Below are 57671 nucleotides of genomic sequence, written 5' to 3' on the forward strand. Positions count from 1 at the left end.
TACTGGTAAAAAATACCAAAAGCATCATCAAAACACTTGCTTTTTTTATTGACTTCATTTTAATAAAATTATGAATTACAATGCTGTTTTTTTTTAAAATCTGCCAGATCTACAAAATCTGTTTGCTAATTTTTTCTCGCAGGTTTAGCAGATTTGGCAGACTTTTTTTTGAATTATTTCTAAACTATTCTTGTAGAGATTTTGTTAATGTCTCGTGATTGTTGGATAGATCTTTCCAGTCTGTTTTTTGGTTTGGATCTGTTCCGTTTAGGTATTCTTCGATATTCGAATATCCGTCGTTATCTGAATCTAATTTTGCATCAGAAGCATCATTTGGATTTAATCCGTGTTTTTTCTCCCATTTGTCCGGAAGTCCGTCTTTGTCTGTATCTGTATAAGGTTTTCCTTTGTATTCTGGGTATCCGCCAACTTGCGAAATATCCGTAATGATACCTTGTTTATAAGAATCCATAGGTAAACGTCTGTGTTCGAACTGGTAGAATGTTTTTTTCTCTAATCCTTTTGCATATTCAGGAACTCCTGTTTTTACTGTTCTTACGATTCTTTCGTCTACTTTATCTCTGATTGGTAAAGTTGCACCAACATTTTTAAGTACAAAATCATACGATTCCTGTGCACTCATAAATTTATTGAACCAAGGCATTGGAAATGGTCTGTCGCTTTTCATTTTAGCAAAATAATCTTTGGCATCGTCATAAGTCATTAACTCGCCTTTTTTATTTTCGATCTGAATTCCGCCGTCCCAGTTGTCTTTTGTTACTTTATCGTTGTTGTTTACTACGTTTCCGTTTACGTAAGCTCTACCAAAAACCATGTAAGGCAATTTGCTTCTTCCTGATTCCGGTTTTAAGATTCTATAACTTATAGGCTGCGTTAAATCTGTAACGGGTCCCGGTTTGTAAAAGTTATTGATAATGTTGTAGTTGGCGGTATAATCTCCACCATCTGTTGATCTGTTGTACCAGTTGAAAACAACGTTGTTTACGAAATTAAAAATTCCGTTCCATCCAATTGAAGGATTTCTACCGGCATTATTTGCCCACATGTTTCTAACAAAAGCACAATTTTCTCCTCCCAAAGTACTTCCAAATGCGTGGTTGTAGGTATCTAAAGCTTCACCAAATAAACTGTTTTGGATTGTGATGTTTACCGTTGGTTTCTTTTCGTCCGGATATCCTGCACCGGGACTGTACATATGTCTGTATATTGACATGTTTTCGTCTAATCCCCAAGTGGCAGAAACGTGATCGATCATGATATTTCCAACAGGATTTCCTCCAATGGCATCATCACGACGGCCTACGAAAGTTTCTCCACGGCGAAAACGCATATGCCTGATAATTACATCATGTGTATCGATCCAAACGGATTCTCCTGCAATACAAATTCCGTCTCCGGGAGCCGTTTGTCCTGCAATTGTAATGTAAGGTGCGCGAATGATTAGCGGACTTTTGATTTTGATAATTCCGGCAACATTAAATACTACTATTCTTGCTCCTCCTTTTTCGCAGGCTTCACGTAAGGTTCCGGGTCCTCTGTCTTCGAGACTTGTAACGGTATATACGTTTCCGCCACGACCTCCGTAAGTGTACATTCCTCCACCTTCGGCTCCGGGAAATGCAGGGATTTCTGCCTGAGGTAAATCGTTTGGTCTTGATGCCCACGGAATATATGGTTTTCCGTGTCTGGCTTCTTCTTCGATAATAACAAGGGCTTTTTCCCAGGCTTCATCAGAAAGTTTTGATGCTTCTTCTTTAATTGCTTTTTCTTGTGCCTGAACTTCAGCACTTAGCTTTGGATATTGAGCGAAACACTCGAAATTTCCCACGACAACCAGAAATAGAATAAATAATACGGAATTTTTCATGTTAATTTGTAATTATGGTAATTCTTTTTAAACAAATCACCTGTATTTTTAGAAATACAGGTGATTGCTTTTATGTTTTAATAAATCATTTTGAGGATAAAATTATTCTTGGTAATTAAAGGTTCCGGCTCCTCCAAAATTATCATTCCAGCCTATAGTTTGCAATAACCAAGGATTTGAAGTTAAAGCTGTTGTATTAAGACCATTAATATAATAGTTGGGATTGAATTTAATATTAACCGCAGCTCCGTTAAAATTATCCATAGGTGTAACTAGAGATGTGCGAATAAAATTTGCATTATAAAATGCTGCCAAAGTTGTTAACTGTGCTCCAAAATTTGTGGCATCCGGATCTGCAACAACACTTGCACGAGCAGTAGCTAAAGGATCTGTAGTTGAAGATGTGGTTGCAACTCTATACTGTAAAAAGTTACCAGTACGTTTTGTTCCATTAATTGGAGTTAAACCTAATTTACTTACAGTACCTCCGCTAACTCCAGGTAGCACTTCATTATCATATAGCATCCATCTTTGAACATCCCAAAAACGTTTTCCTTCGTAAGCTAATTCTACTCTTCTTTCATATAAAACCGCTTCAATAGCCTTATATTTATCTGTTAATGTGCCAATTCCGTAATTATTTGCGGATGGAATTCCAACACGGTTTCTAATTCTTCCTAAATAAGCTAAAGTATTCCCTGTTTGTCCTAAAGCTGCGTAACATTCGGCAATATTCAATAATAACTCGGCATAACGATATTCAAAAATATCTGTTCCGGAATATTGGAAGTTAGTTTCTTTACTAGCTGCAATATTTGTCATTTTTCTAACAAAAGCGGGACTTGAGATTGCAGTGTTTCCATCTGAAAAACCAGCTTTATTAGCACCATCTACCCAACGGTATGCCCAAAGAACTGAATTAGGAGTTTCTTTTGACCCCCATTTAGCACCAGAGAAAGCAAATGTTCTATAGAATCTTGGATCTCTGTTAAGAAAAAAAGTAAAATCGTTGTAACCGTTTGCAGCAGTTGGTCTTTTACCATCTGCCATTGGAAACAAATCAATCATTTCTTTAGGAGCGGCTACTCCACCTCCAGTTCCTCCTAAACTTAATAAACGAATTCCTTTTTCCCATGAATTATTAATTGCCTGAGAAGTAATTCCAATTCCACAAAGTTGTACGGTGATTGCTTCTGAGCAAAAAGCATTGTCAATCAAGAACATGTTTTCCCATTGTTTTGCATTACTTCCGTATAGTCCATATCCATCAGCAGTCAATTGAGCTTCTGCTTCCAATCCTGCTTTTAAGGCTGCTTCCCAACGTTCATTTGAACCATCCCAATTTTTATTAAATATAGGACTAGCAAATGTTAAAAGCACTCTGGATTTTTGTGCCATCGCTGCCCCTTTTGTGAAACGTCCGTAAGCTCCAGATCCCCAGTTTCCTGGTAATAAACTTGCCGCCATGTCTAAATCCTTTACGATTTGTGCTACAACTTCAGAAGGTTTGGCTCTCGGAAGTTGAATTGATGGGTCATCAGCTGCAGCTGCCTGAACGGTGGTAACGATTGGTACACCACCATATACACGCAATAAATCAAAATACTGCATTGCACGCATGTAGTACATCTGCCCTTTTGCCTGATCGCGAAATGTTTTATCCAGGTTTGCCCCTTTTACATCTACTTCTTCTAAAAAAGCATTACATTCTCTAATTCTATTATAAGGATGATTGTTAATACTTGTCGCTAATTTTGCCCCATAATATCCGCTTGCATCAGCAGAATTTATAAACGTTTTATTAGGGTTGATTAGATCTTGTGTACCTCCTAATTCCTCTGTCAATCTTGAATTGGTATCTGTATAAGAGCCAATAATAGTAGAAATTGGTGATTTATAAGCATTGTAAAAATCATAATATTGATTATCTACATAGGCCTGTGCACGTTCCTGAGTCTGGTAGAAAGTATCATCATAAAAGCCATAACCTTTTTTATCTTTTAAAAAATCATCGCTACAAGAAACTGCACTTGCAGCAAGTAATATTGATAGCGCTATATATTTAAATGGTGTTTTCATAGTTTCTTTTTAATTTTGATTAGAATGATACGTTAAAGTTAAGCGACCAAGTTCTAAGTGTAGGATAATTTACAGAAGAATTATCATACATATTTCTATAATGATCCGGATAAGGATTATATAAATCCCAAAGGTTATTACCTGTTATACCCAGCGTTATAGCAGCGATTTTAGTGTCTGCAAAAACTTTCTTAGGTATGTCATAATTAAGACTTAAGTTTCTAACAAAACAACGGAAAGTATTCAGCTGCCAGAAATCTGATGGACTAGACATATAATTCCATTGTGCTACATTTGGATATTTACCATTTGGATTATCCTCAGCATACATATCTTTCCAGAAACTCTCACGAGACCACATATTGTGTGCAGTTGAAGTACCTTGATTTACTAAATCTACAAAATTTGCTCCTCCCCAAGAAGTTGCTATCTGAGTTCTCAAAGAAAATCCGTCAAATTTAAAACCTAAGTTTGTTGTAAAACCATAAGTTCTACTGCTATTGGCTAATTTTACGTAATCATTGTCTTTCATGATTTGACCATCTGCTTGTGCTAAAGTTCCATCAGGATTAAGTTGTCCGGCAACATCCTGATAAGCCAAAGATCCTTTTCTGATTCCAGAGACAGAATTGATATCTAAATATCTTGGGACAGTACCTGCAGCTGTTGCACGCTCAGTTAAATAAGCCCAATAATTTGCAATATCTTCATCTGTACGTAAGATACCATCTCCTGTTGATGTTCCTTTCCAAACTGCAAATCCCCACACTGGATTAAATGATGAATATCCCACTCGCGAAGCATTACTAGATGGAAGAAGATTACCTTGATCAGGATATTTTTTGATTTCATTGTTATTATAACTAAAGTTGATTCCAATATTATAGCTAATATTACTTTTTATCTTATCACTCCAGGTAATGCTGACTTCTGATCCCCATGCATCAATTCGACCATAGTTTTGTTCAGCATAAGCTCCTCCAACAGAGATTGGAACACCTACAGCACTACTCATATCTGTAAGCATATCTTTATTTTTGTCATAATAAAAATCATAAGTTAAACTTAATCTGTTTTTCAATAAATTAATATCAACTCCCAGGTTATTTTTTATAGTCGTATCCCATGTTACATCTCTATTAGGATTTACCCTAGGAGTCAAACCATTTCCACTAAATCCACCTCCACCAGTAGCTGTACCAGGTCCGAACTGAAAACCTTTATCGACGATAAGATCATAATACTGCTCCCATCTCCAAGGCTGAATATTATCTTTACCTGTTTTACCAATTGAGTAGCGAACTTTCAAGAAATCAACCCACGGTACACTTTTTTCAAACCAGCTCTCTTTAGACATTACCCAACCCAATTGAACAGATGGAAAAGTTCCCCAATAATTTTCTGGTGCAAATTTTGTCGAAGCATCACTACGAAGAATAAACTGGAACAAATATTTTTGCTTGTAGCTATAATTGAAACGTCCAAAATAAGATAATGTTCCTCCTTCTACTTTTGTAGCCTGGCTATTAGAAGTACTTAATGTTCCCGCTGTACGATAATCACCTAAGTAATCTTTACCAGTGTTTTCATAAGCCAAACGTGTAAATGTATTGTATACTTCTGATGCTTCACCACCTACCATTGCTCCAATTTGGTGATTTCCAAAAGTTCTGTCGTAGTTAATCAGGAAATCGCCCTGAGTACTTTTACTATCTGTATTATTATAATAAACTCTTGAATTTCTTGCATTAGTTTCTATAATATAACTTCCTGTAGGATTGGTTGTTGCATTATAAATACTAGGATTAGCTGAACTAGCCAAGTGTCTATCTATAAGTTGATAGTCTCTAATTCTAGCTAAATCATATGGCAATTGAATTTGTTCTGTATAAGCTGAGCTTTGATTTCTTGAATATGTTACCTTAAAAGATAATCCTTTTACTGCAGCTACTTTATAATTTAGTGAAGCATTTACATTGAACGAATTATCATCAGTAACTTGATGCGAACCATTATTTAAGTTTGCAAAATAGTTCCAACCAGCAATTGTAGTATTTGCATTTGCACTTCCAAAGTTTTTATTTGAATTAGGAAATGGAGATACGTAATATTGTTTCCCATCTAAAGTAGTTTCCCAAGGCACATGTTGCGGCATATGTAGCAAGAATCCATAATCTGCTTGTTCTCCACCGGCAGCAGAACCATAGCTACCGTCACTAATATTTGATGATGCTTTGGTAAATGATTTATCAACTACACCAACATTTCCAGAAACAGAAGCAGATAAATCTAAATTCTTGGCAATTTTCGCATTAATTCCTGTACGAAAATTCCATTTATCATATTTTTGATTCCCTAAATTAGCATCTTGTGTTAGATAAGTAGCACCTGCAAAATAGGTAATATCCTCATTACCTCCACTCACATTAAAAGAGTGTTTTTGTTGAATCGCAGGTTTCCAAGCTTCATCTAACCAGTTATAATTTAAGCTTTTCATTTGCTCCAATTCTGAAGCTGAATATAAGGTAGCTGGATCAATAACAGCTGGCGCAGCTACTCTTGAATTAAAAAATCTATTACTGAAAACCCCAAATTCATAAGCATTCAATACTTTACTATGGCTAACTGCATCATTTATAGCAAACTGGCTATTATACGAGAATTTTGCTTTACCAGCTTTACCACGCTTTGTTTTTACCACAATTGCCCCTTGTGAAGCACGAGAACCGTAAATAGCAGCAGAACCATCTTTTAATACAGTAATACTCTCAATCTCAGAAGGATCTAATCTATTAAATTGTTCTAATGTAGGCTTACCATTACTCGCATCTACTTGGATCATATCGTCAATGATTATCAAAGGAATATTAAAGCCTCCATCTTTGGATAAACTAAAAGTTTGACGAATTTGAACAGTTCCTGATTCACCAGGACGACCAGATCCACTAGTAACGTTAACACCTGGAACTAATCCTTTTAATGCGTCAGATAAATTTGTTACCGGCAAGTCCATTAAATCATCTGCCTTAATAGTAGCAATTGCTCCTGTAAGTTCTCTTTTCTTTTGAGTACCGTATCCTACAACTACGATATTTTCAAGTTGATTAGAATCTTCTGCTAATTTTGTGCTCACAACAGTACGACCGTTTAATGGTACTTCTGATTTTTTCATTCCTATGAAAGAAAAAACCAATGTTGCTCCGCTTTTTACTTTAATTGTATACTGCCCATTAAAATCTGTCGTGACTGTATTTTTTGTAGATTTCTCCGTTACGTTAACTCCGGGTAATTGGCCTCCTAAATTATCAGTAACAGTTCCCGTTACAGTTACAGTAGTGTAAGTGACTGTGTTTTGAGCATAACTCATCACCGTCATCATGGTAAACAAAAGAAAACTACATCTCTTTATAAGTGCTTGTTTCATAAATGTTTTTTTTGGTTAGGTTAGTAATTGTTAGTGTTAGTCATGTTTAATATGCGTTCAATCTAATAAACAAAATGTAAAGTAATCTTAAAGTATTTATTAAATGTTGAAAACACATTTATTAATTTTGAACCAAAAATATAACGATTGCGTATTACAACCGTCCTGTGCTATCCTGCTTCAATAGTATTATGCCAAAAAATTACACTTAAAAAAACAATATTAATAAAAAAAAGAAAGAAAAAATGTATGTATCAGAAAAAATCAAGAATAAGTTTGACTATAATCCAATACTAAAAGTGATTTTATATAAAAAGAAGAAGAAAAAATAGTAAAAACAATTATACGTTATTTTATTCGCAAAATTAATTAAGTTGAAGCTTGATACATAAACGGTTAAAGAATATAATTGGCAAATATATACTTACGTCTTTTTGATAAAACATCGCTTATAATTGTATAAAAAACCTACAACAGTCCTTAATAGCACTAGTGTAAACTTACTGGTAATCTTATAAAAAAAAAATTTTTTTTAAACGTAAATTCTGACCAATAAATTTTAAATGGACACATTATTACATAAAAAAAACAAAATTTTGTTTAACTCTTCAAGAGCTGAGAGTTGCTAAAGCCCAATAATTAGATAAAAACTACAATTTTTTCATGGCATTAAAAACTAATCCGGCAACTTCCTTACCACCTGCAGTCTGAAAATGTGTATTATCTTTTTGTCCGTTTGGATATCCCGGAAATACGCCAGCCTCAAAATTCATAAAGTAATTTGTCGTAACAAAATCCTGTCCTTTAGAAGAGAAAAATTCCATAGACAATTCGTTTAAATCTATTAATTTAACATTCAGTTCTTTTGCTACATCTTTCGCTTCCTGTGGATATTCGCCGTGAACATTTGTTAGTTTACCGTCTTTCCATGGATAGTTTCTGGCAACGGGAGTCAAAATTATTGGTGTAGCGCCTTTTTCTCTGGATTGATTTACAAAAAGGCGTAAAAACTCTTTATATCCTTCGATGTTTACATAACGTTCTGTTTTTTCTACAGACGCATCATTATGTCCAAACTGCATCATTACAATATCTCCTTTTTGAAGCGATTTATATACCGCAGCCCAACGACCTTCCTGAAAAAATGTTCTGGTGCTTCTGCCGCCTTTTGCTCTGTCATCAATTTTTACTTCGGTCGTATTGCCTAAAATATTTTTTACAAGTTTCAAGCTGTCTTTCGAAAAAAAAGGCTGAAACATTTGTCCCCAGCCTACTTGCGGAAATTTCTTGGTTTGATACTCTTCTTCTAACGAATAATCAGCTACTGTAGAATCTCCAATTAAATAAATCGTAGTTGTTTTAGCTTTAAAACTAAAAGCGCTCAACAGTAAAACAGACCATATTGCAATTGCACAGATTTTGAAACTTTTCATAATTATCAATTTTATTTATTTGGATTCCATCCATTCAAAACTAAATCTCTATTGTATTTTTTAATGTCTGCTTTTTTAAGCTGATGTGACCACGAAACTCTTTTCGATACCTCTTTTGCACTTAATCCTTTGCTCGCATATTCTGCATAATAAGCGGTTTTATCTTTATCAGGAAATCTTGTATCAATCCATTCGTTCCATCCTTCGGGTACAATATGCGAACCAATATCTGTATTTACAAAAACGGTTTGTGCATAAGGTCTCCAGGGTCTTCCCAGAAAAACTTTATCAACGGTATTATCTTTCGCAGTAAGTCTGCAATCTGTAAAAACAAAACCATACGCCTGATCTTTAGGAGTTGAAGCTGCCGTAATATAAGAATTAGTCAAACTTTCGATCGTACACTTATAAAAATAAGCTGTCGCAGCACCAAAAATAAAATCGGTTGTTCCGTTTATAAAACAGTTTTCAAAATAGCTTCTAGTATTGCCTTCTGACAAATAAAGCGTATCCTGATTGCCCAGTAAATTGCAGTTTTTCACCACAACCCGGTCACTTTTTATATGCAACGCAACCGCCTGTCCTACTCGACCAGCAGTATTTTCGACAGTAAGATTTTCGAGTGTACAATCATTTGCCTGAATTAAAAAAGAATAAGATGTAGAAGTTCCAAACTCCTTTTTGCCTGATGCATCAACTTCTCTAAGCGGTTTTCCCGAATAATCATTGAATGAAATAACTGTTTTTTCTCTATCACTTCCTTTTAAAGTTATAAATGTTTTAGTTGCCGGAATCACCAATTTCTCCGTATAAATTCCTGGTTTTATATTGATAACAACTCGTTTAACTGAATTATCCCTAACATTATTTACCGCTTCCTGAATCGTTTTAAAATCTCCTGAACCATCCTGAGCAACGGTTAATGCAAACTTATTATCGATAGTTTGTGCTGACAAAAAAGTCGTTATTAATAAAAATGATGTTAAAATGTATTTCATAATTTTAAATTAAGGTTTTAGATCTAGTATATCCGTAGAGACGCACAGCAGTGCGTCTACGTTATTTATGTCTTTTTCAAATTATAAATATTTTATAATAACAATTGGTTTTTAAATGTGTTAGACGCACTGCAGTGCGTCTCTACGGAAAATAGGAATGTTTTTTTTAAAATAATTTTACTCTTAATGCGACATCCAAACGGTCATTTCGCCTTTGCCTTTATTTCCCCACGCAAAATACGGAATCAATTTTACAGTAATCTCTTTTTCTTCTTTTGATGAAATTGGTTTGTAAAGTATTTGCTTCCAAGAATTATTAGCAGCAATTGTAGAACTTGCCTCAATCGTTAGTAATTTTCTATTTCTAAGTTCGATAAAATCTGTTTTGAATTTTGAATTTAGGTTTAGAATCACATCGTTTACACTTGCACTTTGCGGAAGTTGATCTGATTCCAGACAATAAACCAAAGGTCCTCTTTTTAGCGCAACCTGATTTTTAACTTCTTCTACTAAAGGATTGGCTTCCATCAACTCTACCGGCATCGGAATATTTAATTCGATAACATCTCCTTTTTTCCATTTTTGTTCTAATTTAAAATAGGTTCCCGAAAGAATTTTACCTTCAATTTTAGAATTGTTTACAGAAACTTTACCGTCACTACTCCAACCCGGAATTCGTAAAAAGAAATCATAGTTTTCTTTTGGCGCTTTTATAATTTTTAAAGTTATTTTTCCGTCCCACGGATAATTGGTTTGTTGTTCAATTTCTAAAATTTCGCCGTTTAACGTTTTTGTTTTTAAAGTATTACTTCCGTATAAATTTACAAACAAACCTTCTGTAGAAAGATTGTAAGCATAATTTCCAACTTCGGCAACTGTTCTGGTTACATTTGGCGCACAACAATTGGATAATTTAATGTATCCTTCGCGCTCATTTCCCCATCGTTGCTGAAAAGGCAAATCATCAGAAACATTAAGCGGATTGTTATAACAGAATTTTTCTCCTTCTAAATCTACTCCGGAAAGTACACTATTGTACAAAGCCAACTCGACAATATCGGCATATTTGGCTTCTCCGGTAATTTGCAGCATTCTCCAATTCCATAAAACGTTTCCAATATTGGCACAGGTTTCAGTATGAGCAGTTGCGTTTGGCAATTGAAAAGGACGTCCGTATGCCTGATGAATTTTCTGAACTACAGTTGGATCATACGAAGTTCCGTCTGGCGAAACTCCGTCATACAATGCTCCACACGCACCTGTAATGTACATTTTGCGATAGGTAACATCGTCCCAAATCGATTCCAGATTGTCCAGTAATTTCTTTTCTCCCGTTTCTGCATATAAATCCGCAACTCCGGCATATAAATAATTTGCCCTAACCGCGTGACCCATTGCAGTGGTTTGCTGCCTAAACGGAATACGATCCTGATTATCATCGGTTCCGTCGTTTGTAGTTCCTCGAATATCAATAAGATTATTGGCTAATTCTAAATATTTTGGGTTTCTCGTTGTTCGGTACATTTCGACAATTCCCATATAATGAGAGGGACAAATCGCATTTCGTGCCAATTCTGGCGAAGCTTTTTTATAAAAATCATACAAATAATCAGCAACATCTTTTGCAATATTCAGGAAATTCGTTTTTCCCGTTGCACGATAATGAATACAAGCAGCGGTCATTAAATGTCCCATATTGTATTTCTCGAAACCCAATTGTTTTTTAACTTCTTCCGGCCCTAAAGTTCCCCAGCGTTCGTCGATTAAAACCGGTGTATGAATATAACCGTCTTTGCGTTGTACTTTCGCGAAAAGCGCAATGGCTTTATCCATTTCAGCATCTAGTTTTTTATCTTTTGTTACGGCATAAGTTGCTGCCATTCCTTCAAAAATTTTATAAAAATCACCATCGTGAAATGAAGGTCCGCTAAATTTTCCCTTCATTAAACCAGCCGCAATTTCGAAGTTTTTATAAGCATGCGAAACCGAATCGTTGTGATACAAATTCCACATATACGGCAATGTATTTTTGGTTTCTACATCAAATTGTTCTTTCCAGAAACCGTTTGTCCATTTTACATCTTCAAGACCAACACTTTGTAGTTTTGAATAGGGACTTTGCGAATTGGCAACCAAACCTTTATTCTGACTAAAAATCGTTGTTGACAAAAGTATAGCTGATAATAATATGACTTGCTTTTTCATTTTGAATTGTTCTTGATATTGTAATGATTTGTAACGCGGATAAAACGGATTGCCCTTGGCAAAACGCGGATAAAAACGGATTTTTTATCTGCGTGATTTACTAGATCTGCGTGAGAAAAAATTAGCGCGCAGATTTAGCAGATTTGGCAGATTTTTTTTGCCACGAATTTCACGAATTTGCACTAATTTTTTTTTAAAATGAAATAGTCAAAAAAATTTAATTCGTGAAAATTTGTGTAATTCGTGGCAACTTTTTTTTCTATATCACAAAGAAATTTATAGTACGGCTCATAGAATCTCCATCTGCATCTTTTACAGTCAATATAAAAGAAGCTAATCCTAATTCTATTGCTGTAAACTCAATATCTTTTCCTTTTAAAACTACTTTTCCATTTTTAAGATCAGAGAAAGTATAAACCTGTTTATTCTCATATCCTTTAAAATAATCTTCAGCTGAAAGTAATTTCTTTTCACCCGAATTCACAAAATAATGTGGCGTTGACATCCAATCCAGATAATTATCTAATTGTGTAAATCCATCTTTATCCGTATCTGAATTTGCATCTGAAAAATCTCCTGATTTAGAATTTTCGTTTAAACCGAATGCTTTTTCCCACCAGTTTGGTAATCCGTCATGATCTGTATCCCAATCAGTTGGTCTTGTTTCTGAAGCAAAATTTGGCCATCCTCCCGCATCAGATTCATTATCGATCATTCCGCCTAAACCACTCTTACTTCCTTTATAAGTATAGGTTCCTTTTAGGGTTTCATAGACAATTCTATTATCGTGTTTATCAAAAAACGGCTGATTGGCACCAACATCCGAAAGTACATTTTTATAAGCCGCTCTTGCCGATTGTGTTTCTACAAACGATTCGAAAAATGGTTTATCGACAAACGTTTCATACTCTACTATTTCTTTATTGGATATTGTCATTTTTCTTCCTTTTTCCTGAGAATTCTCATCAAAATAACCCGGCATTACATTTCCGTTAAAATAATAACGCTGCATTCCTTTCCCAACTCCCTCATGTTGTGCATTTAAGGCAACAAAAATATCCGTTGACGCTCCCGGTTTGTAAAAATTATTGACAAAATTTACTTCGTTTGCACCTCCATCAGTTGTGCGATGTCCCCAGTTATAAACCACATTATTGGTAATATCTACTTTTCCTGAATAATAACCGTCTCCGTTCAAACCACCGCCAATACTCCAGTTACGTCCGTAATTATGCGCCAGTAAATTGTGATGAAAACTACCAATATCACCGCCAATTGTTGCCGCATAACCGTGCATTTTTCCCACTTCGTATTTATCATGTCCTGCCACGTTTAAGGCTTCAGAAATTAAAGTTCGCTGCAACGTAATATGATGCGCACCACGAGAACTAAACGACTCATCGATTGTCCAGCTTATCGAGCAATGATCTATTATACTGTAATTTGCGCCTGTTAATCCCATTCCGTCAAAAGTAGTACCGCCACCAATTCTAACTTTCAAAAACCGAACAACACCATCATTTCCGGTAAGTCCAATAGGCGCTCTGCTAAGCGTAATTCCTTCTCCCGGTGCTGTTTGTCCTGCAATCGTAATATAGGGCTGATTGACTACTAGTCTCGATGCCAGTTTAATATTTCCTGATACATTAAAAACAATCGTTCTTGGACCAATTTGCTGATTTACAGCATCACGCAAACTTCCCGGACCATCATCGTTTAAGTTTGTTACTTCGATAACTTTTCCGCCACGTCCTCCTACTGCAAAACGTCCGTAACCTTCCGCTCCAGGAAAAGCCAATTGTGCCGGTTTAAAAGACCAAACGTTTCCTAAAGTCACATCGCCTTTTGCATCGACTTCATCAATACGCCAGTAATATGTTGAACCACTGTACAAATCAGCAACCGGAAATGTATTTGTAGTTAATTTTCCTTTGAATTCTTTTGAGGCATCGGTCGCGTTTGTAACCGCAGTTGAATCTTCGCCAAAATACAATTTATGTGCTACCGCTTTTTTTGAAGCATCCCATTTCAAAACGGTAGTTTTATCAGCCACAACAACATGTTCGTCTCTGTTTTTTGGTTCCGGAGAACGTGCCTGATTCATTAAGTTTGGTGTATCAATTTCAAAACCGTTAATCACGATTTGTTTTACAATATTGGGATTTGTTGTTGGGTCAATTTCAAACCGAATAATGACATCTTTAGATTTTACTGCAGTAAACGGAAGATAAACCATTGCCGCATCAATCTTATTATTAGCTCTTTGACTTGCATTAACGGTTTCCTGCAGTTTTCCGTTTACATAAATTTTGATTGGCGAAAATGTTTTTCCCGTAATCACATCAAAAGCATTATGAAAGGTTAAAAGCGTATGTTTTCCCGCTTTGAATCCGCTAATTTTCAATTCTAAATTTTCAGCAGTAACCAATCCGTCGCTTCCTAATCTGTTATAATAGGGAGCATTCATCCCCACTTTATACCATTTTGAAGTAAAGTTTCCTTTTAGTTTGAATGTCACATTATTGAATGATTTCTCGGCTTCTTTTGCCTCGTTAATCACCCAGGAATCATAACTTGGGTCATGAACTTCTTCTAATCTTCTTTGAAAAAAATCAAAATCGACTTTTACGATTTGTTTATCAGCCGATTGTGCTTGTCCGTTTGCGGCAAAAAGTAATGCCAGGGCAAAAGAACTAAATATTTTTTTGGTCATGTTTTTTTAATTTAGTTGTATTTTTTCTTCCTCTGATGTATTCAGAAGATTAATTATATCTTTTTTTCTATTTTCCGGAATCACTTTCAAAACTTTCAATTCGCCATTTACAAGTTCTGCTTCGACAGTTGTATTTTGTTTTGCATGTAATTTAAAATGAACATTCCAGTCTTTTGGCCAAGCCGGAAAAAGATAGATTTTTCCATTCGCTTCCTGCAAAAGCATTTCCTGCATACCAATCATACCGGAACCTCCCCAATTATGATCCGGAACCCAATCGAAACCCGGACCCCAAAATGCCGGAAATCTTCGGTCAGAATTCGATATTTTTAATAAATTATATTTCGCTGCTTCTTTGGTTAAACCTAAACGAGCCGAGAAAATATTGTCTTGTTTCCAACCTACGTGACTTCTAAATTTTATGGCATCCGTATCGTATTTCCAGGTATTTAGAGCGGTTTCTAAATCAGGTTTTCCAACGCTGTAAATTCCCCACGGATAAACGGGATACAATTGCAGAACCTCAGAATTATTAATTCTTTCCCAGGATTTTGCAGGAACCAATACTTTATGATTATCGATTTGACCAAAATTTAAAGCCGGAATTCTCGTTTCAAAACCTTTTAAATATTCTAATTCTTCTTTTGATAATTGTTCCGAAGAAAGTTTTAAAAGATTATCTGTAATTACCTGTAAAGCCGAAATTGTACTATTAGCATTATTTGTCATTTTATATGTTTCAGCTCCAGAACCCGGATATAAAACTAATTTTCCATTTCCGTCCAAAGCTTTTCTGCCTCTTTGCTGAGCGAGATATTGATAATGTTCATCAAAAAACCGAAGACAGCTTATAATAAACGAAGTATATTTTTGAATATCCTCTCCGGCATATTCTTTCTGTTGCAGCATCATTTGGCAAAACTCAAAAACTGTATCCCATTCATATTCCAGCCACGCATTATATTCCATTCCCGGATCGTAATCTGCGGGACGTTTCCAATCGTATTCGGCAGGATTTGGCAAACCAAAATTCTCCAGTTGTTCCGTAAAAGATGCTCCGTCGTGATCCCAATATACTTTGCTTCTTAATTCGGCATTTTTCTGCAAAGACAGATAATAATCTAATTGTGATTTCATCATATCAAAATCACCGCTTTTCACCATCGGAAAATAAACCAATCGCTGATTTTGCGCCGTCATTGTTCCTCCGCCCCAATTCCTGAAATCTGGTGTAAAATTTAAATCCGGATTCGTAAAAACAGGATCAACAGTAAAAAGTCCGCCGTTGAATTTTGTTGGATATTTTCCGTAAGCATTACAGCCTAACATATATCGAAATAACTGATAATTTTGCCCAATTTGATATACAGAATCCTTATCAATCGATTGATTTTTTTGAGTAAAAATAAAACTGCGATTCCAGAAATCATTCCACCATTTTATTGTCTTTTTTTCTGCTTGTTTTGAAATGTTTTTATTTGGCGAAACCTGATTTTTTAAACTGTTATTCCAACTTTCAAAATCAGTTTGACTCGTATTTAAATAAAGTTCTAATGAATGTTTTTTAGAAGGTTTTATACTCGAAAGATTAAAACCTTTAAAATCTGTATTTTGATAAGTTCCTGTATAAGTTCCGTCAGGTTTTAAATTATTTCCAGTCATGAATCCGCCAAAAGTGAGATTTGCCAAAGGATTTAGCATTTGATCTTTTACCGATTCCATTTTTTGCTGTTTAACCGCAACATCAAAAACTGTATTTTCCCTATTTCTGTGATAAAATTTCAGTCCGTTATTTTCAAACGAAATTGAATCTTTATAAGTTATAATTTCACCTTGCGGCGCCCATTTATACGAATTGGCATTGTTTGCTTTTCCTTTTGATTCTCGATTTTTATAACGCCAGCTTTCATATGAAGCCGTCATTTTTAACGGATTTTTACTTTCTAAATCCAAATGGATAATGGGCTTAAAAACATCTACCCAAAGTTTGATTTTAGTGCCTTTTTGAGCAATCACAACATAACCGTCTTTCAAAATTAATTCCTGATGAAAACCTTCATTATCCTTAAACGGATTTGGCGATAAAGTAACTTTTACCCGACCTAATTTCAATAAAGTATTATGTTCATCGAAAGTACCGCTTCTGGAAAAATAAAAATACAAATCACCTTTTTCTACCCAAACATTCAAGCCAATATCGCCACCGCCCAAAGGCATCGATTCTGATGCATTATTGCTTTGCGCATTCCAGATTTGATTGTAATTATTAAGCACAGGAATTTGCGCTTTGATATAAAACGTTGTGAAGAGAAAAAATAAGAATATTGTGTTTTTCATTTTTTGTTTCCTTCTGGGATTTAAAACCTTATAAGTCTGTATTTGTTTTTTTTTGTCATTTCGACGAAAGGAGAAATCACACATGAAACTCCGTTCCTAAAAGTGACAATTGTTATCGAATACTAGTGTGATTTCTCCTTTCGTCGAAATGACAAACTATGAAATGACAAACTATACATCAAACAGAAATTTATAATTAACAACTCACAATTAAAAAATTACCATTCATCAGTTCTAAACGAAGAAACCGGCAAACCACCCGCGCTAAACAATTCTGCTTTTGCAAAATCTTTCCATAAATATCTTATTGCAACTGGTTTTGCGACTTTATCAGAGCTTAAAACAACTGATTTTCTGCGAACCACCGTTTTTGCAGGATAAAAAACTTTGTCTTCTCCCGCAATTTCAAAACCCTGAACTTCTTTATCATAAGAAGTAATTCCGTTTGCAACATCATCAAAAGAAACCGTTACTGAACCGTCTTTTATTTCCATCGATTTGTATTTTGGACTTTCGAATTCAAAGCCTTCGATTCCGTATGTTTTTGCCAAAGCCTGAAAAGCCAATCGGTTTCCTCCTTTTTCCTTATCCATTGGGTGGATGTTATTTTCCTCGCCAACATCCATCAAAACCGCCATTCCGGAATTCGGAATTTCCTTTGATGCTTTTAATTGTGCTTCTCTCAAATAAGCCGAATTATACTTTTCTAAATAATCTTTGGGATGAAATGAAGCGTAATTAAACGGAGCAATTTGAGCGTAATAAAAAGGAAAATCCCCTTGTTTCCAAAGTGTTCTCCAACTGCTTACCATTTTCTTCATTAATGCTGCATATTCAGAAGCTCTTTCGTAGTTTGATTCGCCCTGGTACCAAATACAACCTTTAATTCCATAACCAATTACAGGCGAAAGCATTCCGTTAAATAAAGTTGTTGGAACACGATTTGGATCTTTTGCCAAATCTTCTTTTGTAGTTGGGATTTTGGCACTTGCAAAGTCTTTTAACATTTCCTGATTCATCCAGGCTTCCATGCTTGAACCTCCGTATGAAACGTGAATTAATCCTACCGGAACATCTAAAACTTGCTGCAATAGCGAACCAAAATACCAAGCAGTCGCGCTAAAATTCGAAGTTGATTTTGGCGAAGCAACTTCCCACTTTCCTTCAAAATCAGTTAAAGGTTCTAAAACCGTCGCTCTCGGAATCGTAATCAACCGAATGTTTTTATTGGTTGATCTTACAATGATTTCATTTCCATTTTTTACAGGCTGACCCTGAAAACCTTTCAAAGGCATTTCCATATTCGATTGTCCCGAACACAGCCAAACCTCACCAATTAAAACATTTTTTATAATTACTTTTTCACTTCCTTCCGTAACTTCAATTGTAAATGGTCCGCCAAAAGATGGGGTTTTTAGTTCTGTTTTCCATTTTCCGGAATTATCAGCTTTTGCTTTATAGATTTTAGAATCCCATGACGTTTTTATAATAACGTTCGCATTCTTTTCTGCCCAACCCCAAATTGGCGCATTTGCCTTTTGCTGCAGTATCATATTATCCGTAAACAAAGCCGGCATTTTGATTTTTGCATTGATTTGAAAGCTTGCGAAAAGCAAGAAAACCGCAACAATACATTCTTTTAAATTTCTCATTTCTTTTATTTTAATCTATTTTTAGCACCTTAAAATACATTATTCCAATCTGATCGTCCATCGGGTTAAAACCCAACGCTACAATATAAATCGTTCCTCCGCAACTTTTACGTTCTGAACCAAAACCATCGGCTCGAAACATTTTGTCCATCGGGTTAAAACCCGACGCTACAATATAAATCGTTCCTCCGYAACTTTTAMGTTCTGAACCAAACCATCGGCCCGAAACATATTGTCCATCGGGTTAAAACCCGACGCTACAATATAAATCGTTCCTCCGTAACTTTTAAGTTCTGAACCAGAGCCATCCCTCCGTAACTTTTAAGTTCTGAACCAGAGCCATCGGCTCGAAACATATTGTAGGGCTGGACTTTAGTCCAGTCTACAAAGCAAAAACATTTATTTTTCTTTTACAATCGTAACCGGTCCCAACAATCCAGCTTTCAATAATGGTTCTCCATCCAAACGAAATGGAGCTGTAGTCCAGGTCAATCGTTCTTCTTTTGGTAACTTTTGATCGCCAATTAATCTATTTGCCCAAGTATTGGTGATTTTTATTTCGATAGTATTTTTTCCTTTTTTGAGTGCTTCAGAAATGTCTGTTTTATAAGGAAAAGTCCAAAGTGTTCCGCAATTTTTTCCGTTAATACTTACTTCTGCAATATTGGCAATTGTGCCTAAATCAAGCCAAATATTATCTGCAGATTTTCCGTTCCAGATTATCTCTTTTTTATAAATAACTGTTCCTGAATAATATTTAATCTGATTGTTTTCTGATGTACTCCAATCAAAAAGTTGAGTCGTTTTTATAGCTTCTTTCGGACCTTTAAATTCAGGATCAAATTGCAAATTCCAGTTTTCATCTATAGTCTGAACCGTTTCAAATTCAGAACCTTTTTGAAATCCTTTTGCTAAAACCTCTTTTGTTTGGTCTTTGAAAATCACAAAACCAGATTCATTTTCATTTAAAATTATGGATACAATAGTTCGTCCGTTTTCTATTTTCCAATTGGCTAAAGCCGAAGTTTTATCCGTCACAGGATTATACCAAACCGGAATTTTTCCTGATACTCTAAACGAAGCTTCAAATGCTCTTTTTAATGAATTTTGATTGGAAATAAAATAAATATCTTCGGTATCAGATTTGCGATGTGTCCACGCTAAAGTTTCAGAATCTGCTCTGTTTAATTTCGGAAAATAAACATCTTGTTCAATCCCAATCGAGGTAAAATCATTTCCTAAATAAGGCAATTTAATTACCGCTCCTTTTCCAATTTTCCATGAAGATGAATTCGAATTGTTATTCCAAATTTCATCCAGCACATTCTTCCATTTTTTATGATCTTGTTCAGATTGAATTCCGGGTTGCAAGTCTGGTTTTTCATCAATAAAAACCGTAGCTCCTTGTTTTATTAATTCTAATATTTTTTCGGCTACAGCCAAAGAAATCATTTTGTTCGGCGCCATTTTATGACTTCCCGTGAACAATAAAGCGCCATATTCGATGCTGTTACTAAAAACCACTTTTCCGTTTTCTACTTTAGTATTATTCAATAAAACATCAGCGTTGAAAGAATCATATTGATAACCGTTCATGGCATTTATCCATTGCGATAAATCGGTAGAATTTTTGGTAGAAGTTACTTCCTTCGGAATCTTAATACTTGGCTGACCTTCATTTTTCAATCGAATGGCTTCACTTTCTAATCTTTCCTTTCCGAAGATATTCGGAATAAAAGGCACCAAACGATCCGGAAGCATGGAACGCGATGGCAAATCTTCGCCAATAAAAACAGCCAAATCAATTACAGGTTTTCCTTTTTGTAATTGAAACTGAATTCTCTGGCAATAATCAACCCACGCTTTTCCGGGTTTCCACCACGTTTGATCTCTCTGAAAATAAGAGCCAACACCGTCTAAAGTCATTCCGGGTTTTCGATCTGTCCAGGGATTATGAACAAAAACGTGATAGAAAAATCGATTAATCCCGAGCGCATAATTTCGATCTGCCAGCGTTTTTAGATTTCCCGGATGTTCGTCCCAATCCATTTTTAATTCTGTAAAAGCTTCTGCCTGAATAATATCTTTTCCGTAAATATGTCCGCCAGAAATGGCATCGAGCATATCATTAGGTTTGTCATGCGTTGGGCTTTTTAGCCAAAATTCACCACTTGGATAATCGATATGTTTAAAATGCAAAAGTCCATCGCTCATCATGGTTGGCGCCACATTTTCTGAACTAAATTTTACATTTGCTTTTTTCGCTTCGTCAGCCAATGTTGCAAAAAAGTTATCAGAAACCAGTTCTGCAATTGTTTTTCTTATATCATAAAGTATTTTTTCAGACGTTTGAATATCCGTAATTGGGATTCCCGCCATTACAGGCAAATAATCTACAATATCGTAGCCTCTGCGTTTTTTAAATTCGTCTCTAAAAACAGGCGACCAGTTTTGGCTGCCGCATTCCCAACTGTCGATATGAAGTATTTTAACCACTTTTGAAGCCAATTCCGGTCCTGCAGTTCTCAGCATTTCTCCAAACCAATGATCGAGTTGAAAACGAACAGCTTCAACACTAAATTTATCCACTTCTAAACCTCTTCCTGCGCCTGCGGTTGCGTTTTCGTGACCTGTAGAAGTATATCCAAAACGAATAATTCGCCAATTTCCTTTTGAAGGGGATTTCCAATTCAAAATTCCTTTTTCATCTACAAATTTCGAAATATTAATCATTTTCGATCGATCGATACAATCCAATTTACTTATTTGTTCCGATGATGTTTGCGGACTCAAACGCCAGATTGCGCCTGATTTTCCCTGATAATTATCAATCAAAGGTTCGCTTGACAAAAGTATTTTTGAGACTTTCAAACCCTGATTCCATTTTGCAGGATCGATATCTTCCGCTCCCGGCTCTGTTCCTTCAGGATCATAAACAAATCTGAAATATTTGGCTTTTGTCGGTATAATACTGTGCGTATAAAAAGCATCAACATCTTGCCAGCCGTGACGTGGCGTTGTTAATCTGCCCAAACTTTTAAAGTTTTTTCCATCATCGCTAACTTCGATAATTAAACGATGCGCCTGAAAGTTATTTCCTTTGGTTTCGATTTGAATCGATTTGCATAAAAACGGCTGATCAAATTCGTATTGAATCCAACCTTTTTCTTTTAATCTAAATTGATCGTCTTTGTTTGAATCACTCAAAAACGAAGCATCAAAATCAGCAATTGTCGAAGTAATTTTTGGACGATTTTCGTTTGATGTCACATAAATTTCCTTTACCGGAACGGCAAATGTGGCAATATCTTTATAATAATCTTTGTAATGATTTGGTGTAGGTAATTGTAGCTTTTTGAAGTCGTTTCCGTTTACATTTACGTCTGACCAAACTACTTTTTGCATCGACAATTCGGGTGTTATCCACGGTCCTCCGGCAACGGCGAAACCATCTGCGGGATGAAAAGCGATTTTTACTCCCAACCGATCTGCTTCTGTCAAAGCCCATTTTACCAAACTCCAAAATTCCGGACTTAATTGCAAAACGGGCGGATTCATCAATGGCGGATTTGCGGGACCTTTTATTGTCATTAAATACGCACCGCCAATTCCGGCTTGTTTCATCGCTTCAAGATCGGCTGTAATACCTTCTTTAGAATACGCGCTTTGCATCCAATACCAATATACCCAAGGTCTTGAGGATTCTATTGTGGGTTGAAATGTAGGTTTTTCTTTTTCATGGATTTCCTGTGCGGAAAGAAATCCCGCAAAGAGCAATATGAAAAAGAAGGTTGTTTTTTGAAACATTATTGTTGTTTTTATTCGTTTCGTATTTAAACCCGACAGGTTTTTAAAACCTGTCGGGTTTGGTGCCGTAGAATTATTTTATCTTTTATCTTTTATCTTTTAATATTTAAACTTCTTTAAACTCTCTTCTAAACCATTTTTTGATGCTTCGAAAGGAACTAAATAAAAACTATATTGATAATCTCCTGACTTAATTTGATATTGTTCTAAAGGTTGTGCAACTGCTGTCCAACTATCATTTCCTCCCACTCCCATTTGAATCAAATCGATATTTATGGTCAAAAATCCAGGATCTTTAAGATCAAAAGTATGTTTGGCGGCGCTTAAATTTTCTTGTGTATACGGCCAAGCGCTCATGCTTAAATTTTTCTCATCTTTGAAAACTAGCAAACCTTTATTTTTTTGAATATTTGTAAAAGCCATCCATCGTACTTCGGTTCTATTTGCATTTTCCTGAGGTTTTACATAATGCTCCAGAAAATCATTAATGGGCAAAGAATATTTCCCTACAAATGATCCAAAGCTTCTGTCGATATAGTTTTCTAACTCTCCTTTTCCGTACCATGAAATCTGATCGAATTTTCTTTGAACGCCCATTTGCATTCCAATTTTCGGGATGTTTGGTAATTTGTTTGTGGCTTTCAGACTATAATCTACTTTGATAACTCCATTTTCATGAATTTTATAAATTACTTGTACTTGCGCGCTGTCTTTGATAATTTCGTAATCGCTTGTAACAATTGCTCCTTCAATTGACATCGCTATTTTTGTACTTACTAATTTTGGTTTTGCCTGATACCAGGGCTTCAAAACTTTATGGGATTTCCATCCTCTTTTATCATTATCAGTTAATGGTCTAACAAAATTAGGAAGCAACGGTTCAAAAACTTGTTCTTCGCCATTGAAAATATAAGAACTCAAAGCGCCATTTTGCTGACTGATTCTAACCTGAAAAGTTTTTCCTTTTATTATAAAATCTGAATCTGTTTCTGTTGATTTATATTCTGACTTATCGTCTTTTTTAAATTCAATAACAGTTTCTGCTTTTTTTAGCAAAAATTGATCTTCCGCTACAGCGTAACCTTTTGTTGCCCAAGGTTTATCTGTTGAAAGTTGGAATTCGATATTCAGAAAATATTCAGCATCTTTTTTCAACTTTGGCAAATATTGCTTTACATCTAAAATAGTAGATTGTCCAGCTTCGAGATTAAAAGGTTTTAATATTTGCGTTTTAATGACATTTCCGTTTTCCAGAATTTTCAAAACCGGAATATAATCTGCCAAAGATTTTACTGCCTGACGATTTTTAATTTCTAATTGAAAAGCGTCTTTTAAAGTACTTGTCGCGGGTTGATAAATCCATTTGTTTTCATAAATCGAACCTTTTGGTTTTCCGTTAGAATCAACAATTCCTTTTGTATTGAAATTTCCGTCGTGGTATTTTTCGCCAAAATCTCCACCATGAGCAAAAAATTCCTGACCCGTTGCAGGATCTTTTTTCAATAATCCCTGATCTTTAAATTCCCAAATGCAACCGCCAATAACTCTTGGAAGTGAACGAAATTCATCCCATAATTCTTTTAAATTTCCAACCGAATTTCCCATTGCATGAGAATATTCGACAAAAATAATTGGTCGTGTATCTTTCTTTTGATCGACTAAAAATTTTGGTGTAAAAACGCCCGGATAAAAACGACTAACCATATCAACATACGGCTCATCTTGGGGATTTTCAAATCGATATGCATGATCGATTGTTTTGGGATATCTGGGATCAAGCGGATCGATATATCCGTCTAATCTCGGATTTCCCTGTGCAGGTTCGTAATGAACGGGACGCGTGATATCGAAATCGTGAACCCAACCCGCCATTGCAGCATGATTTGGACCTTTTCCGCCTTCGTTTCCTAGACTCCAAAAAACAACTGAGGGATGATTTTTATCACGTTCCACCATTCTGGTCATTCGCTCTAAATAAGCATTTGTCCATTTTGGATCGTTGCTTAATTTACCGCCAATTCCGTGAGTTTCCTGATTTGCTTCGTCCATAACCATGATTCCATATTGATCACATAAATCGTAGAAATAAGGATCATTAGGGTAATGACTGGTTCTTATAAAATTGAAATTAAACTTTTTAATCGTCGTAATATCTTCCTTAATATCTTCTCTTGTAACCGCTTTTCCTCTTGTTGGATGTTGGTCGTGAAGATTTACCCCATATACATATGTTTCTTTTCCGTTGATGAGCATTTTGCCGTTTTCCTTAGAAAATTCAACAGATCGAAAACCAACTTTACAGCTTTTAACTTCGGTAATATTGCCTTTTGGATCTTTTATCGACATTACTAAAGTGTACAAATTAGGTTCTTCTGAACTCCATTTTTTCGGATTGCTGATGTTTTCCTTGAACATTCCAAAACGCACATTATCCAAACGCGGATAACTTTCGTTAATCATATCGATAACTGGTTTTTGAAGCGGTTCTTTGAATAAAGCAACATTATTGGCATCATATAATTGTGCCTGAAAAGTATAATCCTTGATTTTTTCACCTGTTAAATTCTCTACTTTCGGACGTAATTGAAAAGACGCATCTTTATATTCTTTGTCTAGTTTTGTTTGATAAAAGAAATCCTGAATGCGCAACTTTGGCTCAGCCATAATAAAAACTTCACGCTGGATTCCGCTTACGCGCCAATGATCCTGATCTTCAAGATACGAACCATCTGTCCAGCGAATTACCTGTACCGAAACTATATTTTCTCCTTCTTTTAAATAGGGCGTAATATCAAATTCTGATGGTAGAAAACTGTCTTCCCCATACCCTAAAAATTCTCCGTTAAGCCAAACCTGAAATCCGGAACTTACTGCGCCAAAATGCAATGTTACGGTCATATCTTTCCAATTTTCGGGAACGGTAAAACTGCGCTGATACGAACCAACTCCGTTATAATCTTTAGGAATATAAGGCGGATTTATGGGTCTAAACGGATAAACGGCACTCTTGTAAATCGGAATATCGTACCCTTTTAACTCCCAGTTTGATGGAACTTCGATTTTGTCCCAATCATTGACTTTTTCTTTATAGAAATCTTTTGAAGCTTCTTTTAAATTGGTTGCATATTTAAAATTCCAATCGCCAGTTAGCATTTGTAGTCGGCTTTTAGTTCTGTCGCCTTTTAGAGCATCTTCTATATTTGTGTATGAATATGCCGTTGCTCGCGATGGTTGTCTGTTGATGCTTGTAACCGTTGGATCTTCCCAAGGTGCAAATTCGTATTTTTTATGCAATTCAGGAATTCCCGCAGGTTCTCCGGTTACGGATTGTGCCTGACAATTAATTGTTAAAAGTAAAATGTAAAATACGAATACTGATTTAGTAATCGAAAATCGAAACCTGAAAAAGCAATTAATATGACTTGATTTAAACATTGATTTTATTTTTTTTATTCTTTGTTTTTGTCATTTCGACAAAGGAGAAATCTCCGTTGCTAAATCGACAAATATTGACTTTTCTTTGCGGAGTTCCTTGCGAAGATTTCTCCTTCGTCGAAATGACAAACTGTGCTTTAATTATCTTGTTGTTTAGACCTGACAGGTTTTAAAAACCTGTCAGGTGTTCTAATGTCCCGTAGGGACTACATTTTTGACATTGATCACTGCTCCTGAAAACTGAGACTGAAAACTGAAAACTGAAAACTAAAAACTATTTCTTCTTCTCCGGCGGAGCCACAAAATTTGTTTCGCTTTTGCCTAAATCTTTAGACGTTGCCACTGCAATTCCTCTTTGTTCTGCTTTGTTTACGGCACAATAAAAGTGATAAACTACGCCATCGTGTTTTATTACAAATGATTTATGCGCAAACATGTCGTCATAAGGTTCAGATGATTTGATTAGATCTTCGCCTTTCCAGTCGTTCCAGTGAATTAAATCGTTCGAAACTGCGAAACGGTTAAATGCTCCTTGGTTCCAACCCGTCCAAAAAGCTCCAAAATAGAACATTACCCAAGTATCATTAATACGCTGAATATAGGCATCTCCTGAGATTCCTTTATGATGATTGATTAAGGGTTTATTGCCATAACGTTTCCATTGTTTCATATCATCTGATACTGCCATAGCGATACGCTCTGCGCCTTTAGCAGGATTTAAACTATCACCTCGCGCATTATAATACATGATAAAATTGTGTCCTGTAACTTTGTCCTTATCGCGAATAACACTATTTTTATACATTGTACTATTATCCCACCATCTGGCGTCTTTGTCTTTTGGAGATAAAACCGGTTTTTCTAAACGCTCAAATTCATGCGCTTTGGTTGGTGATTTTTTGGTATATGCCATTCCGATAGATAAAATTCCGGCTTCGTAACCTTTGCTGTCTCCGCCAAAATAACTCATCCAATATTTGTCATCGTATTTTTGCCATTCGTAGCTTCCGCCCCAGGTTGGATCTTGTAACGAAATATATCCTGCTTTTTGGTTGACATCCCAATGTTGTTCATTTTCTGAGAAAGACATTACTTTTCCTAAATGTTTCCAGTGTAATAAATCGTCACTTTGGGCAAGCCAGGTTTCGTAACCTCGTCCGCCATAAATTAAATACGTCATAAACCATTTTCCGTCTTTTCGAAATACACTCGGGCAATCCATTTTATAGGAGTTATCTGTGGGAACCATTACCAAACCGTATTTATAAGGGGTTTTTACTTCGTTGTAAATCTCCTGCATTACGGTTTCGTTGATTTCTCTTTTCTTGTATTTTGTCGTCGCGCAACTTGTAATTAGTAAAGCTGCAATTGCAATTAAGAGATATTTCGTTATACTTTTCATTTTTAAATTTTAATTATAAATGCGATTTTTTGACGCGGATTAAACGGATTTACTTCGTAAAAACGCGGATAAAAACGGATTTTATTTTGCTTCTGTTTTTTCCTGTTTATCTTGGTTGAATCTTTATTAAGGTTTAAAACTTTGACAAAGATTAAGCAAGTTTACAATAAAAAAATCCGCAAAAATCTGCGTTTTTACGAAGTAAATCCGCGTCATCTGCGTTCTATTTATTTCATTTCTAATAATCGGGATTCCATCACATCTTTGTTTAGTTTTACTTTAACCATTCCGATTGGGTGAAATCTTTTTTTCAAATCTATGGCGGCGTACACGATTGTGTAAACATCATTTCCTTCCGGAATCAGACATAAAGGTGTTCGCATAATATCCCACCATTTATTGACTTTTGTTTCTATGGGAAGATATCTTGCTTCGCCCCAATTTTTTCCATCTTTTGATAATGAATAGCCAATCATATTGGGCAAATGATGTCCCCAACCGTCCGGGCCTCCGTCAAAAATGGCAATGTATAAACCGTTTGGCAACTGACTGACAATTGGATTCTCTACAAAAAACGGATGTATACTTTTTATCGGATTACTGCCGTCTTTAATTCTTGACCACGGACCTTCTAAAGTTTTTGATTCTGCTAAGCCAACAAACCAGCCTTTTCCTGATTTCTTTGGATAATCTGCCCAGGAATTAAACGGATATGCACCACTATAAAAACCAAAGTATTTATCGCCTACTTTATACGGGAAAAAGGATGCCACGCCTTGTCTTCCTTCCCAAGGTTCAGAATCTAAACCCGGTTCAATGATGATTCCCATATCTTTATAAGGCCCTCCGATTCCGTCGATTCCATCTACGGTTGATTCGCAACGCCAGATTCTGCCAAAAGAGTGATTAGGTTCTATCGTTTTACTAACCGTGTAAGCTAAATAATAGCCGTACCATTTGTTTGCCTTTTCGTTAAAAACCGGCATATACGACCAAATTGCGGCACGGCGATCATTCATTGGATTATCGTCTTCGGTTATAGCGTAGGTTCCGCTTGCCTGATAAATTGTCGATTCTCTTTTCCAGTGAATCGCATCTTTACTTGTCCAATGCCCGATTCTGGTTTTTACACGATCATAATAATAATCAACTCCTTTTTCGCCCGCTCTTTCAGTTGGAAACATATGATACGTATCGCCTATTTTTACTACACGTCCGCCTTCAAAACCGCCTTGAATTCCTTCAGTTCCGGGCATTCCTTCATCAACAACGGATTTGTTTTCGCCGCCAATAATTTCGAAAAGTGGTTTTTCATCTGAAAATCCTTCAACGATAAAAGTCGGATTCCAAAGTTTACCATCTGGAAATTCAGCGTTTCTTGATTGTAGCTTTTCAGTACTTTTTACAACTCCTAAAATGGCAAATAATCCTTTTCCGGGATTTATAGTTTGAGTTCCTTTTGGAAATGAAATTGCATACACATTAACTGGAGGTAAACCTGTAATAGTCAATCCGTTTTCAAGAATTAATTTGGCTTTCGCCGAAGTAACAAATTGAAGATATTCAGGATTATTATCTTTAAAAACTCCAATTAAAACTTGAACATTTTCCTTAAATTTTAATTTTAAAGCTGGATTAGTTCCGTTTTTATAATTTTCTAAAGGAAGTTCAATTCCTGATAATCCTTCTAATTCCGGAGCTAAACGAACAATATTATGTTTGCTTCCTGAAAAAACGTGTGCATATTGTGTTGTTTTGAAGGTTTTGTAATTATTGATTACTTCAAATGACGCTGGTTTCCATGCTTGGTTTTGTGCCTGAACTGAGACTTGTATACATGCTAAAAACAATAGCAAAAAAGCTGTATTTAACTTGAAGTTGTATTTTGTATTTTTTGAAAACATTTTTTTCTTTTTAAAACTTAAGTTCAATCTTGTCATTGCGAGGAACGAAGCAACCTCACTAACAATTGTAAATCTTTGTCGATTTTGCAAATGTGATTGCTTCGTTCCTCGCAATGACATGCTGGATGAATAATCTATATCGCTTTATAACTTACTTTATATTCTACATTAGGCTTTACAATCAATTGATATTTATTTTTAGCCAATGTTATAATCGTTCCTGAATTTGTTTTTGGTTTGTTCTGACTTTCAAAAATCAATTTTCCTTCTCCTTCGCCCGCTTTTACTTTAATTTCTTTGGTACTGCAATAAATTTCAACTTCACCATTTGGTGTTGGAACTTTTCCTTGCATCCATTGTAAACCGCCTAAATTTGGTTTAATTTCATATTCTGCATAACCAGGTTGCAAAGGTTTTACGCCTAAATAATATTTCCCCAATAAATAAATTGGACTAGAACCCCAGGCATGGCAAAGACTTTTCCCGTAAGGGCGTCCGTACATCGCTAAATGTTCTGTTCCTTTTTTGGTTGGATTGTATTCTTCCCAAAAAGAAGTTGCTCCTTCTTTTAACATTCCGCCCCAATAGTCTTTTATTTCTTTCAATACATAATCTTGTTCACCCATAGCACACAAGGCTTCCAACTCATAGAAACGCATATATGGTGTTGTGATTTTAAGAATATCATCATTGAGCAACACCTTCTTTTTTATACTTTGCTTTTGTTCTTCATTAAAATAATTGAAAAAAATACCGAACATATTAGCGTATCTGGTTACAATATTTTGCATTTTACCGTCTATACGCTGGTGCTTCATAACGTTTTCTTTATTATCCCAAAACACATCAAATAATTTTGTTTTTAAATCATCTGCTAATTTTTGATACTGTTTTTGATCTTCATTTTCACCTGCAATTTTAGCACTAACTGCCATGGCTTCCAGACTTCTTGCTAAAAGCATTTGCTCAAAACTAACTTCACCTGTTTTTGGTAATCCGTCTGCCCAATCAATAAAAACCCAATCGCCTTCTAATGGTTCCAGGAATCCGTTTGTATTTCTTCTTTTTAAGCAGAATTCCATAAGTGATTTCATTCGTGGATAAAAAGTTTTGATAAATTTTGTATCGCCCGTATGCAAATAATAATCATAAACACCTACAAACCAATACAACGAATAATCCATTATGATATTAATATGAGCCGTCACGGGTTCTTTACCCCGAAGTGCCAACAGCGTTCGTTCTACAGAAGCCGAATCAAAGAATAAATAATAATTCATTAAATAACTTTGATAAGCGTCGCCAGACCAAACCCAACGGTCGCGTTTAATTCCGTCTATAAAAAATTCGCGAGTTGTTAAATGCATCGTGTAAGCCGAGACATCCCAAATTTTATTCAATTGTTCATCCGAAGATTTGAATGCTCCACGATAATCTAATGGTAAATATTCATAAAGCATTGAAATAGAATCATATTTTACCGATGCATCTGCTTGTACCTGAACATAACGAAATGCTTTCGATCCGTCATGTGTGTAGGTTTCGGGCTGATTTCCATCAAAAGATAAATGGTCCAGTGTTTCGCATCTGGCAGAATCCAGCGCTTCCTCGCGAGATTCACCATAATAAAGTGCTACTTTACCTTTTCCTTTTAAGCCGTGAATTTTAATATAACCAAAAGTTTCTTTACCAAAATCTACCAACTCACCAGCTCCTGTTTTTTCGGTTTTCTTTGCACTTAAAGGTTTGGTTGTGAGTTTAAATCCGGAAGGCTTATTCTCTGGTGAATAAAAATTCCAGGAACCAACAGGAACCCATGGCGTGCCTGATTGTTGTGCTTTTCCAGATTCATCAATCCAAAGTTTATCTTCATTTGTAACCTTCCAGGATGGATCAGATTTAACATATTTACCATCAATATAAATAGCCGGCAACACTTCCTGATTGTATACTTTAAAGGAAATTTTGTGTTTCCCAACAGGGATTTTTAATGATTTTGGTTGCCCGTAAACCTGAACACCATCTAAAAGCAATTGAAAAGATCCTTCTGAGTAGATTTTTATCTCGTCTGGTTGCGGAATATCTACTTCTGCTTGAAAAGTTACTAAGGAATAAGGACTATAATACTGCCAAAGCGGTGGAAATACTGCTTCGCGTTCTGTACGTCTTACTTGCATTTTATTGCTTAACCAAACCTCAAAATCACCTGGGTACCAGATCCATGTCGCTTCTTTTGGTTTTTGTTGTGCAAACAAAAAAACAGAAGGATATAAAACAATACAAACAAACAGGAATCTTAAAATGGAAAATTGGTTATGCATATTAATTTATTTTGGAGCTAAAGATAAGTGTTATTTTTACATTTCACAACCTGTAGTGTCCTGTTTGTTTGGATTATTTAACTAATAAAATACATTGGCTGTAATTTTAAGCATATATTTTTATCTAATTCATTAAATTTTGTTTTAATATTTCTGAAATAGATAATAGCTTGTGGGATTTATCATTCATTGAAAGATAAATTATTGTAAAAATAATCTTACTTAAAAAGATTTTAGATTGAAAAGTTTTTATAATATTGTTAGATGATTGAAATTACATATGAAGAAGTTAAAGAATTTCTTCTTGAAACAGAATTTAGCTATCAACCGGGACAAATAGAGATTAGCTTTCCTATATTAAAAAGAATTCATAGAAGATTACAACAAGGAAATTCTTTTAATGCGATAAAAATAATAAGTGGTAGAATTGTAGATGGTCATCATAGATATATATGTCATCAATTATTAGATTTAATCCCTGAAACTATTACAGGTGGAGCAAATAGTAGTCAGGTTAAAGTTACCTGGAAAGAGATCAATCTTACGAGAGTTGATTATGATGACGCTCATACTAGAAGATTATTTGCTGAACGTTATGATAAATAATAAGTTAGAAAGTAAATTAACTGCATATATATTTAGTATATGTAGCTTATGTACTAAAAAAGAGATACTTTTGTGTTATGTTAATTTTATTAGACATAGATGGTGTAATGGTTCCTACTACATCTTGGAAACCAACAGAGATATTATCTGATGGATTTGCCAATTTTAGTATGAAAGCTATAAACAATCTCCAAACTATCATAAATAGTACTGGAGCAAATGTTCTATTAACAACATCTCATAAATCAAGATATAGCAACTCTGAGTGGGAAAAAATATTTAAAACAAGAGGAATTATCGCTAATATTGATTCGCTAGAACCAAACGATGACAATTTGAATAGAAAGGAAGAAATACTTCGTTGGTTTAATAAAACTAGTATTTCAGAAAGTTTTGTCATTTTAGACGATGATAAATCTTTAAATGGTTTACCTGAAAACATTAAAAATAAAGCAATTGTAACCAGTGGAACTTTAGGTTTAACAAGTGAAGAAGCAAAAATTGCAATTGACATTTTAAGAAATAAAGAATCTATTTCAGCTTAAAAACTAATTATAGTGTAAATTGAAGCCTCCTTATTTGGAGGCTTTTTTTGTTTTATTTATGATCTCTTCAATTTCTTTATTGACTGTGATTATAATTATATTTTTCTCATGTCGAACTGTTACAAATCCTCCGCATTCGAAACCAATATCTTTGAGCCATTTCCCACAAAGTCGGATTTCAGGAAACACAACATTCTTTCTGGTTGACCTTGCAAAAGACTTTCGATGTATTTTTAATTGTCGTTTTCCTAATTGATTCATTTCATTTTTTTATTTCGGCAACACAAATATAGTAATATTTATACTACAAAGAGTTGTTTTAGGTAACTAAATCATATTTTTAGGGCAACTATAAGTATTTCAAATATTCTTTTTCTTATATTTAAATTATAAGATATTTGCATGAAAAATCAATAAATCAACATTGTGTCGAAACTTAAGTTAAATAGAATAAAAGTTGTTTTAGTTGAAAACAATAGAACGAGTAAGGAATTAGCCAATCATTTAGGTAAAACTGTATCGACCGTTTCGCGTTGGTGTACGAATGAAGCTCAACCTTCTATTGAAACGCTTTATGAGGTTTCTAAATACTTGAAGGTTGATATTAGGGAATTGTTGGTTTCTACGAAATAAAAAAAATGCTTTCTTCAAAGTAGAAAGCATTTTTATAATAATTATAAGCTAAATATATTATGTTACTTACATGATACAATTTTTAAATTCACTGAAAAAAGATGGCTTATTATTTTTTAAATCAACAAAGACTGAATAGGGATCTTTAGCTCTGTAACTTTTTAATCCACGTTTTTTAAAATATTCAACAATTGCAATTGAAGATGGAATACCTATTGCTGGAAGAATAATTTTTGTCGGATCAATAATGGCTCCAATTGTCGCAGATCCAGTTACCGCCATTGCATTCGCTTTTTTTGCATCCGTTATAATTTTCATCCATTCCTCTTCTGATTTTTTTACTTCAAAATTAAATTTATCACTAAAATGTAAAATTTTATCTTCTGTAAGTTTATCTAGTTCAGTTTGCTCAAGAAAAGAACTTAGTTCCCGAAAGGACTTTCTAACACCAGATATTCGTTCTTCTTCTCTCATGTTTAATGCAAAAGTTGTATCAACATTATCTAAATATGTCATATTTAAGCCTGAATATAATGTACCAAATTTAGTCCAAAATGGATTAGTACCACGAAGCTCTAATTGCTTTTTAATAACGTGTTGCGTTGTATACGAATGTGCTCCCGTCAAGCGACACAAAGATTCTATCATTTCTATATTACCTCCTGATTTATTTACTATTAATTCTCCTTCCTTATCATCTTGAAATTCTACATATAGAGGTTGAGTTTTTCTATGTTCTTTCATTTCTAACGCAGTATTCTTTATTTGAGAATTACTGTAATGAGGTAAGGCCTTCTTTAAGGTTTGCTCAATAGCTTCAGATGGTAAACCGAGAATACTTGTCCTTAATTTTTCATACATCATAGCATCATGCTCAGCTTTAACTGAAGGGTCTTTAAAAATATCCTCGGTTTCATTGACTCTTTTACTAGCTAAATCTCTAAACATTTCAAACGTTTCTAATTCAAATGAAAATGGACTTTCTATTAAATGAATTAATCCCTTTTTTACCCATTTTTGAAGAACAATGTAAAAATAAAGTGCATTTACAAACTCACTTTTCCATAAATTGGGTTTTAAAATTGGGGAATATTCAGGCGACGTTAAATTTGGATTTTGCAATGGATGAAATACAATTATTTCATCTGAATATAAGGAATAACGTGCAATATTATTTATGATAGATTTTCCATCCAAAACTCCATGAAAAATTGAAGTTAATTTTTCTTTAGCATCATTTTTAGGAAGTAAAGCATATCGATCTAAATTAGGAGGAAATATTTCTCCAAATACTTTATAAGTTTCAGAAATTTTGTCCAACGTAATTCTTTTTGACAAATCACTCCACGTTTGATTTTTATTAATAACAAAAATTTGATTTAATGCGTCGTAAAATTGTAGATTTAGATCGTTGAATGTTAGATTTTTATTTATCATAGTTATTTGATGAACGATATTTAATTTATATAGAATAATATAACAAACCTACTATTATTTTTTAATATGTAAGATACATCTGCCTTTTTATCTTATCGATTTACAATAAATTAATCATAAAAAATACGCTTTCTTATTAAAAGTAAAGCGTATTAAAATTATAAAAGATTAAGTACTCTAATTCCCATTAAAAACCAAATACAAACTCAAAATCACCAATCCCAATAAAGCGAACAACAACTTCACCTTCTTACTAGTTTTAGGAATATCAGCTTCATCAGAAAAATTAACTTCCGGAGATTTATCAACCAATGAAATAACAATTGCCGAAACCAATAAAATTGCAAAAATGTAAAAGGAAATCAACAAAAAGTGCGGCCAAATCGTGTAAACATCTGCAGGGAAAATCCAGAGATATAAAACTCCAACAAATAAACTAAAAGCTGAACCCAAGGACAAAGTTGCATTTACAGCTTTTTTTGTCATGCGTTTCCAGAAAATACTTAGCAGAAAAACAACAGATAATGATGGCGCTAAAAAGCCCAAAACTGCCTGAAAAATATTGAATAAATTTTGTCCTTTTATATTATCAATCGCAACTGCAATCAAAATCGCAAACAAACATCCGGCTGCAATGGTGATTCTCCCTATTTTAATCTGATCTTTTATAGTAGCTGTTGGATTAATTTTCTTTACATATATATCATTCGTAAAAACGGTACTCAAGGCATTTAAAGAAGAACCAATTGTTCCCACTAAAACGGCGATCATGACGCAAATTACCAAACCGTTCATTCCGCTTGGGAATAAATTCGTAACCATTGTCATATAAGCCAAATCTGAGTTTTTGCCTAATTCCGGATATAACGCATAACACAAAATTCCGGGTAAAATAAACAACGGCAAAGCCATTACTTTTAGCCAGCCTATGAAGTTTACGCCCAATTGTCCTTGTTCGAGATTCTTTGCTCCTAAAACACTCTGAACCATTGATTGATCTGTACAAAAGAAAGCTACAGCCGCAACGGGATATCCCAACAAAATTGCCGGCCACGGATAATGCGCGTCGTTTGCAGGCTGCACTAAATTCCAGAAATTTGATGGTGTTTTTGCAATCAAAACATCTATTCCTCCTAATTTCTGTAAACCTAAATAAGATAGTGTTAGCGAAACGACAATCAATAAAATCATCTGAAAAACGTTGACTTTTGCAATGGCTTTTAATCCTCCGGCAAAAGTAAAAATACCTGAAAAAATTACTAAAACGGTCACACTTTGCCACATTGGGATTCCTAATATCTGACGTACTAAAACGCCTCCGCTAAATAATCCTAAAGACAACCAACTCACTAATATTTTGACTAAAGCGTACCAAGCCAGAATATTCTGTGTTGAGTCGCCATAACGTTTTCCCATATATTCAGGCATCGTGCTAACTTTGCTTGCAATATACCGTGGTGCAAAAACCATCGCTAAAAGCAACAGAAATACAAAAGCGTACCACTCAAAATTTCCGGCTACAATTCCGGTTGCATAACCAATACTTGCAAAAGCCAATAACGATGACGGTCCAACATTTGTTCCCCACATATTAAACCCAATGCTATACCAGTTTAACGAATTTCCGGCAAGAAAAAGAGTTTCGTTTTTCTTGCTTTGCTTTACACTTACCACCCAGCCAATGACTAATAAAGCAACCAAATAAACGCCAACAATTATAAAATCAAGCGTCGTTAATTTATCGTAGATACTGTTCATAGTCCGTATTCGTTAAGAATGTCAGCTATTTTTACTGGCAATCCGGTTTGCAATGATTTATCCATCGCCTGCAATAAAGCAACGGTTCCTATGCCTTCTTCCATGTTTGGATAAGCTTCAAAATCAAGTTCGATACTGTCTACAAAATATTCCAGATAGTTTTGATATTCTCCTGCGTGATGACTTTGTCCTTCAAAACGGAAATAATGTTTCAAGGTCGAATCTCCCCAGGTTATTACTTTTTCTTCGCCTGTTTTGTCAGTAATTGCATAACGCAATTCATGATAATCAGCCTGACTTGCGCCTTCGGTTGCTCTTAAAATTGTACTCATTCCGCTATCACGTTGTGCCGGTTGTGTTGGCGAAGTATAAACACCGCTAACTCTGGCGATTCTTCCATCTGTTGCTTTAAAGATAAAATGCATGGTATCCTCGTTTTTTAAACCTGCCGCACTTCCGTTACTGCTAATCATTCCGTATCCCATAACTTCTTGGATATTTGGTAAATACCATCTAATAAAATCTACAGGATGGCTTAATCCTCCGTACAACCATTTAAAAGATTGCAACAAGGACCATTCTTTCTCTAAAAACCATCTGTGATCTGCATGATAATGCGCTTCAATGGTAATTAAGTCACCTATTAAACCTTCTTCAAAATCATCACGTTGTCTTTTTGCAGGTTCAAAAAATCGTGAACTTTGCCCAATAAAAACCTTTTTTCCTGTCTTTTTGCTGAGTTCCAAAAGTTCAGCAGCGTCAGAAAGATCATCAATAAATGGTTTGGTACATACTACGTGTTTTCCGTGCAGTAAAGCTTGTTTTATATGTTCTGCATGAAGATGGTCCGGTGTATAAATTGCTATGATATCTATATTTTTATCATTTAATAAATCATCGAAATTTGTAGTATACGAATGAAAATCAAATTCTTTGGCTCTTTGTTTACACAATTCTTCATTGCGGTCACATACTTTTACAAGTTCAAATTTCGAACTTTTTAAAGCTGCCGACATCGTACTTCGTCCTTCTCCGAGTCCTAAAATGGCTATTTTTAACATGAGATGTGGTTATTTTAGATTATTTTTTAGCCACGAATTCACTAATTATTTTCTCTTAAAATCTTTGCGAATACTACTCTAATTAAATCGTATTAATAAAAATTTTAATCTCAGCTAATTATTAAAATTCGTGAATTCGTGGCATTTTATTAGTTAACTTTATTTAAGAAAATCCAGGTTTCGTCTGGTTTTGTGCCTTCAATTCCGGTTTGATATTTTTTCATTAAAGCATTCCATTCGTCTACACGCGGATTGTTTTGTGTAGTTTTCGGGTTTAGTTTATCCAGATTTTCTCCTTTTGGAATACTGATAATCAACATTAATTGTTTTTCATTTTTAAAAACTTGTAATTGCTGGAAATCGGCATTGCAGAAACCTTTTGCAAGTTCTGGCCATTTTTCGAACTGTGTCGTGTGATAATCTACATATTCCTTTTGCAGTTTTGGATCATCAACCAGATTCGCCGTCAAAACAATATTTTCCCATTCTGATGCAGGTTTTGAATCTTTACATCTTTCAAAATTCTGAAAATTATAAATTGGGTTTTCGTAGATTTTTATTTGGATCGACGGAAAAGCCAAAGCCAACTTTCGTTTCGTTCTTTCGGGCTGATTCATTTTCCCGTAAATCACCAAATGATTTTTCCATTGGTACAAAGATTCACCCACAATTCTGAATCCTTTTATAGTCGATTTGATTTTTTCGATGTCAAAATCAGAGCCTATTAATTCGATCACAACAGGTTTTGGTAATTCTTGTAATCCCCAGGATTCTTCGATTACAACTTCTTTTACTAAATCAAGATACGGCGCTCTGATTCCCGCAGCATCTTTAATTTTAGTACTCACATACGGATCATTATTCTGCCAAATATTTCCTTCGGGACCGTTGTTATTTTTTAAAATTTTCTCAGTCGCAATCCAGTTATTTTTTATTGTAAAACCCTGACTTCCTTCATCTGTATACAAATACAACCACAAAAACGGATCGTGCGCATACGGGCTATTATAGACTTTATCTATATAATTTTCTTCTATCTGGCTATTGGGTTGTGAAGAAAGCGTGTAAATTCCCGAAACATCATGCAAATGTTTGGCATAATGATGAATTTTATTCGCCAGAATTTTATTGTTTTCCATCACGTTTTTAGTGTGTGTCCAACCCCAGCCCATCGCAATTCCGGAGTATGAAACATCCGAAATCTCGTTATGTTCGATCGTAATATTCTTTACAAAACCAGCGCTAATTCCCAGCGTTCCCCAATCTTCATTGGTTGCGTTTGTAATTAAATTATCTGAGATTGTCTCATTAGAACAAACATCTCGTTCATCTTTTACATTTAAAGGCAAATGCGCCTCGAAAGCTTCTTCAGAAAAAACTCCAACATTTATAGCACTTCCGCCAATGTCTTTGAATAAATTTCCTTTGATTGTATTGTAATTTGTTCCTTTATTTAAATCCAATCCTGTAGAAGATAAATGTTCAAAACGGCAGGATTCGAACTGAAGATTATTAGCATAATTTACTTCTACAGCTGCTCGCGGTCTTCCAACCCAAGCCTGATTTTCTAAACTCGCCTGATTTGGCGTTCCCGGAACTTTCAATTTATAAGCATCCAATAAATACAAACCGGATTGCAGCGGCACGTGACCTTGTTGCGAAGGACGAAGCCAATTGCTGTATTGAAACGAAATTCCTTTAAATTTAAAATGACTTACCGGAGAATCGATTGTTCCCTTTATTTCAACCAAATTTTCTAAAACAGGAACCGTTATTTTAGCCGAATTCATGTCTTCTCCAACTCTTGGAATATAATAGATTTTGGCATTTTTTTTATCCAAATACCATTCTCCGGCTTCATTAAGCATCGAAATTCCGTTGTTTAAATAGAAAGCAGAATTTCCGTTGTTTTTAGAAATCCAGGGCGCTGGCCAGGGATGTTCGCTTTGAATACGACTTTCCGGCTGTTCAAACGAAAGTCTGGCACTGTCTTTTTTTATTTCGATATTTTTGATGCGAAGATTGGCTGTTGACCACCATTGCACAATAAACATTTCCATTCCGGGTTCGTACTTTATAGATTTATCTTTAAACGGAATCCAACAGGTTTCTGTCGCTGAATCCCAAGATAAAATACGATCCATCGTGTTTCCGGCGGTACTTTTGGCGCGAACGGCTTTTTTATCATTCACCCATAATTGTCTGTAATTGATTAAGTCGCCTGCAATTTTAGGCGCATCGGCAACCCAAAAATTTGCTCTTTTTATTCCGTTTATAGTGGGTGCTTTTTTCCAGTTTTTTATTTCGAGTCCTGCGCTAATTATTGGTCTTGCATTTATATCTGCCTGTATTATTGTTGGACTTTCGGTAGTTCCGGAATCTTCAGGTCTTACAAACAAAGGCTCGTTTAAATAATACGTTCCGTTCATGACAATAATCTGAATTCCGTCTTTTATAGAAGCGTCTTTTAGGCGACGCAGTTCTCTGGCTTTTCGCATTGCCATTTGTACCGTTGCCAAAGGATTAGATTTTGTTCCTGAATTTGAATCTTTTCCGTTTGGAGAAACCCAAATTTCAGCAGCATTTGCAGAGAAAGTGGTTGAAATAATCAGAAAGAGGATCAGTAATTTAGTAAAAGAATTTAAACGCATTATTTTTAACTTTTTTGGTAGTAAAATAATTGAGGATGTAATTTAAAGCAATAAATAATCTTCATCCTGAACTATTTTAACATTTATCTTAAATATACGGCACAATTTAAAAGAACGCTAAAATAAAAGCATCCTGTACACTCCTGTAATTCCTTAAAATCATCATGAAAAGCATAAATTGTTAACTTTTAACTTTTCTTTTGTGGCAAAAAAGGAACTTATTCAAGATTTTAAAATATTTTTTTATAGATTTGTGTAATCGATTACATTTATATTTATTTGTTTATCGATCTTCTTTTTTTCTTTATCAATAAAAAAACGAGGATGAATAAACAGATTTGACAAATAAAGTTTTCTTTACAACTAAACTATTAACCAAATTCAACAAGAATGAAAATGAATCCCATTCACCTTTTACGCTTTGCTGTGGCAATCCTGATTGCAGGTTTTTCGCAAATTAATATGGCCCAAAATTCAAAGTCTTATGACACTTATAAAAACATTGAATTTAAAATGGCAAAAGTCAAAGAGCCTGTAATTCCAAAAAACAGTGTAAACATTAAAGATTTTGGTGCTGTAAATGGCGGTTATGTTTTGAATACGAAGGCTTTCGCCGATGCTATAGACGCGGTTTCAAAAAAAGGCGGTGGAAAAGTAATTATCCCTCCAGGAATCTGGCTTACAGGACCAATTATCTTAAAAAGCAATCTGGAACTTCATGCTGAAACCGGGGCTTTAATCAAGTTTTCGCCAGACAAAAGTTTATATCCAATTATAGAAACCAGCTTTGAAGGTTTGAATACCTGGCGTTGCATCTCTCCTATTTATGGTAAAAATCTTGAGAATATCGCTTTTACCGGAAGCGGTGTCTGGGATGGTTCTGGCGAAGTTTGGAGACAAGTTAAAAAGAGTAAATTAACAGATAGCCAATGGAAAAAGTTTGTCTCTTCTGGTGGTGTTTTAAATGATAAAAAAGACAGTTGGTATCCATCTGAAGTTTTTATGAATGCTTCTAAAGGTGCTGATCAAAACGTGCGTCCGGATTTAAAAACGAAAGAAGAATTTGAAAAAATTCATGACTTTTTGCGTCCTGTTTTGGTGAGTATTCAAAATAGTAAAAGAGTTTTGTTTGACGGACCTGTTTTTCAAAATTCTCCGGCATGGAATATTCATCCGTTAATGGTTGAGGATTTAATTGTTCGAAATGTTACGGTTCGTAATCCTTGGTATTCTCAAAATGGCGACGGTCTTGATGTAGAATCCTGTAAAAATGTGATCATCGAAAACTCAAGTTTTGATGTGGGCGACGATGCTATTTGCATTAAATCCGGAAAAGATAAAGACGGTCGCGATCGTGGTGTTCCCTGCGAAAATATTATCGTAAAAAACAATATCGTTTATCACGGACACGGCGGTGTAACCGTTGGAAGTGAGATGTCTGGCGGAGTAAAAAACCTTCACGTATCGAACTGTACTTTTATGGGAACTGATGTTGGTCTTCGTTTTAAAAGTAACCGCGGACGTGGCGGTGTAGTCGAAAACATTTATATTTCTGATATTTTTATGACTGATATTCCGTCTCAGGCGATTTCTTTTAATTTATATTACGGAGGAAAATCTATCGCAGAAACCCTAGAAGAAGGCGGAGATAAAATCATCAATAAAGCAATGCCTGTAACGGTAGAAACGCCACAATTTAAAAACATTTCGATCAAAAATATCACTATTAATGGCGCGCAACAAGCGGTATTTTTACAAGGTTTACCTGAAATGAATTTAGAAAATATCGAAATCTCTAACTTAACGGTTAAAGCCGAAAAAGGATTCTCGATTATTGATGCTAACGGAATCAAAATCAGCAATGCAAAACTAGATATTGCTGCAAGCAATGTATTCGAAATTTACAATGGTAAAAACTTGTCTTTAAAAAATATAGATTTTAATTCTACATCAGCAAAAGCAGTTTCTGTAAACGGTGAAGCTTCTCAGAATATCGAATTTGTATCTTCTCCAGGAGTAGATTTTTCTAAGACAACTACTGTTGGCGAAACGGTTCCTAAAGATGCTGTGAAGTTTTAAAGAATTGTTAGAAGTTAAATGCGAAAAGGCAGGCTATTCAAATTGAATAGCCTGCCTTTTTTTTATTCTTTTCAACGGATTAAAAACATTTCTATGGAATTTTACAAGAAGAGTTCCGCAGGAACGGTGAATATTGTAGGGATGGATTTTAATCCATTCTACGCAATAAAAATCGCCAATCTTTGTCGAGTTCCTTGTGAGGATTTCTCCTTCGTCGAAATGACAATATTGTGGTTACTTTATGTTTTTATTACTATTTTTTATCGTCAACGTAAACCTGACAGGTTTTAAAAACCTGTCAGGTTCAAATATTGAAATCAAAATGACAATACTTTACGATTACTTTATAATTTATAAAAGGAAACCGCATTCTCAAACCAAATTTTATTCTGGTCTTCTATCGAAAGTTGTTGCATATAATCTTCTAAAGTTCGTACCACTTCTGAGTAATCTGAAGCAACATTAAGAACGGGCCAATCTGATCCGAACATTAATTTTTGGGTAGTGAAATTTTCAAAAACAACATCCAGATAAGGTTTTAAATCATCAGCTTTCCAGTTGTTCCAATTGGCTTCTGTGACCATACCTGAGATTTTGCAGTTTACATTTTCATATTTCGAAATTTCTTCAATTCCTTTTTTCCACGAAGCAATATCTCCAGATTTAATATCCGGTTTAGCAATATGATCAATCACAAATTGCTGATCCGGAAAATCCTGAACCAAACTGATTGCTGCCCGTAACTGACGATGAAAAATAAGAATATCGTAGGTATAATTAAAAGGTTTTAAAGCCGAAATTCCGTTACGAAAATCTTCTCTAAACATAAAATCATCAGCTTCGCCTTGTACAACATGACGAAATCCTTTTAACTTTTTATGAGTAGAAAAATGCTCTAATCGTTCTGTAATATTCTCATCCCGAAGATCAACCCAACCTACAATTCCTTTTATGAAATCATTTTTTGAAGCCAAATCAACAAGAAAATTAGTTTCATCTTCAGACTGACTTGCCTGAACAGCAACACAACCAGAAAATTGATTTTGTTGCAACAAAGGCAAAAGATTTTCGGGCAAAAAATCCCTTTGAATCTTTTGCATCGAATCATCAATCCAACTATCGCGAACGGGATCAAATTTCCAAAAATGCTGATGTGAATCTATACGATTACTCATCTTTATTAATTTACATCGCTAATTAAGGCACGATCAAGATGCACGTAACCGCCATCTACAAAAACAAATTGTCCCGTTGTATGCGAGGAACGATCTGAGATAATAAAAAGTGACGTGTCTGCAATTTCTTCTGTTTTGGTCATTCTGCTTTCAAACGGAATGCTCTTATTGATTTTCTTTAAAACAGTTTCACCATCTTCCAGCGTTTTAATCCAATCTTCGTATGCGGGCGTATAACTTTCTGCAATAATAATCGCGTTAGAACGAATTCCAAACTGGATCAAATCAACTGCCCATTCTCTGGTTAATCCTAAAACTCCGCCTTTCGCAGCAGCGTAACCAGATGTTCCGCCTTGCCCGGTTAAAGCGACTTTAGAACCAATATTCAGGATGTTACCTTTTGATTCTTTTAAGTACGGAAGCGCATATTTTACCAGTAAAAAGTAGCTTACCACATTCAGTTTCAAAGAATCCATAAATTCCTCGTAACTCGCATCTAAGCCAGCGCCGTCGTTTACTCCAACATTGTTTATTACTACATCGATTCTGCCATATTTTTGAATTATTTTTTTAACGGCATTTTCGATTTCAACGGGATCAGTAACATCGGTTTGAACAAATAAAGAATTTATTCCTCTTTTTTGAAACGCCTCCGCATAATCAAATCCTCTGCTGTTTCTGTCAATCAAAACCGGAATACCGCCTTCATCTGCAATGCGATTAATTATCGTTTCTCCAATACTTCCCTGCTTTCCGGCTGAACCTGAAACAACTATAATTTTATCTTTTAAATTTAAATCCATTTTTTTGTGATTATTAAGGTTATCTAGTTAAACCCGACAGGTTTTAAAAACCTGTCGGGTTTCCTTTGATTGTAAATTCTACAGATACTAGTTTATTCTATTTCAATCAACGCTTTTATTACATTATTTTTTGGGTCAATCAATTTTCCAAAATCGTTGATCATTTCTGAGAAACTGGTTCTGTGCGTTATGTATTTCTTTGGATCAATTTTTCCGTTTTTAAGACATTCCATTACATATTCAAAATCCTGAATCGTAGCGTTTCTGCTGCTCATTAAAGTAGATTCTCTTTTATGAAAATCAGGATGACTAAACGTTAATTCGCCTTTTTGAAGTCCAACCAAAACGAATCTTCCGCCATGCGAAATATAGTTAAAAGCATTATTCATCACCTTTTGGTTTCCGGTTGCATCGATAACGACATTTGCCATATCGCCATTGGTTAATTCAGATAATTTAGCGCTTACATCTTCGTTTAACGGATTTATGGTCGCATCGGCATTTAGTTCATTTTTACAAAAATCCAAACGGTATTCGTTGATATCCATTACGATAACTTTTGCTCCGGCAATTTTAGCAAACTGGATTAGTCCAATACCAATTGGTCCGGCACCCATTACCAGAACAGTATCATTGGGTCCAACGGCTGCTCTTCTAACTCCGTGCGCTGCAATTGCTAATGGTTCAACCAAAGCCAATTGATCGTAATCTAATCCTTGACCGTGCAGTAAATATTGCTCTGGTATCGTAACATATTCCGCCATTCCGCCATCAATATGAACGCCAAAAACTTTGATATTTACACAACAATTGGTTAATCCATTTCTGCAAGCCACACATTTTCCGCAATTGAAATACGGAATAAAAGTTACTTTATCTCCCGGCTCAAAACCTTTTGCATTTCCTTTAATATATTCTGCAGCCAATTCATGACCTAAAATTCTGGGATATTCAAAATAAGGCTGTGTTCCGCCAAAAGCATGAATATCAGTCCCGCAGATTCCAATTCTCTTTATCTTTAATAATACTTCACCTTCTTTAGGTTCGGGTATTTCTTTTTCTTTTAATTTAAATTCCTGTGGTTTTTCACATACAATAAATTTCATCATAGATTTTTTAGATTACTTTTTGTAGTCAACCGCAGTTTGTTTACTGGTACCTAAACCTTCAATTCCAAGTTCTACAACATCGCCCGCTTTAAGATAAATTGGTTCTGGTTTAATACCTAATCCAACTCCCGGAGGCGTTCCTGTACTGATAATATCGCCCGGAAGCAAGGTCATAAACTGACTTAAATAATACAATAAGTACGGAATTTTAAAAACTAGATTTAAAGTATTACTGTCTTGGTATTTTTTACCATTCACCGTAAGCCACATCGATAAATTATCTACATCTTTTACTTCGTCTTTTGTTGCTAAAAAGGGTCCAAGAGGCGCAAATGTATCACAGCCTTTTCCTTTTGCCCATTGTCCGCCGCGTTCTATCTGAAATTCTCTTTCGCTATAATCATTTAATAAAGCATAACCTGCAACATAGTCCAGCGCTTCGGCTTCATCAACATAACTTGCTTTTTTACCTACAACAAATGCCAGTTCAACTTCCCAGTCGGTTTTTACACTGTTTTTAGGAATAATAACATCATCATCAGGACCGCATAAAGATGTAGTTGATTTAAAAAAGATGATTGGTTCTGTTGGGATTGGCGCTCCGGTTTCTTTACAGTGATCTACATAATTTAGACCAATACATATTATTTTTGAAGGTCTCCCCACCGGAGATCCTAAACGTACATTTGCAGCTACTTCTGGTAAAGTAGGATTACTGTCTAATGCTTTTTGTAATTTTTCTAAACCGTTTTCTTCAAAAAAACTTTCGTTAAAGTCTGAAACGATTGCCGAAACATCATATCTTTTTTCACCTATTAAAACTCCTGGTTTTTCTTTTCCTATTTCTCCAAAACGTATTAATTTCATTTTTTTATTTTTTAAGATTCTAAGTCGCTATGGTTCTGAGGTTCTAAGTTTTTTACCCCTAGTATCTTAGAATTTCAGCTCCTTTTTTAATTATTTTTTTAAGTTATAAGTTCAATTGTTACTAAAAACTCTAAGTATAAAAAACCTTAGCATCTTAGTATCTCAGTCCCGAGGCTTCGGGATAGTCCCTTTTCTCAGTTATTTAATTTAATAAACCCTCCGTCGATTGGGTAATCGCTTCCGGTGATAAATCCTGCTTCGTCGCTGCATAAATACAAGGCTAGAGCCGCAATTTCATCCGGTTTTCCCATACGTCCAATGGGTTGTGATTGTGATAGTTTTTCGAACATTTCAGCTTCTTTTCCGGCGTAATTTTTCGAAATAAAACCATCTACAAATGGTGTGTGAACTCTGGCTGGAGATACGGAATTGCAACGGATATTTTCGCCAATATAATCCTTGGCAACAGATAAAGTCATTGCCATAACCGCACCTTTTGCCGTAGAATAAGCAAACCTGTCCGGAATACCAACCCATGCCGCAATAGATGCCATATTGAGAATTACCCCACCTTTTGAAAGTCGCAATTGCGGAATCGCGGCAAACAAGCAATTGTAAACTCCTTTTACGTTTACCTCCATCACACGATCAAAATCAGCTTCTGGTGTGGTGTCTACTTTGCCCACATGAGCAATTCCAGCATTATTAATCAAGATGTGAATATTGCCAATGGCTTCAAATGTCGCAGTAACCTCTTTTTGGTTCGCTACATTACAGGCGTGCGAAAAAACATTTCCTCCTAATTTTTTGATATCTTCAACTGCTTCCTGAGCACTTTCAATCGTTAAATCTAATATGTGAACTTCTGCACCTTGTTTGGCAAAAAGCGTTGCTATTGCTCTGCCTATTCCGCTGCCGCCTCCGGTTACCACAGCTTTTTTATTTTGTAATGAAAACATTTTTTATTGTATTTAGTCCTTAAATTATATTGTTGTAGTCTTGTAAAATTAATAAATGTAAAAAACACAATTACAAATGTAATTTTTAATCTCAATATTCTGAGAAATATTTTATTTATTTCCTCTAAAAATAATCATAGTTTAATATATTATAACATTTTCTATATCATTTGTAAAAAAACTACACTGTAGATTCATATACTGCAAAAAATGACTGTTAATAAATGAAACATTTATTGCTCAATTCAATCTTATTTCTATTTTTGTAATTGTATTTTTTACATTTATTATTTTTCACCCTATATCATCATCAATAAAATATCAAAAAATGACAGTATTAAAAGGGATAACCTGGAATCACACAAGAGGTTTATTACCAATGGTTGCTACAGCACAGCGTTTTACAGAATTAAATCCAAATATTGAAATCACTTGGGAAAAAAGAAGTTTACAGGAATTTGCAGATGCATCGATCGAGGATTTAGCAAAAAGATTCGATTTATTGGTGATCGATCATCCCTGGACAGGCTTTGGAGCGCACACAAACGCAATCCTTCCCCTATCTGATTATCTTTCGAATGAATATATAAAAGATCAGGAAGTTAATACAGTTGGAAAATCTTATGGAAGCTACGTTTTTAGCAACAAACTTTGGGCATTACCTATCGATGCAGCGACTCCGGTTGCGGCAGCACGTTTGGATATTTTAGAAAAACAAGGTTTAAAAGTGCCTCAGACTTACGATGATTTATTGGCTTTAGCCAAAAAAGGATTGGTCGCTTTTGCCGGAATTCCGGTTGATGTTCTTATGAGTTTTTATATGTATTGCTGCAGTTTGGGCGAAGCTCCTTTTTTATCTGATGAAAAAGTAATCTCGGTAGAAACCGGAAAAAAAGCGTTGAAACTATTTCGTGAATTAGCACAATTAATAGATCCTGCGAATTTTAATCGAAATCCAATTCAGGTTTATGAAGCAATGGTAAATTCTGATGAAATTGCCTACTGCCCTTTTGCTTATGGATATTCGAACTATTCGAGAACGGGTTACAGCAAAAATTTACTTCATTTTTATGATTTGGTTCGTTTGAATAATAACCCTATGATTAGTTCCCTTGGCGGAACCGGATTAGCCGTTTCATCGTTCAGCAAACACATTCCTGAAGCGATTAAATATGCCGAATTTACCGGATCTTCTCATGTTCAGCAAAATATATTCGTGGACAATGGCGGACAACCCGGACATTTGCAAGCCTGGAAAAGTGACCGAATTAACGGAGTTACACATGATTATTTTAAGAATACTTTACCGGCGTTAGAACGCGCATTTTTGCGCCCAAGATATTCCGGACATATGTATTTTCAGGATCATGCCGGCGATGTGGTTCGCGATTATCTAATGAATGGCGGAAATGAAGAATTGGTTTTAGAAGCTCTGAATTCGCTTTATGCAAAATCCCTAAACCTGCAAACAACATGAGACCGTTAGAAGGATTAGTTGTGTTGGAGTTTTGCCAGTTTTTGGCAGGTCCTTCGGCGGGATTAAAGTTGGCTGATTTAGGCGCCAGAGTCATTAAAATCGAACGACCAATAAAAGGTGAAGCTTGCAGGCAATTGAGCATCAAGGATCTATTTGTAGACGATAGCAGTTTACTCTTTCATACCATTAACAGAAATAAAGAATCTTTTGCCGCTGATCTTAAAAATCCGGAAGATTTGATTTTGATAAAAAAACTGATCGCTGAGGCAGATATTATGACACATAATTTCAGACCGGGTGTGATGGAAAAAATTGGATTGGATTTTAAGGAAACACTGGCGATCAACCCAAAAATAATCTACGGAACGATTACAGGTTACGGCAATATTGGTCCGTGGGTAAAAAAACCGGGACAGGATTTATTGCTGCAATCCTTATCCGGATTGAGTTGGTTAAGCGGCAGAAAAAGTCAGGAACCTGTTCCGTTTGGTTTGGCTGTAGCCGATTTAATGTGCGGAAACCATTTCGTTCAGGGAATTTTAGCGGCTTTGCTTAAAAGAGCCAAAACCGGAAAAGGAGTTTTGGTCGAAGTAAGTTTGTTAGAATCGGTTTTAGACGTTCAGTTCGAAGCGATTACTTCTTTCTTAAATGATGGCGATCAATTGCCGGAAAGAGGCGATGTAAAAGGAAGTGCGCATGCTTTTTTGAGCGCTCCTTATGGCGTTTACCAAACTCTTGACGGTTATCTTTCTCTGGCAATGGGCGATTTAATTTTTATAGGAAATGTACTTGGCGTTGATTTAAACGCATATGTAGAAAAGCCTCTTTGGTTCGAAAAAAGAGATGAAATCAGAACCATATTAGCACAGAAATTATTAACTCAAACAGCTGATTATTGGATTGCATTACTTCAAAAAGAAGGAATCTGGTGCGGAAAAGTATTTAATTATGAAGAATTAGACAGTCAGCCTTTTGTAAACGAATTGCACTTGAAACAAACCGTTAAAAATTCTGATGGTGCAACTTTGGTTACAACCCGAAGTCCAATTCAGCTTGACGGAAAAATTTTAACCAGTATGAAAGCCGCTCCTAAAGTTGGAGAAGATAATCAAAACATACACGAACAATTTTTAAAAAACGCATGAAGCCATTAGAAGATTATTTAATAGTAGATTTTAGCCAGTTTCTTTCCGGTCCGTCAGCGAGTTTGCGATTGGCAGATTTGGGTGCGCGCGTGATAAAAATTGAAAAACCGGGAACAGGCGATATCTGTAGAACCTTATATACATCTGATTTGATTATGAATGGCGAATCTTCTGTTTTTCACACCATTAACAGAAATAAAGAATCATTTGCCATTGATTTTAAACAACCGGAAGAACTCGAAAAATTAAAAAAATTACTGGCTAAAGCTGATGTCGTTATGCATAATTTCAGACCCGGAGTTATGGAGCGCGTGGGTTTAAGTTATGATGATTTAAAAGCCATAAATCCAACGGTGGTTTACGCTTCAATTTCAGGGTTTGGCAATCATCCGGATTTAAAAGATTTACCGGGACAGGATTTGTTATTGCAATCTTTAACGGCTTTGACCTGGCTGAGTGGAAATCAGGAAGATGGTCCGGTACCAATGGGTTTATCCATTGTCGATATGTTGGCGGGAGCACATTTGGTCCAGGGAATTTTAGCTGCTTTGTATCGAAAAGCAACTCATAATATTGGCGCTTCGGTTCAGGTAAGTATGCTCGAATCGGCTTTTGATTTTCAGTTTGAAACGATTACAACTTATTTTAATGATGGCGGCGAATTGCCTGTCAGGACAAAAACGAATAATGCCCACGCTTATTTGGGTGCGCCATACGGAATTTATAAAACCAAAAATGGCTTTTTAGCTTTGGCAATGGGTTCAATTCCGGTTTTGGCTTCGCTTTTAAAATGTGATGAACTTCTTGCATTTCCTGAAAATAAATTTGCTTTAAGAGACGAAATAAAGAACATTCTGGCTTTGCATTTACAAACTCAGAATACTGATTTCTGGCTGAATATTTTAGAACCCGCAGACATTTGGTGTGCCGGAGTTTTAAACTATCAGGAACTTTTTGCTCAGGAAGGTTTTAAGGTTTTAGAATTTACGCAGAAAGTAACAATGCTTGACGGATATACTTATGAAACAACACGTTGCCCCATTAAAATAGACGGTGAATATTTTACTTCAAGTAAAGGTTCTCCAAAATTAGGACAGGATAATGAGAAAATTATTAAAGAATTTATAGCTCTATAATGGAAAAAATAAGAGTCGCTGTCCGCAAATTTGATCCTTTCGAAAGTACGCTGCAAAAGCTATGGGATTTATTTTGCTTAAAATATAATATTGCTGTCGAGGCAGAAATGGTTCCGCTGGAATTACATGATCTTTATGAAGAAACGATCACGAATAAAGGTTTAAAAAACGGCAAATGGGATATTGCACATATTAATACAGATTGGATATTTGATGCTGTAAACCAAAAAGCAGTTCTGGATCTAACCTCTCTTATTAGTCAAAATCCACCGCAGGATTATCCTGAAGGATGGCATAATTCGCTATTGCATTTACAACAAATAAAAAACGGAACATACGGATTACCGTTTCATGACGGACCGGAATGTCTTATTTTTAGAAAAGATTTATTCGGAAATAATACGGAGAAAGAGAACTTTAATAAACAATTTGGCTACGAATTAAATCCTCCAAAAACATGGGAACAATTTGTGCAAATAGCAGAGTTTTTTAATCGTCCGGAAGAAAATTTTTATGGTTGTATTTTTGCCAATTTTCCGGATGGACATAATATGGTTTTTGATTTTTGCCTGCAATTATGGACCAGAGGCGGATCTTTATTAAATGCAGAAAATAAAATCGATATTAATAATCCGGCATCAATTCAAGCTTTGGATTTTTACAGAATTCTTGTAAACAACAAAAATGCTGTTCACCCAAAGTCTAAAAATTTTGGTTCTGTCGAAGCAGGAATGGCTTTCGCCGAAGGGCAAGCCGCTATGGCAATAAATTGGTTTGGATTTGCCTCGATGTGTGAAGTGATCGATGAATCGAAAGTAAAAGGCAAAGTCGATATTGCTGAACTTCCTTGTGATATAAATCATAAAACGGCTTCGCTAAATGTGTATTGGTTGTACACTATTGGTATTGGAAGTAAAAATAAAGCACTTGCCTACGACTTTTTGAGATTTGCGACGACGCCAAAAAGTGACAAATTATTAACCAACGAAGGCGGAATTGGTTGTCGTAAATCAACCTGGACAGATCCTGAAATCAATAAAACGATTCCGTATTATCATAAACTCGAAATGTTGCATGAAAATGCTTTGACTTTGCCACAAACGCATATCTGGCCAAAAGTGACAGAATTAATAGATCAAATGGTTTTGAAAGCAATTGAAAGCGATATTTCGTCTGAAAAACTAATCGAAGAAACTCAGAATGAGATTGAAAAATTAACGAGCTAAAACTTGGAGTAAACTTGATAAAGTTTCATCGGGAAAACTCAAAAAACTTTGCAACTAATTCCCGATGCTTCGGGATAGCAGCTTAGAACCTTAAACTAAAAAATATGAATATTCCATATAAACCTAAATTACCCAAAACCAACCAACCTATTATCATTATTGGCGCAAGCGGCATTGTAAAAGATGCACATTTGCCTGCTTATGAAATGGCTGGTTTCTCAGTTTTTGGTATAACGAATAGAACCATTTCAAAAGCACACGATCTGGCAAAACAATTCAAAATAGCTCATGTTTTTGAGAATGTGGCTGATGCGGTTAAAAATGCGCCATCAAATGCTGTTTACGACATTACGGTTCTACCCGATCAATACATCGAAATTCTGGAACAATTGCCTGACGGAGCCGCAGTTCTGATTCAGAAACCAATGGGAAATGATCTTGCACAGGCACGAGAAATCGTAGCCGTTTGTGAGCGTAAAAATCTGGTTGCGGCAATTAATTTTCAACTGCGTTTTGCGTCTTTCGTGAGTGCTGCACGCTCAATAATCGATCAGGGAATTATTGGAGAATTGTATGATTTTGAATTTAAAGTTACCGTAAACACGCCATGGGAATTGTTCCCGTTGATTAAGGAACATCCCAGATTAGAAATTCTTTTTCATAGTGTTCACTATATCGATTGCATTAGGTCATTTTTAGGAAATCCGAAAGGTGTGATGGCAAAAACAGCGAAACATCCGCTAAAAAAATTATCCTCTTGCCGTTCTACAATCATTGTAGATTATGGAGAAGATAAACATGTTGTCATCAATACCAATCACGATCATCATTTTGGACCTAAACACGAAGAAAGTTACATAAAATGGGAAGGAACAAAAGGCGCCATTAAAGCAAAAATGGGTTTATTAATGAATTATCCGGATGGTTTGCCGGATGAATTTGAATATGCTTTAACCAATGAAAAAGGCGAATACGAATGGCAAAAAATCGAGCTTGAAGGTTCATGGTTTCCTGAAGCTTTCATTGGCACAATGTCAAATTTAATGCGCTTTAAAGAAGGTTCAGATACCAAATTACTGGCAAGTGTTCAGGACGTTCTGGACACAATGAAAGTAGTCGAAGCCTGTTATATCAGTAACCAAAACGGAGGAGTTTCTCTTGACGAATTATAAAATTAGTCGAAAGTCTCAAGTCTTAAAGTCAAAAGTAAGTGACTTTATGACTTGAGATTTTACAACTTTCAAACTAAAATATATGTATTTCAAATCAACATTTTTCGAAGAATATCAAATTGGTGACAAGCGCGTCACTTTTGGACGAACGATTACAGAAACCGATTTTGTGGTTCACGCGGGACATACGGGAGATTTTTTTCCGCATCATATGGATGAAGAATGGTGCAAGACACAACCTTTTGGTCAACGTATCGCTCACGGAACAATGGTTTTTAGTATCGGAATTGGTTTAACAGCCTCAGAAATTAATCCTGAAGCATTTTCTAAGGGTTATGACCGAATGCGATTTGTAAAACCGGTTCACATTGGTGATACCATTCATTCTGAAATCACTATCTCAGAAAAAGGCGAAGCCAAAAAGCCCGATATGGGAACTGTCACAGAACACGTAGAAATTATCAATCAAAGAGGTGAAGTAGTTTTAGTCTGCGATCACTTACTTCTGGTCAAAAAAAATGTTTTTTAAGGTTTAAAGGCGCAGAGATTCATAGAAACAAAGGTTTACCTACTTAGAACCTCTATTAATATCAACAATTAACCATCAACAATTAACAATCATCTATAAACTATCAACCTAAAAAACTCATGCAAATAACCAACCAAACCGGCGATCAACACGAAGTCGCTTCAGAAACAGGCTCGGGCAAAAAATATCTTCTGCCTTTTATATTAATCACCAGCTTATTTTTCTTGTGGGGAATGGCTCATGGTCTTGACGGAATTTTGATTCCGCATTTAAAAAAAGCATGCCAGCTCAACAACAGACAATCTACATTAATCGATACCTCGATCTTTTTTGCCTATTTTATAATGGCAATTCCGGCGGGAATTATTATCAAAAAAATTGGCTATAAAAACAGTATTATTACTGGTTTACTCGTTTTTGCTGCGGGAGCATTTTTATTTGTACCGGCTGCAAACACGAGAACTTATGAACTTTTTTTACTGGCCTTATTTATTATTGGCTGCGGATTAACAATTCTCGAAACCAGCGCTAATCCTTACGCAGCTATTTTAGGGCCGCCGGAATCTTCTTCTACAAGATTAAATTTAGCGGCTTCTTTTAATGGTTTGGCTGTAACTCTGGCTCCTTTGCTTGGAGGTGTTTTTATACTTTCGGGCGTTAATCATTCGCCAGAACAATTAGCTTCAATGCCAGATGCTACAAGGGCTGCTTATTTATTAGAAGAAGCTTCGACCGTAAAATTGCCTTATATTATTTTAGGAAGTGTATTGGTTTTAGTAGCAGTTGTATTTTATTTTATGCACTTGCCGTCTATGAAATCTCAGCAATCAGAAAATGAAGTAAAACCCGGATTCTTTTCTGTATTGAAATTTTCGCATTTAAGCTGGGCTGTTGTCGCACAATTTTTTTATGTTGGGGCACAAGTTTGTATCACCAGTTTTTTTGTACGAATAGCACAAAAAGAAGCTGGACTAGATGAAAAAACAGCGGCTTATTATCTTGGTATTTATGGCTTTTTGTTTATGATGGGGCGATTTAGCGGCACGTTTTTCTTAAAATTTGTTAAAGATTATATCTTACTTTCTATCTATTGTATCATAAGCATTTTTCTTTGTTTGGTGGCTATTTACGGCTCAGGTATTTATATCATTTATGCACTTGGCGGAATCGGATTTTTTATGTCGATTATGTTTCCTACGATTTTTTCTTTGGGATTAACAGGCTTAAAATCAAATACCGAAACAGGTTCTTCGTGGTTGGTTATGTCTATTGTTGGTGGTGCAATCCTACCGTACGCAATGGGAACTTTAATCGATATGAAACACGATGACATTCAATCCGGATATATTATTCCGTTGGTTTGTTTTGTTATTATTTTATCTTTTGGTTTATACGGACATAAAGTAAAAACGGTGCAATAATCTTTGCTCTTTATAAAATAAAAAAGGGTTGAATCAAAATATGTGATTCAACCCTTTTGATTTATAATTTGGATTAGAAAATTAGTCTCGAATTACAACGTTGCAATAAAAGCTTATTTTTTGAAATTTCTGATTCCTGTATTCAACCAATTGTAATAGTTTTCGATATCAGGATTATATGCCGAAGGTTCTGTTAAACTGGCGCTGTTATGATCTACAATTACATAAAATGGCTGAGCGTTTGCCTTATAGGTTTTAATTTGTAAATCGCTCCATTTATTACCAATTGTTTTTATTTTTTTACCGGTAGTTTCAGAAATGTATTGTTCGTTTTCCGGCAATTCTTTTTTATCATCAACATATAATGAAATCAAAACTATGTCGTTTTTCAGAACGCTCAGAACCTTAGAATCTGACCAAACCAGTTCTTCCATTTTTCTGCAATTTACACAGGCATAACCTGTAAAATCCAAAAGAACAGGCTTTCCTGCTTTCCTGGCAAATTCCATTCCTTTTTGATAATCATGAAAAGTGATGATATTTTGCGGACCAAACTCTGCTCCTTCCGGCAAAGTTGTTTTTGTTTCGCCTGAATTTTTAGAAGATCCAAAACCATCCGGCGATTCGCTGTAATGCATTGGTGGCGGAAAACCGCTGATTAACTTTAACGGTGCGCCAAAAAGTCCCGGAATCAGATAAATCGTGAAACTCAAAACAAGTAATCCGAAAGTTAATCTTCCTACTGAAATATGATTTAATGGTGAATCGTGCGGCAACGTAATTTTTCCGAATAAGTAAAGCGCGAGAACTCCAAAAACAGCAATCCAGATGGTTAAGAATACTTCTCTTTCCAGCCAATGTAATTGCAAAACCAGATCAGCATTAGATAAAAATTTAAAAGCCAAAGCCAATTCCAGAAAGCCTAAAACTACTTTTACAGTATTCAGCCATCCGCCGGATTTTGGCAATGCATTGAGCCAACCCGGAAAAGCTGCAAATAATGAAAATGGTAATGCGATTGCGATCGAAAATCCTAACATTCCCACGATTGGTGCAATCCCGCCTTTTGAAGCAGCTTCGACCAATAAAGTTCCTACGATTGGACCGGTACAAGAAAAAGATACGATTGCCAACGCCAGCGCCATAAAGAAAATCCCTATTAATCCTCCTCTGTCTGCTTGCGAATCTACTTTATTGGCAAGTGAATTGGGGAGCATAATTTCGAAAGCTCCTAAAAAAGAACAGGCAAAAACTACTAATAAAACAAAGAATATCAGGTTGAACCAAACATTTGTAGAAAGTGCATTCAGGGAATCTGCACCAAAAACAGCGGTTACAATCGAACCTAATAAAACGTAGATAATCACGATCGAAAATGCGTAGATCAAAGCGTTTCTGATTCCGGCTGCTTTGGTTTTGCTTTGCTTGGTAAAATAACTTACGGTCATTGGGATCATCGGGAAAACGCAAGGTGTTAGCAAAGCGGCAAAACCGGACAAAAAGGCGATTATAAAAATGCTTATTAATCCTCTTGATTCATTTTTTTTAGTGTGATTTACAATTGCTTTTTCCTGGGTTTTAGCAACTGTATTTTCTGCTGTTTGTACAGAATCTCCTTTAGCAACAACAACAGTTTCGTCGGCAGAAGCCAACTTTTTGGCATTCGGGATTTTAAATGATAATTCTTCAGATGATGGCGGTAAACAATTGCTGTCATCACAAACCATAAATTGTACTTCGGCAGCGATGTTTGAAATCTCATCTGATGTAAATTTTATCTTCTGTGTAAAAACAGCTTTGTCTTCAAAATACTTGATTTTCATATCAAAGATTTTATCGACGGTTTCATGTCCTTTGTCTTCTGTAGTTTTTCCTATTAATTCGAATTTTTTCCGGGTGTTTTTAAATGTAAAAGCGGTTGGCGAAGGTCCGCCTTCTTCCATATATTGTCCGTATAAATGCCAGCCGGATTGAATTACTGCCTGGGCTTTTAGAATATATTCTTTGTCTGCTGTTTTTTCTACAGTTGTTGTCCATTTTACCGGATTGTATATTTGCCCAAATATGCTGCAGCTCAAAAGCAGCATAAAGGTTATTATGGTATTTTTCATTTGGTTTTTGGGTTTGATTTTTGAAAAAAAAGAGCTGTTGGCAAACAGCTCTTTTAGGGTCTTTCTTAGAAAATTGCTTACTAATTCAGTTTCTAATGTGAAAAAATGAAAGACTACTATTAAAAATTTTTGTTTCAGGTTTCAGGTTTCAGGTTTCAGGTTTCAGGTTTCAG

General features: G+C 35.3%; 39 protein-coding genes (2 of these 39 cut by a window edge). 12 read left to right on the forward strand and 27 right to left on the reverse strand.

Translation table 11 applies throughout. The features are described 5' to 3' along the window. From ASF10_RS22450 to ASF10_RS22520, 16 genes are all read right to left on the reverse strand, one after another. Positions 1-58 carry the beginning of a DUF3826 domain-containing protein gene (locus ASF10_RS22450; protein ID WP_056254548.1) on the reverse strand. The gene continues 614 nt to the left of window position 1, outside the view, so the window shows 58 of its 672 coding nt (coding positions 1-58); it begins with the start codon at positions 56-58; the stop codon falls past the left edge of the window. 126 nt (positions 59-184) lie between these two features. Further along, positions 185-1888 (reverse strand): hypothetical protein, encoded by a 1704-nt coding sequence (locus ASF10_RS22455; protein ID WP_056254550.1) that lies wholly within the window; start codon positions 1886-1888, stop codon positions 185-187. A gap of 102 nt (positions 1889-1990) precedes the next feature. Then, positions 1991-3967, reverse strand: a complete 1977-nt coding sequence (locus ASF10_RS22460) for a RagB/SusD family nutrient uptake outer membrane protein (protein WP_056254553.1) — start codon at positions 3965-3967, stop codon at positions 1991-1993. 19 nt (positions 3968-3986) lie between these two features. After that, positions 3987-7391, reverse strand: coding sequence for a SusC/RagA family TonB-linked outer membrane protein (locus tag ASF10_RS22465; protein WP_056254555.1), 3405 nt, complete (start codon positions 7389-7391; stop codon positions 3987-3989). A 650-nt stretch (positions 7392-8041) separates the two neighbouring features. Further along, positions 8042-8824 (reverse strand): rhamnogalacturonan acetylesterase, encoded by a 783-nt coding sequence (locus tag ASF10_RS22470; protein ID WP_056254557.1) that lies wholly within the window; start codon positions 8822-8824, stop codon positions 8042-8044. Positions 8825-8835: 11 nt separating this feature from the next. After that, complete coding sequence (locus ASF10_RS22475; protein WP_056254560.1) at positions 8836-9822, reverse strand: pectinesterase family protein; 987 nt, start codon at positions 9820-9822, stop codon at positions 8836-8838. Positions 9823-10005: 183 nt separating this feature from the next. Next, complete coding sequence (locus tag ASF10_RS22480; protein ID WP_056254564.1) at positions 10006-12027, reverse strand: glycoside hydrolase family 127 protein; 2022 nt, start codon at positions 12025-12027, stop codon at positions 10006-10008. A gap of 259 nt (positions 12028-12286) precedes the next feature. After that, on the reverse strand, positions 12287-14740 hold the full coding sequence (locus tag ASF10_RS22485) for a polysaccharide lyase family 1 protein (RefSeq protein WP_056254567.1): 2454 nt from the start codon (positions 14738-14740) through the stop codon (positions 12287-12289). A 6-nt stretch (positions 14741-14746) separates the two neighbouring features. Continuing rightward, positions 14747-17077, reverse strand: a complete 2331-nt coding sequence (locus ASF10_RS22490) for a DUF5703 domain-containing protein (protein WP_056254570.1) — start codon at positions 17075-17077, stop codon at positions 14747-14749. 218 nt (positions 17078-17295) lie between these two features. Next, complete coding sequence (locus ASF10_RS22495) at positions 17296-18729, reverse strand: sialate O-acetylesterase (RefSeq protein WP_056254572.1); 1434 nt, start codon at positions 18727-18729, stop codon at positions 17296-17298. Between the two features lie 10 nt (positions 18730-18739). Continuing rightward, the gene (locus ASF10_RS24445; RefSeq protein WP_157849077.1) at positions 18740-18880 is read right to left on the reverse strand and encodes a hypothetical protein; all 141 of its coding nucleotides are present in this window, start codon (positions 18878-18880) and stop codon (positions 18740-18742) included. A gap of 248 nt (positions 18881-19128) precedes the next feature. After that, positions 19129-22536 (reverse strand): glycosyl hydrolase, encoded by a 3408-nt coding sequence (locus ASF10_RS22500; protein WP_056254574.1) that lies wholly within the window; start codon positions 22534-22536, stop codon positions 19129-19131. A gap of 99 nt (positions 22537-22635) precedes the next feature. After that, complete coding sequence (locus tag ASF10_RS22505; protein WP_056254578.1) at positions 22636-25971, reverse strand: glycoside hydrolase family 2 TIM barrel-domain containing protein; 3336 nt, start codon at positions 25969-25971, stop codon at positions 22636-22638. Between the two features lie 274 nt (positions 25972-26245). Continuing rightward, positions 26246-27373: a glycosylase gene (locus ASF10_RS22510; protein WP_056254581.1), complete on the reverse strand. Its 1128-nt coding sequence runs from the start codon at positions 27371-27373 to the stop codon at positions 26246-26248. 227 nt (positions 27374-27600) lie between these two features. After that, positions 27601-29277, reverse strand: coding sequence for a hypothetical protein (locus ASF10_RS22515; RefSeq protein WP_056254864.1), 1677 nt, complete (start codon positions 29275-29277; stop codon positions 27601-27603). Positions 29278-29411: 134 nt separating this feature from the next. Then, positions 29412-31598 (reverse strand): family 78 glycoside hydrolase catalytic domain, encoded by a 2187-nt coding sequence (locus tag ASF10_RS22520; protein WP_056254582.1) that lies wholly within the window; start codon positions 31596-31598, stop codon positions 29412-29414. A 264-nt stretch (positions 31599-31862) separates the two neighbouring features. Between ASF10_RS22520 and ASF10_RS22525 the strand changes: the two genes are divergently transcribed. Next, positions 31863-32204, forward strand: a complete 342-nt coding sequence (locus ASF10_RS22525; RefSeq protein WP_056254585.1) for a hypothetical protein — start codon at positions 31863-31865, stop codon at positions 32202-32204. A gap of 77 nt (positions 32205-32281) precedes the next feature. After that, complete coding sequence (locus tag ASF10_RS22530) at positions 32282-32749, forward strand: HAD domain-containing protein (RefSeq protein ID WP_056254588.1); 468 nt, start codon at positions 32282-32284, stop codon at positions 32747-32749. Positions 32750-32779: 30 nt separating this feature from the next. Here the strand turns inward: ASF10_RS22530 and ASF10_RS22535 are convergent, their stop codons facing one another. Next, positions 32780-33010, reverse strand: a complete 231-nt coding sequence (locus ASF10_RS22535) for a SymE family type I addiction module toxin (protein WP_056254591.1) — start codon at positions 33008-33010, stop codon at positions 32780-32782. A gap of 165 nt (positions 33011-33175) precedes the next feature. On the opposite strand from ASF10_RS22535, the gene ASF10_RS22540 reads away from it, so the two are divergent. Then, positions 33176-33382: a helix-turn-helix transcriptional regulator gene (locus ASF10_RS22540; protein ID WP_056254593.1), complete on the forward strand. Its 207-nt coding sequence runs from the start codon at positions 33176-33178 to the stop codon at positions 33380-33382. Between the two features lie 66 nt (positions 33383-33448). Here the strand turns inward: ASF10_RS22540 and ASF10_RS22545 are convergent, their stop codons facing one another. The 4 genes from ASF10_RS22545 to ASF10_RS22560 form a co-directional block, all read right to left on the reverse strand. Next, positions 33449-34702: a hypothetical protein gene (locus tag ASF10_RS22545; protein ID WP_157849078.1), complete on the reverse strand. Its 1254-nt coding sequence runs from the start codon at positions 34700-34702 to the stop codon at positions 33449-33451. A gap of 294 nt (positions 34703-34996) precedes the next feature. Further along, entirely contained in the window at positions 34997-36577 is a 1581-nt protein-coding gene (locus ASF10_RS22550; protein ID WP_056254599.1) for a sodium:solute symporter, read from the reverse strand. Next, complete coding sequence (locus ASF10_RS22555; RefSeq protein ID WP_056254602.1) at positions 36574-37638, reverse strand: Gfo/Idh/MocA family protein; 1065 nt, start codon at positions 37636-37638, stop codon at positions 36574-36576. Before ASF10_RS22555 ends, ASF10_RS22550 begins: the two co-directional genes overlap by 4 nt. A gap of 149 nt (positions 37639-37787) precedes the next feature. After that, entirely contained in the window at positions 37788-40289 is a 2502-nt protein-coding gene (locus ASF10_RS22560; protein WP_056254606.1) for an L-rhamnose mutarotase, read from the reverse strand. Positions 40290-40679: 390 nt separating this feature from the next. On the opposite strand from ASF10_RS22560, the gene ASF10_RS22565 reads away from it, so the two are divergent. Then, positions 40680-42368, forward strand: coding sequence for a glycoside hydrolase family 28 protein (locus ASF10_RS22565; protein ID WP_056254609.1), 1689 nt, complete (start codon positions 40680-40682; stop codon positions 42366-42368). A 344-nt stretch (positions 42369-42712) separates the two neighbouring features. On the opposite strand, the gene ASF10_RS22570 is transcribed toward ASF10_RS22565, so the two are convergent. From ASF10_RS22570 to ASF10_RS22590, 5 genes are all read right to left on the reverse strand, one after another. Next, the gene (locus ASF10_RS22570; RefSeq protein WP_056254611.1) at positions 42713-43543 is read right to left on the reverse strand and encodes an amidohydrolase family protein; all 831 of its coding nucleotides are present in this window, start codon (positions 43541-43543) and stop codon (positions 42713-42715) included. Positions 43544-43548: 5 nt separating this feature from the next. Further along, positions 43549-44346, reverse strand: a complete 798-nt coding sequence (locus ASF10_RS22575; protein ID WP_056254614.1) for an SDR family oxidoreductase — start codon at positions 44344-44346, stop codon at positions 43549-43551. 92 nt (positions 44347-44438) lie between these two features. Continuing rightward, the gene (locus ASF10_RS22580) at positions 44439-45452 is read right to left on the reverse strand and encodes a zinc-binding alcohol dehydrogenase family protein (RefSeq protein WP_056254616.1); all 1014 of its coding nucleotides are present in this window, start codon (positions 45450-45452) and stop codon (positions 44439-44441) included. Between the two features lie 15 nt (positions 45453-45467). Further along, positions 45468-46322, reverse strand: a complete 855-nt coding sequence (locus ASF10_RS22585; protein WP_056254619.1) for a fumarylacetoacetate hydrolase family protein — start codon at positions 46320-46322, stop codon at positions 45468-45470. Between the two features lie 194 nt (positions 46323-46516). Then, positions 46517-47281 (reverse strand): SDR family NAD(P)-dependent oxidoreductase, encoded by a 765-nt coding sequence (locus ASF10_RS22590; protein ID WP_056254621.1) that lies wholly within the window; start codon positions 47279-47281, stop codon positions 46517-46519. Between the two features lie 328 nt (positions 47282-47609). On the opposite strand from ASF10_RS22590, the gene ASF10_RS22595 reads away from it, so the two are divergent. The 7 genes from ASF10_RS22595 (at position 47610) to fucP (ending at position 55387) form a co-directional block, all read left to right on the forward strand. Continuing rightward, positions 47610-48758 carry an ABC transporter substrate-binding protein gene (locus ASF10_RS22595; protein ID WP_056254623.1) on the forward strand — a complete coding sequence of 383 codons (1149 nt, stop codon included), beginning with the start codon at positions 47610-47612 and terminating at the stop codon, positions 48756-48758. Next, complete coding sequence (locus tag ASF10_RS22600; protein ID WP_056254626.1) at positions 48755-49903, forward strand: CaiB/BaiF CoA transferase family protein; 1149 nt, start codon at positions 48755-48757, stop codon at positions 49901-49903. Before ASF10_RS22595 ends, ASF10_RS22600 begins: the two co-directional genes overlap by 4 nt. Next, the gene (locus tag ASF10_RS22605) at positions 49900-51039 is read left to right on the forward strand and encodes a CaiB/BaiF CoA transferase family protein (protein ID WP_056254629.1); all 1140 of its coding nucleotides are present in this window, start codon (positions 49900-49902) and stop codon (positions 51037-51039) included. The genes ASF10_RS22600 and ASF10_RS22605 overlap by 4 nt, the downstream gene beginning before the upstream one ends. Continuing rightward, positions 51039-52265, forward strand: a complete 1227-nt coding sequence (locus tag ASF10_RS22610) for an extracellular solute-binding protein (RefSeq protein WP_056254633.1) — start codon at positions 51039-51041, stop codon at positions 52263-52265. Before ASF10_RS22605 ends, ASF10_RS22610 begins: the two co-directional genes overlap by 1 nt. Positions 52266-52369: 104 nt before the next feature. Next, positions 52370-53437 carry a Gfo/Idh/MocA family protein gene (locus ASF10_RS22615; RefSeq protein WP_056254636.1) on the forward strand — a complete coding sequence of 356 codons (1068 nt, stop codon included), beginning with the start codon at positions 52370-52372 and terminating at the stop codon, positions 53435-53437. Between the two features lie 82 nt (positions 53438-53519). Next, complete coding sequence (locus tag ASF10_RS22620) at positions 53520-53966, forward strand: MaoC/PaaZ C-terminal domain-containing protein (RefSeq protein ID WP_056254639.1); 447 nt, start codon at positions 53520-53522, stop codon at positions 53964-53966. 119 nt (positions 53967-54085) lie between these two features. Continuing rightward, positions 54086-55387, forward strand: coding sequence for an L-fucose:H+ symporter permease (fucP, locus tag ASF10_RS22625; protein ID WP_056254643.1), 1302 nt, complete (start codon positions 54086-54088; stop codon positions 55385-55387). Positions 55388-55500: 113 nt separating this feature from the next. On the opposite strand, the gene ASF10_RS22630 is transcribed toward fucP, so the two are convergent. Then, positions 55501-57498 carry a protein-disulfide reductase DsbD family protein gene (locus tag ASF10_RS22630; RefSeq protein WP_056254645.1) on the reverse strand — a complete coding sequence of 666 codons (1998 nt, stop codon included), beginning with the start codon at positions 57496-57498 and terminating at the stop codon, positions 55501-55503. A 129-nt stretch (positions 57499-57627) separates the two neighbouring features. Here ASF10_RS22630 and ASF10_RS24190 point away from each other — a divergent pair, with 129 nt between their 5' ends. Continuing rightward, on the forward strand, positions 57628-57671 hold the 5' portion of the coding sequence (locus tag ASF10_RS24190; RefSeq protein WP_131726573.1) for a hypothetical protein. The gene runs 142 nt beyond the window's last position; the window shows 44 of its 186 coding nt (coding positions 1-44); its start codon is at positions 57628-57630; its stop codon lies beyond the right edge, outside the window.

Source organism: Flavobacterium sp. Leaf82 (assembly GCF_001422725.1).
Classification (GTDB): Bacteria; Bacteroidota; Bacteroidia; order Flavobacteriales; family Flavobacteriaceae; genus Flavobacterium.

Coding starts and splice junctions, on each gene's coding strand:
- ASF10_RS22555 (WP_056254602.1), bottom strand. CDS start 37,638: ATGTTAAAAATAGCCATTTTAGGACTCGGAGAAGGACGAAGTACGATG.
- ASF10_RS22630 (WP_056254645.1), bottom strand. CDS start 57,498: ATGAAAAATACCATAATAACCTTTATGCTGCTTTTGAGCTGCAGCATA.
- ASF10_RS22600 (WP_056254626.1), top strand. CDS start 48,755: ATGAGACCGTTAGAAGGATTAGTTGTGTTGGAGTTTTGCCAGTTTTTG.
- ASF10_RS22620 (WP_056254639.1), top strand. CDS start 53,520: ATGTATTTCAAATCAACATTTTTCGAAGAATATCAAATTGGTGACAAG.
- ASF10_RS22475 (WP_056254560.1), bottom strand. CDS start 9,822: ATGAAATACATTTTAACATCATTTTTATTAATAACGACTTTTTTGTCA.
- ASF10_RS22615 (WP_056254636.1), top strand. CDS start 52,370: ATGAATATTCCATATAAACCTAAATTACCCAAAACCAACCAACCTATT.
- ASF10_RS22605 (WP_056254629.1), top strand. CDS start 49,900: ATGAAGCCATTAGAAGATTATTTAATAGTAGATTTTAGCCAGTTTCTT.
- ASF10_RS22455 (WP_056254550.1), bottom strand. CDS start 1,888: ATGAAAAATTCCGTATTATTTATTCTATTTCTGGTTGTCGTGGGAAAT.
- ASF10_RS22570 (WP_056254611.1), bottom strand. CDS start 43,543: ATGAGTAATCGTATAGATTCACATCAGCATTTTTGGAAATTTGATCCC.
- ASF10_RS22550 (WP_056254599.1), bottom strand. CDS start 36,577: ATGAACAGTATCTACGATAAATTAACGACGCTTGATTTTATAATTGTT.
- ASF10_RS22525 (WP_056254585.1), top strand. CDS start 31,863: ATGATTGAAATTACATATGAAGAAGTTAAAGAATTTCTTCTTGAAACA.
- ASF10_RS22515 (WP_056254864.1), bottom strand. CDS start 29,277: ATGTTTTCAAAAAATACAAAATACAACTTCAAGTTAAATACAGCTTTT.
- ASF10_RS22495 (WP_056254572.1), bottom strand. CDS start 18,729: ATGAGAAATTTAAAAGAATGTATTGTTGCGGTTTTCTTGCTTTTCGCA.
- ASF10_RS22585 (WP_056254619.1), bottom strand. CDS start 46,322: ATGAAATTAATACGTTTTGGAGAAATAGGAAAAGAAAAACCAGGAGTT.
- ASF10_RS22595 (WP_056254623.1), top strand. CDS start 47,610: ATGACAGTATTAAAAGGGATAACCTGGAATCACACAAGAGGTTTATTA.
- ASF10_RS22580 (WP_056254616.1), bottom strand. CDS start 45,452: ATGAAATTTATTGTATGTGAAAAACCACAGGAATTTAAATTAAAAGAA.
- ASF10_RS22575 (WP_056254614.1), bottom strand. CDS start 44,346: ATGGATTTAAATTTAAAAGATAAAATTATAGTTGTTTCAGGTTCAGCC.
- ASF10_RS22485 (WP_056254567.1), bottom strand. CDS start 14,740: ATGACCAAAAAAATATTTAGTTCTTTTGCCCTGGCATTACTTTTTGCC.
- ASF10_RS22470 (WP_056254557.1), bottom strand. CDS start 8,824: ATGAAAAGTTTCAAAATCTGTGCAATTGCAATATGGTCTGTTTTACTG.
- ASF10_RS22565 (WP_056254609.1), top strand. CDS start 40,680: ATGAAAATGAATCCCATTCACCTTTTACGCTTTGCTGTGGCAATCCTG.
- ASF10_RS22500 (WP_056254574.1), bottom strand. CDS start 22,536: ATGTTTCAAAAAACAACCTTCTTTTTCATATTGCTCTTTGCGGGATTT.
- ASF10_RS22490 (WP_056254570.1), bottom strand. CDS start 17,077: ATGAAAAACACAATATTCTTATTTTTTCTCTTCACAACGTTTTATATC.
- fucP (WP_056254643.1), top strand. CDS start 54,086: ATGCAAATAACCAACCAAACCGGCGATCAACACGAAGTCGCTTCAGAA.
- ASF10_RS22520 (WP_056254582.1), bottom strand. CDS start 31,598: ATGCATAACCAATTTTCCATTTTAAGATTCCTGTTTGTTTGTATTGTT.
- ASF10_RS22465 (WP_056254555.1), bottom strand. CDS start 7,391: ATGAAACAAGCACTTATAAAGAGATGTAGTTTTCTTTTGTTTACCATG.
- ASF10_RS22460 (WP_056254553.1), bottom strand. CDS start 3,967: ATGAAAACACCATTTAAATATATAGCGCTATCAATATTACTTGCTGCA.
- ASF10_RS22560 (WP_056254606.1), bottom strand. CDS start 40,289: ATGCGTTTAAATTCTTTTACTAAATTACTGATCCTCTTTCTGATTATT.
- ASF10_RS22510 (WP_056254581.1), bottom strand. CDS start 27,373: ATGAAAAGTATAACGAAATATCTCTTAATTGCAATTGCAGCTTTACTA.
- ASF10_RS22480 (WP_056254564.1), bottom strand. CDS start 12,027: ATGAAAAAGCAAGTCATATTATTATCAGCTATACTTTTGTCAACAACG.
- ASF10_RS22505 (WP_056254578.1), bottom strand. CDS start 25,971: ATGTTTAAATCAAGTCATATTAATTGCTTTTTCAGGTTTCGATTTTCG.
- ASF10_RS22590 (WP_056254621.1), bottom strand. CDS start 47,281: ATGTTTTCATTACAAAATAAAAAAGCTGTGGTAACCGGAGGCGGCAGC.
- ASF10_RS22535 (WP_056254591.1), bottom strand. CDS start 33,010: ATGAATCAATTAGGAAAACGACAATTAAAAATACATCGAAAGTCTTTT.
- ASF10_RS22610 (WP_056254633.1), top strand. CDS start 51,039: ATGGAAAAAATAAGAGTCGCTGTCCGCAAATTTGATCCTTTCGAAAGT.
- ASF10_RS24445 (WP_157849077.1), bottom strand. CDS start 18,880: ATGGACAAAATGTTTCGAGCCGATGGTTTTGGTTCAGAACGTAAAAGT.
- ASF10_RS22530 (WP_056254588.1), top strand. CDS start 32,282: ATGTTAATTTTATTAGACATAGATGGTGTAATGGTTCCTACTACATCT.